The organism is Pseudoduganella sp. jia 12, assembly GCF_055502675.1.
Map to the genome: position 1 here is coordinate 230,516 of NZ_JBUXKP010000010.1, position 57,671 is coordinate 288,186.

The following is a 57,671-nucleotide window of genomic DNA, read 5'->3' on the forward strand; positions in this document are numbered from 1 at the left end:
GCGCCTTGCCCGTCCAGCACGTGGAGCACGATATTGCCGAGCTCCTCCAGGCACACCTCGTCGATGGCACGTCTCGCGTCCGGCTCACTGCCCGGCAGCCGGTAGCCTTCCCACGTGGACGGGTCGCGGTGCTCGGGCCAGTAGAAGACTGCATCCTCGACCGTCGTGCGCACGCCCGCGGGCAGCAGGCCCGCCAGGTGCTTCTCGATGCGCGAGCCGGTGCGCGCCAGGCCCCATGCCCGCGTGACGCGGCGGAACAGGGCCCCTTGGGCCAGCGGCCCTTCCTCGTGGACGATGCGGTGCAGCTGGTGGCGCAGCTCGGCGGCCGAGGCCGGTTCGTAAAAGCGCTCGGCATCGCCTTTCGGCAGCGTCACCGGCACGTACAGCATCGACACATCGTGCGGCGCCGGAGCCTGCTCCTGCTCTCGCTCCTGCCCGGCGGGTTGCGGCGCCGCATCGGCGGGCGGCGCCACGGTTTCCCCGGCGGCAGGCGCCGGCGCCTGTTCGGGTTCTTCCACCACCTCCTGCTGCAGCAGCGCATCGAGCCGCGCCAGCAGCCGCGTCAATGGTTCCTCCGGATCGAGCCACCAGTCGGCGGACCAGATCCGGAACAGCTGCCAGCCCAGCCCTTGCAGCACGTGCTGGCGCAGCCGGTCGCGGTCGCGCGCGGTGGCCCCGGAATGGTACGAAGGGCCGTCGCACTCGATGCCGAGCAGATAGCGATCCGGCGCGCGCGGGTCGACCACGCCCAGGTCGACCCGGTAGCCGGACACGCCCACCCGCGCATGCACGGTCCAGCCATGCCGGCGCAGCGCGGCGGCAACCTGGCGCTCGAACGGGCCGCTGCTGTCGCTGCCGCCCCCGCCGTTGCCCGCGCCGTTGCCCGACTCTGCGCGGCCAGCCAGCGCGCGCGGGCCCTGCTGCGCGAACTCCAGGTAATGGCGCAAGTCGCGCACGCCGCTGGCGCGCACGCGCGCCAGGTCGATCTGCCCGGGCAGCAGCGTGCTGTAGATGACCACGGCCTGCCGCGCGCGCGAGATCGCCACGTTGAGGCGGCGGTGGCCGCCCTCCAGGTTCAGCGGGCCGAAGTTCAGGCTCACCTTGCCCTGGGCATCCGGCCCGTAGGTCACCGAGAACAGGATGATGTCGCGCTCGTCGCCCTGCACGTTTTCAAGGTTCTTGATGAACAGCGCTTCCTGCGCCGGCTGGGCGATGGCGGCGTCCAGCGCGGGGTTGGCGCGGCGGCGTTCCTCGAGCAGGCGTTCGATCAGGCCCTGCTGGGCGCTGTTGAACGTGACCACGCCCAGCGTATGCCGGCGGCCCGCCGGGCCCAGGTAATGCTGCTCGATGGCGGCCACGATGGCCAAGGCTTCGGCCCGGTTGGTCTTCGTGCCGCCGCGGTCGTACACGCCCGGCACGTGCTGGAAGCGCACGGCGGTGTCCGCCGTGACCGGCGACGGGAACGTGACGAGTTCGTTGCCGTAATACGTCGCGTTGCTGAATGCGATCAGGCTTTCGTGGCGGCTGCGGTAGTGCCAGTTCAGGGTCAGTTCCGGGAGGCCGATGCCGAGGCATTCGTCGAGGATGCTTTCCAGGTCCTGCACCTCGGCTTCCGCGTCGCCGCTTTCGCCATCGTCGGCACGGCTGAAGAAGCTCGTTGGGGGCAGCTGCTTCGGGTCGCCCACGCAGACGAGCTGCCGGCCGCGGGCAATCGCGCCCACCGCATCCCACACGGGGATCTGCGACGCTTCGTCGAAGATGACGACGTCGAACGGCGCATGGGCGGCATCGAGGTACTGGGCCACGGACAGGGGCGACATCAGCAGGCAGGGCTTCAGGCGCGGCAGCAGCGTCGGCAGGCCCGCGATCAGCTGGCGGATCGGCATGTGCCGGCGCTGCTTCTGCAGTTCGCGGCGCAGCCGGCCCAGTTCGGAATCGGAACCGGTGGCCAGCGCGGCCGCCGCCGGGATCCGTGCCGCCAGCGCCGCCGCCACGTATTGCTGCGTGAGCTGCTGGAAGCGCTCGTCGGCTTGCCGGAACTCGCGGATCCTGCGTTCGTGGTCGGCGCTGGAAAACGCGCACAGCACCGGTTCCCGGTCGATCGCCTTGCGCACCCACCAGTTGCGATAGCTGTATTCGAAGTAGTCCGGCACCCGCTCCAGCGCCACCGTGCCCGCTTCGAGCGCGGCGACGATGCCCTGCAGGCCGCCCGCCACGGCCCGGGCGCGCACGCCTTGCCACAGGCACCAGGGCCGCAGCTGGCGCGCGTGCCGCTGCCAGCCGTCCAGGATCGACGTCAGTTGCGCGACGGCGCCTTCGGCTGCCGGATCGAGGCCCAGGTTGTCGCCGCTGCCGCCGAGGTTGGACGTTTGCCGCAGTTGCGCGGAAAAGTCGCGCCAGGTGTCGCGGTACACGGCCAGGGCGTTGCCGGCCGGCGCTCCGGCCGCCAGCAGCGCGCGGTTTTCCGTCACGTACGGCAGCAGGCTGGCACGCAGCGACACCGCCGTTTCCGGCTCGTCGCCGGCGAGCCGGACGATGGCGTCGGCATACTCCCTCGCCCAGCGCTCGGCGCGCGCGACGGCTTCCCAGTCCGTGCGGTGGCCGGCGAAATCCGCTCCCAGCAGGGGGCCGGCATCGGCCGACATCGCCGCGATCGCGGCATCTTCCTCGTTGACCCTGGCCAGCGCGTCCAGCAAGGCCGGCATGTCGCCTTCGGCCGGCAGTTGCGCATCGGCGCGGTACGTTTGCAGGCGCTTGACGAGCTTGCGTCGGGCGAACCAGCTTTTCGGCCACCACGCCGTCTGCGCGGCGGTCCATTCGCGCCGCAGCTCCGCGGCGGACAGTTGCGCAGCGGCGTCGGTGTAGCGGCCCCCAAGCGTTTCCCAGGCGCGGTTGCGCGCCTGGCCGTGTTCGCGCAGCGCGGCAAGCGCCGTGCGCGCGTCCTGGTCGTGCGCCACACGCGCCACGCCCGCCGGCATGCGTGGCGCCGCCAGCAGCGCCTCGGCGAGCCGGTCGAGGTTGGCGAAATCGGCCAGCGACAGGCCGTCGGGCGCGGCGCCCAGCCATTGCAAGGGCATGGCCGCCGCGGTGCCGAGCGCCGCGGTCCGTGCTGCCAGCCCGGTCGCGCTGTCCAGCAGATCCTGCTCCCACGAGGGCGACCAGGCCGCCGTGCCGATGCGACCCAGCGGGTGGCCGGCCAGCGTGGCCAGCTGGCTGGCCAGCGCGCCGATCTGGCGGCTCGTTTCGCGCCACGCTTCCAGTGCCGTGCGCCCGTGCGCGTCCGGGTCGGGCCACGCGAACGGGGCGGGGCGCTCGCCGGCATGGTCGATGCACGTGCCGATGGCTTCGTGGATCGTGAGGTCGTTCGGATGCGCCCGATGCAGCGCCACGGCGACATCGTTCAGTCCCGACCGCAGCGAAGCCAGGCGGGCCGCTTCGAGCTCCCACTCCTTCACGGTGCGCGTGCCGGCCGCATCCAGCGCGACGCCGAGCTGCCGGATCACATCGGCCTTTTTCGCCTTCGACGAATGCAGTTCCAGGCTGAACGGGCCCAGGCCGATCGCGTTCAGGCGGCGGTGCACGACTTCCAGCGCGGCCATTTTTTCCGACACGAACAGTACCGACTTGCCGGTGGCGAGCAGGTGGGCGATGAGGTTCGTGATCGTCTGGCTCTTGCCGGTACCCGGGGGGCCTTCGATGACGAGGTTGGTGCCGCTGCCGGCCACGCAGATCGCGCGCAGTTGCGAGGAATCCGACAGCAACGGGGCAAAGAGCTCTTCCGGCCGGTGGCTGGCATCGAGGGTGCGCGGTTCGAAGCCCAGCGCGGCGCCGGCGAAGGCCTCGCCCGGATGGTCGACCAGCTGGGCCACCACCGGGTTTTCCTGCAACTGGCGGTGGCGGTCCTGCAAGTCCTTCCACATCAGGTACTTGGTGAACGAGAAGATGCCGAGATGGACCTGCTCGTGCACTTCCCATCCCTTCAGTTCGCCCACGTGCAGCCGGAACGACTGCAGGATGCCGGCGACATCGATGCCCTTGTCGTCGGCAGGCAGCACGTCGAAGGCCGGCAGCTTCAGCTGGAAGTCCTGCGCGAGCTTCTGCACGAGCGTGGGATTGACGAGCGCTTCGTCGTCGTGCCGCACCAGCCGGAAGCCGCTGCGCACGGACTGGCGCGTGAGCGAGACGGGCACCAGCAGGATCGGCGCCAGGTGCGACGCTTCCGCCTCCGGTTCCTCGCGCCATTCGAGCAGGCCGAAGACGAGGAACAGCGTGTTGGCGCCGCCTTCCTCGAGGCTGGTGCCGGCCGCGCGGAAGATTTCCAGCAGGCGGCCGTCGAGCGATTCTTCAGGAACATCGACGAGCAGCTCGTGCCGACCCAGGGCATCGGCAGCCAGCGCGTCGAGCGGCGCCTGCCCGGTGCGGGCGGTGAAGGCCGGCGCTTCGCGCGGGTCGCCGCCCGCCATCAGCACGGGCGCGGCGCGCAGCCGGAAGTCCCTGCCTTCGGCCAGCGTGTCTTCGAGCGCGCCCGGATCGGGGCAGACCACGCGCAGCGTCGTCTTCGACGGCTTGAAGTTCAGCAGCCGGTTGCGCAGCGTGAGGTCGAGCAGGCGGCTTTTCCAGCGTGCGAGGCGGCCTTCCGGCGTGTCCGCGGCCGGTTCCATGGCCGGGAGCAGCGCGGGGTCGAGCGGGGGCAGCGGCGGCATCGGCTCGATCGCCGGCGCATCATCCTGCACCATGACGTCGTCCTCGCCTGCGGCCGAACGGGAGGGCAGGGGACGGACATGCAGCTCGCGGGCACGGCGGATGTCGATCGCGCAAAGGAACGCCGCTTCGTCGGCGAGGTGCTCCTCGCCGGCGGCGCACGCCAGGCGCAGCGTTTGCCGTTGGCCACCCGTCACGCCGGTAGTTTCGAACACCATCAGTTCGCCGGACTTGACGCGCTTGCGCACGGTTTGCGCATCGTCCACCAGCGCGCCCGCGAAACAGGTTTCCACCAGCCATACGCCCACCCACGCATGGCCATCCTTGAGCAGCACGACCGGGTGCAGGCCGGCCTGCTCCATGACGGAGGCGAACAGCATGGCCAGGTCGAGGCAGGTGGCCAGCTTCGTGTCGACGATGCGTTCGGGCGTGCGGATCTTCTGGCCATCGGTGCCGAACGAGGCCGGCGGATTCGCATAGTGCAGGTCCTGCGCCAGTACCGCGCCGTGCAATGCGGACACCTGCTGCCACACGCGTTCCCGGTTGCGCGACTGGTATCCGTTCATCGACGGGCTGCCAATGGATGGGTTGTCTATGGATGGGCTGCACTGCGGGGCGCGCAGCAGGTCGGCCGCCGCGGCGACCAGCCGGTCGACGACGCGTGCATTCGGCATGCAGAACGCCGCCAGCAGTTCCGGCAAGGCGCGCGTGCCGGCCCACTGGTCGTATGCCAGGATTTCGATGCCGTGACGGGCTTCGAACGGCGCATGCCCGTCGGCGTGGGCCGCCACCACGACGGTGCCGCGCACGGCTTCGTCGAGCCCCGCCAGCCACGCGTGGTCGGGCTTCAGGTCCACCGGGGAAATCGTGCGGGTTTCACCCGCTTCCAGCCGTTCGAAGCGCAGCTGCACGCCGGCGGCGAAGGGCGGATCGCAGTCGATCGATACCACGACATTGGCCAGGGGGGCCGCGCCGCCATTGGTCAGCGCGATGGCGCGCACCGCCGGCACGTCGTTCTGCATCGCCGCGTAACCGGTGGTGGCATCGGCCGTGAAGGCGACGGTGAACGGCAGCGCAGGCAAAGGCTGGTCTTGCAGGTCGGGAGCGGCGTTATGGTCTGGTGTCATTGGCGTGGTGGGGGCTGGCTATCCTGCCAATGTTATCAGGAAGGCTGTCCGGCCGGAAAGACTGCCGTGCGGGATCAGCGCATGCGCGTGACAGCGGCTTCGCGCAATGGCCGCCAGCCCAGCCTCTTCTCGACCAGCCTGCGGTAGCGGGTATCGATGTGCGGCGGCGTGCGGCGCATGTAGAACTCGGCGGCCTGGCGCGTTTCGCCTTCCAGGCCGGCCAGGAACGCCAGGACTTCCTCGCCGGATGGCATGTGCCCGCTGCGACCGGCGAACTTCGGTGGCACGGCCGTCCAGACGGCGGCATCGATGTGCCGTTCGCGCAGCCAGCCGGCGATCAGCGATGCCACGGCCGCATACCCCGGGGTCATGCGGGGAGCGCTATCACCATCACTGTCAACCGCGGGAATGCTGCCGATGAATTCGGGGTGGCCCGGCGCGATCTTTTCCCGGGCGGCCAGCATGGCGCGCGCCGCATCGAGGTCCGGCGCGTCGACATAAGCCCAATAGGTCGGCACGAGCGGCCGGCCGGGGCACAGCACGAGCGCCAGCTCATCGCTGTCGTCGCTGTCGCGGCCGAATTCCAGCGGCAGCAGGGGGCCGCCCGGATGCCATCCGGAAGCCAGCCTCAAGGGACCGGGCTTCCACAGCAGCGAACCCCAGGCAATGCAAATAATGTTCATCATCGGTAAATCTCATGGACAGGATTGCAGTGTAGGGCGTGGCGTGGAAACGCAGAGCACGGCAGGACGGCGTTCCCCGGCTCAGCGGTGGATAACGACCAGCAGCGCCTTCGCTTCCGTTTTGCCGATGTTGCGCAGCGCATGCTGCTGGTCCGCCGGATAGCGCGCGGTGCCACCCAGCTTGACCTTTTTCTTGTGCGCCCCCACCTCGATCTCGATGGCCCCGTGCAGCAGCGTCACGTGCTCGGTCGTGCCGGGATCGTGCGGCTGCGACACCAGTTCGCCGCCGGGCGCCAGCGTCAGTTCATACCATTCGTATTTGCCGGCCAGTTCCATCGGACCGAGGATGCGCAGCACATAGCCGGCATGGTTACCGGGCAAGGTCGGCGTTTCGTGCGCATCGAGGACCCGGATCGTGTCGGCGGGGCGCTGCTCGTCGGCCAGCAGTTCGCCGATCGCCACACCCAGTGCATTGGCCAGGCGCCACGTGATGGCAATGGTGGGATTGGCTTTTTCGCGCTCGATCTGCGACAGCATCGATTTCGACACGCCGGCGATGCGCGACAGGTCTTCGAGCGTGAGGCCGCGCGCAAGGCGCAGGCGTTGCAGGGCGGCACCCACTTCGGGCGGGGCATTGGCCGTGGGGGCTGCGGTGGACTTCATGATTGGCGGTTGCAAAGTTCAATAAGCTTATGTAGGATTCAGTATATCGAACTAAAGTTCAATATAGTGAAAGCCGGAGAAAATACTGGAATCAGGGCGAAGTTCGATACCCTGTTCTCCGCGATGCACGGTACAACAGGGGCAACATGCCGGTCAAGCAACCGGCTTGCGCCCCTGACATCAGATCGGCCGGTGGAGAGCCCTGCCGGTGAAACCGGTCATCAGTTGCACGGTTAGCTGAACCATCGGCTGGTCGAACAGCTGGACCATTAGCGAGGACAAGCATGAGCGAACAAGCGAATTTCTACGCCGGCCTGCGGCACAACCTGGAACAGCTGCGCGAACAGGGGCTGTACAAGCCCGAGCGCGTGCTCGCTTCCCGCCAGGGGGCGGAAGTCACGGGCGAGGACGGGCGGACGCTGATCAATATGTGCGCCAACAACTACCTCGGACTGTCCGGCCAGGAATGGGTGGCGCAGGCATCGATCGACGCTACCGAACAATACGGCTACGGGCTGTCGTCCGTGCGCTTCATCTGCGGCACGCAAACGGTGCACAAGGAGCTGGAACGGGCGATTTCCGCCTTCCTCGGCACCGAGGACACGATCCTGTACGCCGCGGCCTTCGACGCCAACGGTGGCGTGTTCGAACCGCTGTTCGACGAAAACGACGCCATCATTTCCGACGCGCTGAACCACGCGTCGATCATCGACGGCATCCGCCTGTGCAAGGCGGCGCGGTTCCGCTACGCCCACAACGACATGGCCGACCTGGAAGCCCAGCTGCAGGCGGCCGCCGGCAAGCGCCACAAGATCATCGTGACCGACGGCGTGTTCTCGATGGACGGCACGATCGCCCAGCTCGACCGGATCGTCGCACTGGCCGAACAGTATGGCGCCCTCGTGATGATCGACGAGTGCCACGCTTCGGGCTTCATGGGCAAGACAGGGCGCGGCACGCACGAGCACCACGGTGTGCTGGGCAGGATCGATATCATCACGGGCACGCTGGGCAAGGCGCTGGGCGGCGCCATGGGCGGGTTTACCTCCGGCCGCAAGGAAGTCATCGAGACGCTGCGCCAGAAATCGCGCCCGTACCTGTTCTCGAACACGCTGGCGCCGTCGATCGCCGGCGCTTCGCTCGCCGTGCTGAAGAAGATCTCGGCTTCGACGGAACTGCGCGACCGGCTGCACGAGAACACCGCCTACTTCCGCCGCGAGATCGAACGCATCGGTTTCACGATCAAGCCGGGCACGCACCCGGTGGTGCCGGTGATGCTGTTCGAGGCGCCGGTGGCGCAGAAATTCGCGGCGCGCATGTATGAACTGGGCGTGCTGCTGTCCGGCTTCTTCTACCCGGTGGTGCCGATGGGACAGGCGCGCGTGCGCGTACAGCTGTCCGCGGCGCATACCCGCGAGCAGCTGGACAAGGTACTGGCCGCGTTCGCGCAGGCCGGCAAGGAACTCGGCATCGTAAAGGAAAAAGAATGATGGAACGGATACTCGTCATCGGCGCCAACGGGCAGATCGGCAGCGAACTGGTGGAGGCCCTGTCGCTCAGGCATGGCGCGGACAATGTGTTTGCCACCGATATCTCGCCGAAGAACCTGTACGGCGCCGCGCAATACCAGGTTTTGAACGTGCTGGACGAAGAGGCGCTGGCGCAGCTGGTGTCGTCGCAAGACATCACGCAGGTGTACCAGCTGGCCGCCATGCTGTCCGCCACCGGCGAACAGGCACCGCTGAAGGCGTGGAAACTGAACATGGACGGCTTGCTGAACATCCTCGAGATCGCCCGCGAGCGCAAGGAACTGGGCAAGCCGCTGAAGGTGTTCTGGCCGTCGTCCATCGCCGCGTTCGGCCCGAACACGCCGCAGGATGCCACGCCCCAGATGGCGGTGATGGATCCCACGTCGATCTATGGCATCAGCAAGCTGGCCGGCGAGCGGCTGTGCGAGTACTACCACCTGAAGTATGGCGTGGACGTGCGCAGCATTCGCTACCCCGGCATCATCAGCTACAAGTCGCCCCCGGGCGGCGGCACGACCGACTATGCGATCGCGATCTTCCACGCGGCGCTGCGCGGCGAGCGCTACGAGTGCTTCCTGGGGCCGCAGACGACGCTGCCGATGATCTACATGGCCGACGCGATCCGCGCCACGATCGAACTGATGGACGCGCCCGCGGAAAAGGTGAAGATCCGTTCGGCATACAACGTGGCCGGCGTGTCGTTCTCGCCGGAGGAACTGGCCGCCGCGATCAAGGCGCGCGTGCCGCGCTTCGCGGTGTCGTACCAGCCGGACAGCCGCCAGCAGATCGCCGACACGTGGCCGCAAAGCCTCGACGATGCCGCTGCCCGTGCCGACTGGGGCTGGCAGGCGCGCATCGGCGTCGACGAGATCGTGCGCGACATGCTGGCCAACGTCGACGCGAAGGTCAGCGAGGCGGCCTGAGTTTTTTCTCCCATCTTCACTACTACTATAAAGAGACACAAGATGGACATGAGCGTATTCGATCTGTTCAAGATCGGCATCGGCCCTTCCAGCTCGCACACGGTGGGGCCGATGGTGGCCGCGCGGCGCTTCCTGCTGGAGCACGGACCGCTCGATGACGTGACGGGCGTGACGGCCGAGCTGTATGGTTCGCTGGCGCTGACCGGCGTGGGCCACGCCACCGACAAGGCGGTGCTGCTGGGCCTGATGGGAGAGACGCCGCAGGACGTGGACCCGGACCGGGTCGATCCGATGCTGGCCGAAGCCGGGCTGCGGGGTGAGCTGAACCTGCTGGGCATGAAGCCGGTGCCGTTCGTTCGCGCGCGCCACCTGGTATTCCACAAGACGGAAAATCTGCCCGAGCACCCGAACGGCATGCGTTTCATCCTGCACCGCCCGGGCGGCGACGCGAGCCAGGTGTATTACTCGGTCGGCGGCGGGTTCATCCGTGCCGAAGGCGAGGGCGCGGCCGATGCCGCACCGGACGCACGCGTGCCGTACCCGTTCGATACGATGGCGGATTTGCTGGCGCACGGCGAACGCACGGGCGCGACGATCCCGCAGATGCTGCGCGCGAACGAACTGGCACGCCTGGCGCCCGACGCGCTCGATGCGGGGCTGGACCGGATCTGGCAGGTGATGCGCTCGTGTATCGCGCGCGGCCTGGAAACGTCGGGCCAGCTGCCGGGCGGGCTGAATGTGAAGCGCCGCGCGGCCCGGCTGTGGCAGCAGGCGCAGGGCGCCGACCGTGCCAACGAGTTGCCGCACGATGCGCTCAATGGCGTGTCGCTGTATGCGATGGCCGTCAACGAGGAAAATGCCGCGGGGGGCCGCGTGGTGACGGCGCCGACCAATGGCGCGGCCGGCATCATCCCCGCCGTCCTGAAATACTATGCGGAGGATTGCAAGCCGCTCGACCCGGTGCGTGGCGTGCGCGAATTCCTGCTGACCGCGGCCGCCATCGGCATGCTGTGCAAGCGCAACGCGTCGATCTCCGGCGCGGAGATCGGCTGCCAGGGCGAGGTAGGCGTGGCCTGTGCGATGGCCGCCGCCGGCCTCGTGGCCGCGCTGGGCGGTTCCAACGCGCAGATCGAGAACGCCGCGGAAATCGGCATCGAGCACCACCTGGGCATGACATGCGACCCCATCGGCGGGCTGGTGCAGATTCCGTGCATCGAGCGCAACGGCATGGGCGCCGTGAAGGCGATCACCGCCGCTTCGCTGGCGCTGAAAGGCGACGGCACGCATTTCGTGAGCCTCGACGAGGTGATCGAAACGATGCGCCAGACGGGCGCCGACATGCAGGCGAAGTACAAGGAAACGTCGCTGGGCGGTCTGGCCGTGCATGTGGTGACGGTGAACCACGCGGCTTGCTGACGACGGGTTGGTATCACTCCAACGCAGACCTCGGGTCAGGCCCCACGTCGCCGTTCGCGACGAGCTCGGCCGCTCACGGAGCCGGGGTCTGATTCCGGCCGCTGACGTCGGGGCTGGCGGTGCCGGCGGCTCGAATGCATGAAATCACAGCATAAAATTCGAAAAGCTGGCAAATTTCGCAAAGAAACTGCGGCCGCACTATAATAGGAATCCCTCTTCTGTGCACAAACCGGATTACCAGAACCATGCAATATGTGTCTACCCGCGCCGATGCGTCGGCTGCAGCAGCGTCTTCCCAGCAAACTTCCGCACAACCATCGGCGACATTCAGTGACATCCTCCTGGGCGGCCTGGCCCCCGACGGTGGCCTGTACCTGCCGGCCGACTACCCGCAGGTGACGGGCGCGGAGCTCGACGCATGGCGCAAGCTGTCGTATGCCGATCTCGCGTTTGAAATCCTGCGCAAATTCGCGACCGACATTCCCGAGTCCGACCTGAAGGCGCTGGCGCACAAGACCTACACGGCCGATGTGTACCGCAACGCGCGCGAAGGCGAGAACGCGGCCGATATCACGCCGCTGCGCGTGCTGGAAGAAGAGGGCGGCAAGAAGCTGGTCTTGCAGGCGCTGTCGAACGGGCCCACGCTGGCGTTCAAGGACATGGCGATGCAATTGCTCGGCAACCTGTTCGAATATGCGCTGGCCAAGCAGGATGCGCAGCTGAACATCTTCGGCGCCACGTCGGGCGATACCGGCAGCGCGGCCGAATATGCGATGCGCGGCAAGCGCGGCATCCGCGTGTTCATGCTGTCGCCGCACAAGAAGATGAGCGCGTTCCAGACGGCGCAGATGTTCAGCCTGCAGGATCCGAACATCCTGAACATCGCCGTCGAAGGCGTGTTCGACGATTGCCAGGATATCGTGAAGGCCGTGTCGAACGACCTGGAATTCAAGGCCCGCCACAAGATCGGCACCGTCAATTCGATCAACTGGGCCCGTGTGGTCGCGCAGGTGGTGTATTACTTCCGCGGCTACCTGGCCGCCACCACGTCGAACGACCAGAAGGTGTCGTTCACGGTACCCTCCGGGAACTTCGGCAATATCTGCGCCGGCCACATCGCCCGCATGATGGGCCTGCCGATCGACAAGCTGGTGGTGGCCACCAACGAGAACGACGTGCTGGACGAGTTCTTCCGCACGGGCATCTACCGCGTGCGCAAGTCGGCCGAGACGTACCACACGAGCAGCCCGTCGATGGACATCAGCAAGGCGTCGAATTTCGAGCGCTTCATCTATGACCTGGTCGGCCGCGATCCGGCGCGCGTGAAGGCGCTGTTCACGAAAGTGGAAAGCGACGGCGGCTTCGACCTGTCCGGCGCCGAGGGCAGCGACGGCGACGAGTTCGCGAAAGTGGCGCAGTATGGCTTCAAGTCCGGCAAGTCGACGCACGCCGACCGCGTGCAGACGATCCGCGACGTGGCCGACGACTACGGCATCGTCGTCGACACGCACACGGCCGACGGCATCAAGGTGGCCAAGGAATACATCGAAGAAGGCGTGCCGATGATCGTGCTGGAAACGGCGCTGGCGGCGAAGTTCAACGAAACCATCCTGGAAGCGCTGGGCGAGGATGCCGAGCGCCCGGCTGGCTTCGAGGATATCGAATCGCTGCCGCAAAAATACACCGTGATGCCGCCGGACGTCGACAAGATGAAGGCGTATATCTCGGCCAACGTCAGTGCCGCCGACACGGGCCTGTAAATGACGGGCGCGCGCAAGCCGATGCTGTCGCGGCAGGAAGCACTGGACTTCCTGCTGGCGGCGTGCCGTCCCGTGACGGATGTCGAAACGGTGCCCACGCTGGCGGCAAACGGCCGCGTGCTGGCCGCCGACTGCGTGTCGGGCATCGACGTGCCCGCGCAGGACAACACGCAGATGGACGGCTACGCGGTGTGCGCCGCCGACTGTGCCAGCGGCGCCGCCGTGTTGTCCGTCTCCCAGCGCATTCCGGCCGGCCACGTGGGCGAGCCGCTGCGACCCGGCACCGCTGCGCGCATCTTTACCGGCGCATTTATTCCGCCAGGGGCCGATGCGGTGGTGATGCAGGAGCAATGCGAGGCCCAGGGCGACACGGTGACGGTGCGCCACGCGCCGCAGGCGGGCGAGTGGATCCGCCGCGCCGGCGAGGATATCCGCAGCGGCAACGCGATCCTGCGGGCGGGCTCGCGCCTGCGCAGCCAGGAACTTGGCCTTGCCGCCTCGATCGGGCTGGCCAGCCTGCCGCTGCTGCGCCGCGTGCGCGTGGCCGTGTTCTTCACCGGCGACGAGTTGACGATGCCGGGCGAGCCGCTGGCGCCCGGCGGCATCTACAACTCCAACCGCTTCCTGCTCCGCGGGCTGCTGGAAAACCTGGGCTGCGAAGTCACCGATCTCGGCATCGTGCCGGACAGCCTGGAGGCCACCCGCGCCGTGCTGCGCGAAGCGGCGCAGGCGAGCGACCTGATCATCACTTCCGGCGGCGTGTCGGTGGGCGAGGAAGATCACGTGAAGCCGGCCGTGGAGGCGGAAGGCAAGCTCGATATGTGGCAGATCGCCATCAAGCCGGGCAAGCCGCTGGCGTTCGGCGAAGTGGGCGACGCGTTCTTCATCGGGCTGCCGGGCAACCCGGTATCGAGCTTCGTCACGTTCCTGCTGTTCGTGCGGCCTTTCCTGCTGAAGCTGCAGGGCGCCGACTCCCGTGCGCCTTTGGTATTCCCGCTGCGCGCGGACTTCGACTGGAAAGGCGACCGCCGCAACGAATTCCTGCGCGTGCGCATGAATGGCAACGGCGGCCTCGACCTCTTCCCGAACCAGGGATCGGGCGTGCTGACGTCGACCGTGTGGGGCGACGGGCTGGTGGACAATCCGCCGGGCCAGGCAATCCGCACCGGCGATACGGTGCGCTTCATCCCGTTTTCTGAATTGCTGTACTGAGTGCTGTATTGGAGTGCTGTACTGATATGCGAATCAACCTGAAATTCTTTGCCAGCGTGCGTGAAAAGCTGGGCACCGGCGGCGAAACGATCGATGTGCCGGCCGATGTGGCAACCGTCGGCGCGCTGCGCGACCTGCTGGTGGCCCGTGGTGGCGCCTGGGCCGAGGCGCTCGGCGAAGGCCGCGCGCTGCGCATGGCCTGCAACCAGCAGATGTGCGGTGCGTCCGAGGCATTGACCGATAACGCCGAAGTGGCGTTCTTCCCGCCCGTGACGGGCGGCTGAGTTTTCAGCTTTACTTCTTGCGCGGCGCCGCAGCGGGTTTTGGCAGCGTTGCCTCGCATGCCGCGCATTGCAGGGCCTTGCGATAGCGGTTCCATGCCGCGGCGGTAAAGATCGCGGCGGCCACGGCGGCCCAGATGGCGGCGCTGGCGATGTCCGCCGGCGTGGTCGTGCCTTTCGCCCATTCGATGGCGGCCAGGATGGCAAACAGCGGCACGGCCGCGAGCAGGTAGCGCTTGATCCAGAAAAGGGGGCCCATCGGTTCCTCCGGCAGTGATCTTTTCCCAGTATGCCGGGGACGGGCGCGTTTTGCACTACAATCTCGCTCCTCATGCATACCCCAGATACTTCCCCAGGCCAGCGCCCGCGCGTGGCGATCGTCGGCGGCGGACCGGCCGGCCTGATGGCCGCCGAAACGCTGGCCCGCGCCGGCACCTTCGACATCCACCTGTACGACGCGATGCCGTCCGTCGGCCGCAAGTTCCTGCTGGCCGGCCGTGGCGGCATGAACATCACGCACGCCGAACCCTATGAGCAGTTCGTCACGCGCTACGGCGATCGCGCCGCCGCGCTGCGGCCCATGCTCGATGCGTTCGGGCCGGATGCTGTGCGCGCGTGGGTGCACGGGCTGGGCATCGAGACGTTCGTCGGCACGTCGGGCCGTGTATTCCCGACCGAGATGAAAGCGGCGCCGCTGCTGCGCGCATGGCTCCATCGCCTGCGCGAAGCCGGCGTGCAGTTCCACCAGCGGCACCGGTGGACCGGCTGGTCGGATGGCGCACTGCGCTTCGACACGCCGGGCGGCGAGCTGCTCGTTGCCGCCGATGCGACCGTGCTGGCGCTGGGGGGCGGTAGCTGGGCGCGGCTCGGCTCCGATGGCGCCTGGGTGCCGCTGCTGGCGTCGCGCGGCATCGATGTCGCGCCGCTGCGGCCATCGAACTGCGGCTTCGACGTGGGCTGGAACCCGCTGTTCGCGCAGCGCCATGCGGGCCAGCCATTGACGACCGTGGCGGCAACGTGGACCGACGGCTCCGGGCAGCGCGTGCGCAGGCAGGGGCAGTTCGTGGTCACGGCCGCCGGCGTCGAAGGCAGCCTGATTTATGCGCTGTCCGCGCCCGTGCGGGACCAGATCGCGGCGCATGGCAGCGCCGTGATCGAGCTGGACCTGTTGCCGGACCTGCCGGCCGAGCGGGTGCTGGCCGAGGTGACACGGCCGCGCGGATCCCGGTCGATGTCGAGCCACCTGCAGGGGCGGCTCGGCATCAAGGGCGTGAAGGCGGGCTTGCTGCACGAGTGCCTGAGCAAGCAGGCTTATGCCGATCCGGCGGCACTGGCCCGTGCCCTGAAAGCGTTGCCGGTGACCTTGCGGGCGCCGCGGCCCATCGACGAAGCCATCAGTAGTGCCGGCGGGGTGGTGTTCGGGGCGCTCGAGGGCACGATGTTGCGGTCGATGCCGGGCGTGTTCGTGGCCGGGGAGATGGTCGACTGGGAAGCGCCGACCGGGGGGTATCTGTTGACGGCTTGCCTGGCGAGTGGGGTAGTTGCCGGCACCGATGTGTTCACATGGCTCCAGGCGCCGCCCGCATAACCGCCCGCCGTAACGGGCACCGCTCATCCAGATACGTCCGATAGAAATCAATGAAGCTGCGAACCTTGGCGGACACCTGCCTGCCAGGTGGATAGACGGCATACATGCCCGCCGAAGGCAGCGACCACTCCGGCAGCAGGCGAACCAGTCGTTGCGTAGCGATGCCTTCCTGCGCATTGAACTGGTCCAGCACGGAGACGCCCATTCCTTCCTGAAGCAGCGAGCGCAGCACCCCGGGCGCGTCGACGCGCAGGCGCGACTTCACGTGAACGGTCCTGCTATCGCCGCCGTGCGCTGAAAATTTCCATGTGAAGGGCGTCGGCATCAGCGTCAGGGCGATCCAGTTCAGTGCTTCCAGGTCTTCCGGCGTTTTCAAGGGCTGGCGTGATTCGACATAGCCCGGCGCCGCGACGACATACTGCTCGAACTCGCCGAGCTTGACCGCGCGGTTCGACGAGTTGCGCAGCCAGCCGAGCCGGATGGCGACATCGATGCCTTCCTCGACCAGGTCGACCACGCGGTCGCCCGTGCGCAAGTCGATCGCGAGATGAGGATGCTGCCGTGCAAAGGCGGCCAGGGCGGGGGCGAGCGACAGCGTTGCATGGTCGACGGTGGTACTGATCCGCAGCGTGCCCGCAAGCTGCTCCTTGCCGGACGCTGCGCGATCAAGGGCTTCGCCCAAACCATGCAGCAAGGGGCGGCATTCCTCGAGCAGGGCCTGCCCCGCGTCCGTCAACACGACCTTGCGGGTCGTCCGGCTTAACAGCGCGATGCCGAGCCGCGACTCCAGGCGGCCGATTTCAACGCTGATCTTCGCGGTGGCCACGCCGAGACGTCCCGCCGCGGCGGTGAATCCGCCGGTCTCCGCCACGGCCTGGAACACCAGCAGGTCGTTCAGGTCGATCTTGCCGGGAAGGGCCATGAATTTTCACTTTTCAGGATTGCAGAAAAGTGAATTATGGATTGATCCGTTTTCCTGCTCAATGGTTTCGGTGATGATGACGTTCATCGGCATTCGCTGCCGTTTCATCTGGATCATTACAAGGAGCAGGTCATGAAGGTTGCAATCATCGGCGCCACCGGTTTCGTCGGCTCGGCATTGTTGAAGGAGGCTGTCGCGCGCGGCCATGATGTCACCGCGCTGGTATCGCATCCCGCCAAGGTCGAAGCAGGCGAGCGCGTTGTCGCCACCCAGGTCGATGTGCTGGCTCAGGACGACCTGGCCGGCAAGCTCGCAGGGCACGACGCGGTCATCAGCGCGTTCAGCGGCCACGCGCAGGCCGACGTGCTGGGCTATTACCTCGAAGGCATCAAGTCGATCGTCGCGGCCGTCAAGAGGGCCAGCGTTCCCCGCCTGCTCGTGGTGGGTGGCGCCGGTAGTCTCGAAGTGGCGCCCGGTCTGCAACTCGTCGACACCCCTCAATTCCCGGCGCAATGGAAAGCCACGGCCGAAGGTGCCCGCCGGGCGCTGGCGCTGCTGCAGGGCGAGCGGGACGTCGACTGGACGATGCTGGCGCCATCGGCGCACCTGGAACCGGGCGAACGCACCGGTCGGTTCCGACTCGGCACGGACACGTTGCTGGTCGATGCGGAGGGCCACAGCCATATCTCGTTGCCTGACTATGCGACCGCCATGATCGACGAACTGGAGCGGCCCGCGCATTCGCGCAGCCGTTACACGGTGGGGTACTAAGAGCGGGACAGGCGCTATTCGAACGACACGTCGCCCGATCCCGTGCGACTGACGCTGCGCTCGTCCGGATTGCCATAGACTGTCACGTCGCCACTGCCGGCCACCGCGATCGCGGCGCGCTTGCGGGCAAAGACCTCGGTACTGCCCGAGCCCTTTATCTCCACGGACACCGTGTTCGACGCCATGTGCTGCGCGTCGATGACGCCGGAACCGGTCAACTCGGCGTTCAGTACATCGCACGTGCCCGACACGCTGATCGATCCGGAGCCGTACAGGGCCAGTTGCACGTCCTCGCTGCTGCCCGATTTCAGGTCCAGGCCACCGTTGCCATGGACGGCCGCCTGCACGTGCCGGTAGCGGCCGGAGAACGCCAGGTCGCCGGAACCGTTCAGCGTGATCTTCAGCCGTTCGCCGGAAAAGCCGGTGATGGCACTGTCGCCGCTGCCGCGGATGTCGACCGACTCGAGCGACGGCAGCACGGCTTCCACCTGCAGCGGGCGCTTGTGGTGGAACAGCATGCCGGTGGTGGCGATGCGCAGCGTGCCGTCTTCCTGCGACGTGGCGACGTTGCCCAGCAGGCGCTGTTCGCCGCGCACCTTCAGCGATGGCGTGCTGCCCTGGCGCAGCGTCAGGTCGATCGGGCCTTGCAGGTCGATGGCCGTGATGCCGTGGCCGATCTCGCGCACGTCGGTGCGCGTGACACGGCCAGCGGTCGTCGACGGATTGGCCACGCCTTGCGCGCGCAGCATGGTGTAGGTCACGCCGATCAGGCCGAGCGCGAGGACGAACAGCGACAGGCCCACCTTGACGAGGGTGCGGATACGCATCACCGGCCCCGCAGCAGCGAATGGTTCATCTGCACATAGCGGCGCAGGCCGATGGCGCTGTAGCGCGTGACCACCAGCGACAGCAGGAAGAGGGCGATGCCGCCTACCACGAGGCCGAAGCCGAGCATCGTCTGCGTGGCACGCGACGCGCCTTCGGGATCGACGGAAATGCGCACGCTGCCGTCGGCCATGGCTTCGGCATTGTCCAGCAGGCGGCCGGAGCGGCTCACTTCCTCGTCGAGCTCCTGTTGCAGGCCGGGCGACGGCTGCTGGCTGACCTCGATGCCGCGCTCGCCGATCGAGATGCGCGTTTGCAGGCGATCGCGCCCATCGTCGTCGATATCGGCAATATGACGCAGCGGGCCGGCCAGGATCATTTCGTTGGCGCCCGCCAGGCCGCTGGCGGCGACGGCGATGCCACTGACATAGAACGCGAACGAGCATGCGTACACGGTCAGCAACAGCGCCGTGAAGACGGCCGCCGGCACGACCATGAACAGGTTGAACACCGCCATGCCGGTGAACGACGCCAGCATGCGGCCAAGGCTGGCGGGGGTGCGCTTCTGTTCGAACGATTGCAGGTGCACGCTGGCACGCAGGGTCATCGCGATCTTGCGCGGGTCGTCCAGGTCGGCCACGATCTCGGCCTCGCTGCGACCGGCGACGAGGCCGTCGATGAAACGCTGCTCATAGTAAGCCAGGGTCTTGGCCACCGTTTCCAGTGGCAGGCCTGTCAAGGCCTTCCTGAGCGCGTCGAGATAATCCTGCTTGCCCATCGGTGTTTCCTAGTGCATCGCCAGTTGCAGCGCCACGGGGTGGCCGTGGGCGTCGATCTGGACGATCGCGACCGCGCTTAGCAGTACGATGGCCAGAACGGCGAGTGTTGTCAAAGTGATCTTCATATCCGGGGTCCTCCGATGTTCCCACTGTACGGCGATGGCAAGGAACATGCCAACGCGCTGCGACAGGCTGCAGAAACGGAGGGCCGGGCGGTCGCCAGGCGGGGCAGGGCGGGGCAGGGCAGGATTGTGGATCAACGCAGCAACGCGGCTCAACGCAAGAGCGCTGCAGCAGCCAGTCCGCTGCGCACCGCCATTTCCAGCGTGGCGGGATAGTCGCCGGCCGTATAGTCGCCGGCCAGCACGAGGCCGGCGAGCGGCGTGGCGTTCGCCGGGCGGGCCAGGCCGGCCGTGCAGGCATACGTGGCGCGTTTTTCGGTAACGACTTTCGTCCATGCCGGGCTGCCGAGTTCCGGGCGGTCGAATGCGCGGGCCAGTTGCGCGGCAATGGCCTGCGCCAGCTGGGGCTGGGGCAGGGCGCTCGCCGCGCCGGATGCACTGACGATCACCGCCAGCAGCCCCGCCTGCGCCGGATCGAGCTGGCCGCGGTCGAACACGAACTGGCCCCAGTGGCCTGCGGCCGGTTCGTCTTGCAGCGCGAAAAACACCCGTGGCAGATGCGTGGCGACGCTGTATTGCAGGTAGCAGGTCGTGATCGGCTCATACGTGAAGGCGGAAAGCTGGGCGACGACGGGCGCCGCCTCGTGCAGCGGTGCCAGCAGCGCGGCCGTGACGGCGGGCGGTGTGGCCAGCACGACCTTGTCGAATGGCGTGCCGTCGAGCAGCCAGCCACCGGGATGCTGGGCCACTTCCGAAATTTTTGCACCTAACCGAACGTTTGCGCCACGCTGCCCGAGCCACCGCGCCGCCGATTCCGGAAAGAGAGCCGACAGGTCGTGGCGGGGAACCAGCATGTCCGACGCCTTGCGCCGCGCACCCAGGCTGTCGCGCAGCACGGCCAGGAACACCCTGGCCGATGCCGTTTCCGGGGGCGTGTTCAGTGCCGCCAGGCACAGCGGGCGCCACATGAGTTTCACGAGGCGCGGGGTCTGGTCGAAGCGTTCCAGCAACTCGGTCACGGTGCAGTCGTTGTCGAGCTGCCAGCCCATCCAGCGCGCCGTCGTCGAGAACCGGGTCATCGCCAGCTTGTCCTCGCGATCCAGCCCGGTGGCGCGCAGCAGGGCGACGGCGAGGTGCAGTGGCGCGGGCAGCCGTGGCGCCACGAAGTCCATGCCGCCGGGCGGGTAGCGCATCTGCAGCGGCAGCGCCAGCACCGCGCGGTCCAGGTCGACACCGACCGTGCGCATCAGCTTCAGCGACACCGCATAGGCGCCCAGCATGATGTGCTGGCCATTGTCGAGAGTACGGCCGGCCGCCTCGATACGGCGCGCGCGGCCACCCAGCGTGCGGCTGGCTTCGAACAGCGTGACGTCGGCACCGCCGCGCACCAGGTCGACGGCGGCGGCGCAGCCGGCCCAGCCGCCGCCGACGACCGCGACGCGGCTACCCATTCAGGTCAGCCACGGACGTAGGTCTTCCAGGCCAGCCACAGCTTGCGGATCGGCGTCAGCGAGATCCGCTGCGTGAGCACGTGGTAGCCGTCGCGCTCGATCTCGTCGAGCACCGTGCGGTAGATGGCCGCCATGATCAGGCCGGGGCGCTGGGCGCGGCGGTCCTCCTTCGGCAGCAGTGCGAACGCTTCCTCGTAGGCCTTTTGCGCACGCTCGGCCTGGAAGGCCATCAGCTTCGTGAAGTTTTCCGTGTGGCGCGCGTTCAGCAGGTCCGCCGCGGTCACGCCGAACTGCTGCAGCTCGTTGATCGGCAGGTAGATGCGGCCCTTGCGGGCATCTTCGCCCACGTCGCGAATGATGTTCGTGAGCTGGAATGCGTGGCCCAGCTTTTCGGCATAGCGCAGCGTTTGCGGACTGGTCGAACCGAAGATGCTGGCCGACAGGATGCCGACCACGCCGGCCACGTGCCAGCAGTATTTCGACAGGCCGGCGTAATCGAGGTAGCGGGTCTGGTTCAGGTCCATTTCCATGCCGTCGATGATCGCCTGCATGTGTTCCTGCTGCAGGCCATATGGCGCCACGTGCGGTTGCAACGCCTTCGTGACCGGATGCGTCGGCTTGCCCTCGTACATGGCCGCCATCTCGGTGCGCCACCAGGCCAGCTTGATGCGGGCGAGCGATTCGTCGGTGCATTCGTCGACGGTGTCGTCCACTTCGCGGCAGAACGCATACAGCGCCGTGATCGCGCGCCGGCGTTCGGGCGGCAGGAACAGGAAGCTGTAATAGAAACTCGAGCCGCTGGCGGCGGCCTTCTGCTGGCAGTAATCGTCGGGGGACATGTAATTATTTTGCAATATTGCGCGAATCGAAGGCGCTATTCTAAGGGTAAGGGCCGCAACGCGCGCCAGAAAACTTTCAGCCAGTCTGCGCGGCGCAGCACGGGTCGGCGCCGAAACACGTCGTAATCGACTTCCTCGATCGCTTCCAGGATGCGCAGGCCGCCATGGACGATCAACCGCAATTCGAGGCCGATGCGGCCCGGCAGCCGCCATGCGAGCGGCGCGCCCGAAAGCATCAGTGCGCGTGTGCGTTCCACCTCGAAGCGCATCAGCGCGCGCCACTTGCCGCGCGCCGCCGGATCGTGCAAGTGGGCCGGAGAAATCGCAAAACGGGCCAGGTCGTCGAGCGGAATGTAGATGCGTTCCTTTTGCTGGTCCACGGCCACGTCCTGCCAGAAGTTGATCAGCTGGAGCGCCGTGCAGATCGCGTCGGAGTCGCGCACGTTGTCCGGCGTGGCCGCCCCGTACAGGTGCAGCATGAGCAGGCCGACCGGATTGGCCGAGCGCTCGCAGTAGTCGAGCAGTTCGTCGTATCGCTGGTAGCGGGTGACGGTCACGTCCTGCCGGAAGGCCGACAGCAGGTCGTGGAACGGCTTGAGTGGCAGGTCGTGGGCGGCGATGGCGCCGGCAAGCTTGCGGAACACCGGCTCGCCCGGCGGCGCGCCCAGTTCGATGTGCACCAGCGCGGCCTCGTATTCGCCCAGGGCGGCGAGGCGCTGCGCGGGCGTCGCGTCGCCCTCGTCGGCAACATCGTCGGCACCGCGCGCGAAGGCGTAGATCGCCTGCACGGCGGGCACGAGCCGGCGCGGCATCAGCAGCGACGCGACGGGGAAGTTCTCGTAATGGTCAACGGCCATGGGAGCGCGCGCGACTAACTGACGCGAAAGTCATTTGCAAACCGGCAGGCCAGGACTATAATTTTCTTCTTACTTTTGTACATTACTTATAATAATTTCATTCATTCAGCCCGCAATCATAGTGGCTTAGCGTGCCCGCCGCAATTGCAGCCGAACCGGAGAGAAGGAAAACACCGTGCAAGCCCTGAAGCCCTACCTGATTGCCGCTACCGCCGTGCTGCTGGCCGCCTGCTCGAAGCCGCCGGAAAAAACGGAGGACGTGCGCCCGGTGCGCGCGATCGTGCTGCAAAGTTCCGACATCGACGTGAATGCCGAGTTCTCCGGCGAGGTGCGCGCCCGCTACCAGTCGCAGCTGGGGTTCCGCGTGCCCGGCAAGATCGTGGCGCGCAAGGTCGATGTCGGCGCCACGGTGCGCAAGGGCCAGGCACTGATGCAGCTCGATCCGCAGGACCTGCGGCTCGGCCAGGCGCAGGCACAGGCCTCGCTGCGGGCGACGGAAACGACCCGCGACCTGGCCGCGGCGGACGTGAAACGCTACCGCGAACTGCGCGCCCAGAACTTTGTCGCGCAGGCGGTGCTCGACGAAAAGGAATCGGCGTTGCGGGCGGCAGAGGCACAGGTGGATGCGGCCCGTGCGGGCTTTCGCGAACAGTCCAACCAGGCCGGGTATGCGACGCTGGTGGCGGACGTCGATGGCGTCGTGACGCAGGTGGCGGCCGAAGCCGGGCAGGTCGTGGCGGCCGGCACGCCGGTCGTGACCGTGGCCCGCACCGACGAGAAGGAGGTGGTGTTCGGCGTGCCGGAAGACCGCGTTGACGCGCTGCGCCAGGTATCGGACGTGCACGTGCGCCTGTGGGCGGCGCCGGACCGGGTGGTGCCGGCGAAGATCCGCGAAGTGTCGCCGGTGGCCGATCCGGCGACGCGTACGTATGCGTTCAAGGTCGCGCTACCCGCCACGCTGACGCAGGCCAAGCTTGGCATGACGGCGGTCGTGCAGTTCGCCTCGAAGGGCGAGCCGAAGATCAAGGTGCCGCTGTCGGCCCTGTTCCATGAGCGCAACGCGACATCCGTCTGGGTCGTCGAGCAGGGCGCCGTGCGGCTCGTGCCGGTGACGGTGGTGGCCGCCGAGGGCAACGACCTGGTGCTGGGCAGCGGCGTCAAGGCCGGCCAGACGGTGGTGACGGCGGGCGTGCACCTGCTCAAGCCGGGGCAGAAGGTGCGCATCCTGGGTGACGATGTTCCGAAGGCGCCGCCGGCGCCTGCCGCCAAGGGGGCATGATGAGTGGTATCGACCGGGGTTTCAACCTCTCGCGGTGGGCCCTCGAACATATTCCGCTGACCCGCTACCTGATCGCCGTGATGTTGATCGGCGGCATGCTCAGCTACAAGAACCTGGGCCAGGACGAGGACCCGCCATTCACGTTCCGGATCATGGTGGTGCAGGCCTTCTGGCCGGGCGCCACGGCGCTGCAGATGGCCAACCAGGTCACCGACAAGCTGGAAAAGAAGCTGCAGGAGACGCCGTATATCGACGAGATCAGCAGCTATTCGAAGCCGGGCCAGACGCTGATCATGCTGAGCCTGCGCGAATCGACACCGCCGAAGGAAACTGGGAACGCCTGGTACCAGGTGCGCAAGAAGGTGGGCGATATCGCCGGCACGCTGCCGCAGGGCGTGATCGGCCCCACGTTCAACGACGAATTCGGCGACACGTATGGCTCGATCTTCGCGCTGTCCGGCGATGGTTTCACTTATGCCGAGATGAAGGACTACGCCGACTTCGTGCGCCAGCAGCTGCTGCGCGTAGGCAAGGTTTCAAAGGTCGAACTGTTCGGCGTGCAGGATGAAAAGATCGACATCGAATTCTCGCACCAGAAGTTTGCCCAGCTGGGCATTCCGTTCGAGCAGATCGTCAACCAGATCGCCACGCAGAACACGATCGAGGCGACCGGCACGCTGGTGACGCCGACCGACAACCTGCAGGTGCGCGTGACGGGCGCGCTGGCCACCGTGAAGGACCTGGAAGACCTGGAGCTGCGCGCCAACGGCACCACGTTCCGGCTCGGGGACTTCGCCACCATCCGGCGCGGTTACCAGGATCCGCCGCGCGACAAGATGCGCTTCAACGGCAAGGAAGTGATCGGGCTGGGCGTCTCGATGGAAAAGGGCGGCAACATCATCGAGATGGGCAGGGCGCTGGAGGAAACCGTCTCGAGCCTGAAGGGCAAGCTGCCGGTCGGCATCGAACTGGCCCGCGTGTCCGACCAGCCGCAGGCCGTTACCGCCTCCGTCGGCGAATTCGTGCACACGCTGATCGAGGCGGTGCTGATCGTGCTGGCCGTGAGCTTCCTGGCGCTGGGCCTGCACACGAAACCGAAGTTGCGGCTGGACGTGCGCCCCGGCCTCGTGGTGGCGCTGACCATTCCGCTCGTGCTGGCCGTGACGTTCCTGTTCATGCGCATGCTGAACATCGACCTGCACAAGATCTCGCTGGGTGCGCTGATCATCGCGCTGGGCCTGCTGGTCGACGATGCGATCATCGCCGTCGAGATGATGGTGCGGAAGATGGAGGAGGGCCTGTCGCGCCTCGAGGCGGCCACGTTCGCGTATACATCCACGGCGATGCCGATGCTGACCGGCACGCTGATCACCGTGGCCGGCTTCGTGCCGATCGGGCTGGCGCAGTCGACGGCGGGCGAGTACACGTTCTCGCTGTTCTCCGTCAACGCGATCGCGCTGATCATGTCATGGGTGGTGGCCGTGGTGTTCACGCCCTATATCGGCTACCTGCTGCTGAAGGTGCAGCCGCACGCGCCGGGCGAGCATGGGCACGACGTGTTCGACTCGCCGGGGTTCCAGCGCTTCCGCCGCGTGGTGACCTGGTGCGTGGAATGGCGCAAGACGACGATCGTGGCCACCCTTGCGATCTTCGCACTCGGCGTCTACGGCTTCAATTTCATCGAGAAGCAGTTCTTCCCGGATTCGTCGCGGCCGGAGCTGATGGTGGAGATGTGGTCGCCGGAAGGCACGGCGTTCGCCGCCAACGAAGCCCAGGTGAAGAAGTTCGAGGACTTCATCCGCAGGCAGCCGGGCGTGGTGTCGGTTACGAGCTACGTGGGCACCGGCAGCCCGCGATTCTACCTGCCGCTGGACCAGATCTTCCCGCAATCGAACGTGTCGCAGATCGTGGTGCTGCCGAAGGACCTGCAGGCGCGCGCTGCACTGCAGAAGAAGATCACGCAGGTCTTCCATGATGATTTCCCCGAGGTGCGCGGGCGCGTGAAGCTGCTGCCGAACGGGCCGCCGGTGCCGTACCCGGTGCAGTTCCGCGTGACGGGTACCGAGGTCGACAAGGTGCGCGCGATCGCCGACCAGGTGAAGGGGATCGTGCGCGCCAACCCGAACGCCGTGGGCGTGAACGACAACTGGAACGAGGCGGTGAAGGTGCTGCGCCTCGACCTCGACCAGGATCGCATGCGCGCGCTGGGCGTGACGACGCAGACGGTGATGCGGGTTGCGAACACGGTGCTGTCCGGCACGGTGGTCGGCCAGTTCCGCGAGGGCATCCGGCTGATCGACATCCAGGTGCGCCAGCCGCTGGCGGAGCGGCAGACGATCGAGATCCTGAACAATACCAACGTGCCGACGGCGAGCGGCCGTTCGGTGCCGATCTCGCAGCTGGCCCGCGTGGACTTCGTGTGGGAGCCAGGCGTGGTGTGGCGGCTGGGCCGCGAGTGGGCGATCACCGTGCAGGCCGACGTCGTCGAAGGCATCCAGGGGCCGACCGTGTCCGGCCAGATCAACCCCGAACTGGCCGACCTGCGCGCGCGCCTGCCGGCCGGCTACAAGATCGAGGAGAAGGGCGCGGCTGCCGATTCCGGCGAGGCCGAGCAGTCGATCGCCGTGAACCTGCCGCTGGCGCTGTTCCTGATCTTCACGCTGCTCATGCTGCAGCTCCACAGCTTCTCGCGATCCCTGCTGGTGTTCCTGACCGGGCCGCTGGGCGTGGCCGGCGCGGCGTTCGCGCTGCTGTTGCTGGGCCGGCCGCTGGGCTTCGTGGCGAACCTGGGGATCATCGCCCTGTTCGGCATGATCATCCGCAATTCGGTGATCCTGGTCGACCAGATCGAGCAGGACATCAAGGCCGGCGCGGCGCCGTGGGATGCGATCGTGGAATCGGCGGTGCGGCGCTGCCGGCCGATCCTTCTGACGGCCGCTGCCGCTGCACTGGCGATGATTCCGCTGTCGCGTTCGGTATTCTGGGGCCCGATGGCCGTGGCGATCATGGGCGGGCTGGTACTGGCGACGGCATTGACGCTGCTGTTCCTGCCGGCGCTGTATGCGGCATGGTTCCGCGTTAAAAAGCCGGTGCGCTAGCAATATGCGGACGATGGATGGACGATTGGGCCGGCTTATTAATTGATCAGTTGGCTAAAGGTCAAAAATCGTCCCCATTTTTAGGAAAAACCAGTAAAATGCCGTGTTGAAGTTGAAAGCCCCTGGGATTTTCAGGGTAGGGCGACCCGTTTTCACTTAATGGTCGCCCTTTGCTTTTGCGCAAAGTAGCAATGGGAAAGCTGGAGATCCCGAATGGCGCCGTACCGCAGGTAATGCGCGGCGGCGCTGGTCGAGGTTTCCCATAGCGCGAGGATGGCGAAATTGGTAGACGCACCAGGTTTAGGTCCTGACGCCAGCAATGGTGTGGGGGTTCGAGTCCCCCTCCTCGCACCAACAGTATTCACAAATTTTTTGGACGATCTTTACATGGCAACTGCTGTCGAAAACTTGGGCAAACTCGAACGCCGACTCACGATTTCCTTCCCGCTGTCGGACGTCCGCTCCGAAGTGGAAAAGCGCCTGAAGGTGCAAGCCAAGTCCGCGCGCGCTCCCGGCTTCCGCCCGGGCAAGGTGCCGATGAAGATGGTGGCGGCCCAGTATGGCTACCAGATCGAAACCGAAGTGCTGAACGACAAGGTTGGCCGCGCGTTCAACGATGCCGCCAACGAGAACAACCTGCGCGTTGCCGGTTTCCCGAAGATCGAACCGAAAGAAGGTTCGCCGGAAGGCCAGCTGGCGTTCGACGCCACGTTCGAGGTGTATCCGGAAGTGGAAATCGGCGACCTGTCCCAGGTCGAGATCGAGACCGTGAAATCGTCCGTGACCGATGTCGAGATCGACAAGACGCTCGACATCCTGCGCAAGCAGCGCGTGCACTTCCACACCAAGGGTGAGGCAGGCGAGCACGGCGACGGCGGCGAAGCCGTGGCCGCCAACGGTGACCGCGTGACCGTGGACTTCGTTGGCAAGATCGACGGTGAAGAGTTCGCCGGCGGCAAGGCCGAAGACTACGTGTTCGTGCTGGGCGAAGGCCGCATGCTGCCGGAATTCGAAGCCGCGACCGTGGGCCTGAAAGTGGGCGAGGCGAAGACCTTCCCGCTGGCCTTCCCTGAGGATTATCACGGCAAGGACGTGGCCGGCAAGACCGCCGAGTTCACCATCACGCTGAAGAAGCTGGAATGGGCGCACCTGCCGGAAGTGGATGCCGAGTTCGCGAAATCGCTGGGCGTTGCCGACGGCGACCTGGCCAAGATGCGCGATGACATCAAGGTCAACCTGGAACGCGAAGTGAACGGCCGCGTCAAGGCGCGCAACAAGGAAGCCGTGATGGACGCGCTGGTGAACACCGCCACGCTGGACGTACCCCAGGCGCTGATCGACCAGGACACCGAGCGCCTGGCCGACATGACCCGCCAGGACATGGCTGCCCGCGGCATGAACGTAAAAGATGTACCATTCCCTCCGGAGCTGTTCAAGGACAAGGCCGAGCGCCGCGTGCGCCTGGGTCTGATCCTGTCGAAGCTGGTGGGCGACAACGAACTGCAAGCCACGCCGGACCAGGTGAAGGCCCAGATCGAAGACTTCGCGCAGAGCTATGAAGATCCGCGCGAAGTGCTGAAGTACTACTACAGCGACCGTCGCCGCCTGGCCGAAGTGGAAGCCCTTGTATTGGAAGAAAACGTCGTTACTTACGTCCTGGGCCTGTCGAAGACATCGGCGAAGGAAGTGCCGTTCGATGAACTGATGGGAAGCGCGGCACAGGGCTAAGTACTCCTGTCGCACAACATCCGGCACCGGCCGGCTGCAAGTTACGTGATGTTGCGGACTTGGGCCGGCCGGTGCGTTTCACAAGGAAAAGGAATGATCGGAATGAACCGCAATCCGGCGCTGGACACGGAAATGCTCGGCCTGGTGCCGATGGTGATCGAACAGAGCGGCCGTGGCGAGCGCTCGTATGACATTTACTCGCGCCTGCTGAAAGAGCGCGTGATTTTCATGGTCGGCCCGGTCAACGACCAGATGGCCAACCTGATCGTGGCGCAGCTGCTGTTCCTGGAAAGTGAAAATCCTGACAAGGATATTTCGCTGTACATCAATTCCCCCGGCGGTTCCGTGTCGGCCGGCCTGGCCATTTTCGATACGATGCAGTTCATCAAGCCCGATGTGTCGACCCTGTGCACGGGCATGGCCGCCTCGATGGGCGCTTTCCTGCTGGCCGCCGGCGCCAAGGGCAAGCGTTTCTCGCTGCCGAATTCGCGCATCATGATTCACCAGCCGTCCGGTGGTTCGCAAGGCCAGGCTTCCGATATCGAAATCCAGGCCAAGGAAATCCTGTACCTGCGTCATCGCCTGAACAGTATCCTGGCGGAGCGCACGGGCCAGACGATCGACCAGATCGCCAAGGATACCGACCGCGACCGCTTCATGTCCGGTGACGAGGCTGCCGAGTATGGCCTTATCGACAAGGTATTGACGACCCGCGCTTGATTTGGCCCAAGCGGGTAGCGGTTAGCGCGAGCCAAAACGCGAAAATTACGCCCGGACGCCACACCGTTCCGGGCGTTTTATTTTTATTTCGGGTAGCATGTGGTTGTGTGCAGGACTTCTTGCCCCATCACACACCATGTCTGAATGCCGTGGATGAATTTTGCTGTGTCTGATTCTCATGTGATCGAGCGTCATGTCCATGCCATGTCTTCATGATGGTCCGGGCGGCGTTTCCATCTTGCGGCTGTTCAGCGGCTCATTCAGCGGCACTGTCAGTAATTCGTGCAGCACCCATTCTTGTAACTAAAGAAAACGTCCCATGTCCGACAAAAAATCTTCCAGCGGTGAAAAACTTCTGTACTGCTCCTTCTGCGGCAAGAGCCAGCACGAGGTCAAGAAGCTGATCGCCGGGCCCTCCGTCTTCATCTGCGACGAGTGCATTGATTTGTGCAATGACATCATCCGCGACGAGACGTCCAGTATCGAATCCGTGACGGGCGCCAAGTCGGACCTGCCGACGCCCCACGAGATCGCCGAGCTGCTGAACCAGTATGTGATCGGCCAGCAAACGGCCAAGCGCATCCTGTCGGTGGCCGTATACAACCACTACAAGCGCCTGAAACACCTGGGCAAGAAAGACGACGTCGAGCTGGCCAAGAGCAATATCCTGCTCGTCGGCCCCACCGGTTCGGGCAAGACGCTGCTGGCGCAAACGCTGGCGCGCATGCTGAACGTGCCGTTCGTCATCGCCGACGCCACCACGCTGACCGAAGCCGGCTACGTGGGCGAAGACGTCGAGAACATCATCCAGAAGCTGCTGCAGAGCTGCAACTACGATGTGGAAAAGGCCCAGCGCGGCATCGTCTACATCGATGAGATCGACAAGATCTCGCGCAAGTCCGACAACCCGTCGATCACCCGCGACGTGTCCGGCGAAGGCGTGCAGCAGGCCCTGCTGAAGCTGATCGAAGGCACGATGGCCTCCGTGCCTCCGCAAGGCGGCCGCAAGCATCCGAACCAGGATTTCGTGCAGATCGACACCACGAACATCATGTTCATTTGCGGCGGCGCCTTCGACGGCCTGGCGAAGATCATCTCGAACCGTTCCGAGAAGAGCGGCATCGGCTTCTCGGCCACCGTGAAGAGCCAGGAACAGCGTTCCAACAGCGATATCCTGCTCGAGGCGGAGCCGGAAGACCTGATCAAGTTCGGCCTGATCCCCGAACTGGTCGGCCGCTTGCCGGTGGTGGCCACGCTGGCCGAGCTGACCGAGGAAGCGCTGATCCAGATCCTGGTCGAGCCGAAGAACGCGCTGATCAAGCAGTACGGCAAGCTGCTGGAAATGGAAGGCGCGGAACTGGAAATCCGTCCGGCCGCGTTGCATGCGATCGCGCGAAAGGCGCTGGCCCGCAAAACCGGCGCCCGCGGCCTGCGTTCGATCCTGGAACATGCGCTGCTCGACATTATGTATGACCTGCCGAATCAGCAGAATGTTACAAAAGTGGTTATCGATGAAAACACCATTACCCAGGGAGCAAAGCCGTTGTTGATTTATCAGGAATCGCCAAAAGCGTCCGGCGAAAATTGATTATCAAGGATTCAAGGCTCGCACACTGGTCGAAAAAAAGCGTTTTGCATCCTTAGAGCAACGCAGTACAATCGAAACCAATAAGAGAAGCAGGCTTCACTCGGAAAGCCACTCGCGGCGCTCGTCGCGCGTGGCTTTTTTATTTACTGCTGCTGACTTTTAGAGCAACGCCGCCAATGTTTTCAGCAAAGATAATGTGTTGAGAAGAATTATTCTGGCGGCGGGTCTTGTGATTCGGCTGCGAGTGCCTACATCATAAACATGCTTTTACATAAGGTACGCCATGACAACTTCCAAATTAACTGAGCAGACCCAACTGCCGTTGTTGCCTTTACGGGATGTCGTCGTTTTCCCGCATATGGTGATACCCCTGTTCGTAGGGCGTCCAAAATCGATCAAGGCCCTGGAAGCGGCAATGGAGCAAGGCAAGAGCATCATGCTTGCCGCACAAAAGGCTGCCGCGAAGGACGAACCTTCCCCTACCGATATTTATGAAATCGGCTGCGTTGCCAATATCCTGCAAATGCTGAAGCTGCCCGACGGCACCGTGAAGGTGCTGGTCGAAGGCGCGCAGCGCGCACGCATCCGCAAGATTACCGATACGCCCACGCACTTCGTGGCCGAGCTGCAGCCCCTCGATTCCGAAATCGGCGACGATTCCGAGATCGAGGCGATGCGCCGCGCGATCGTGCAGCAGTTCGACCAGTACGTCAAACTGAACAAGAAAATTCCGCCCGAGATCCTTGCTTCGCTGTCGGGCATCGACGATGCCGGCCGCCTGGCCGATACCGTGGCTGCCCACTTGCCGCTGAAGCTGGAACAGAAGCAGGTGATCCTCGAGATCTTCAACGTCGCCAAGCGCCTGGAGCACCTGCTCGGCCAGCTGGAAGGCGAACTCGATATCCTGCAGGTCGAGAAGCGCATCCGCGGCCGCGTCAAGCGCCAGATGGAAAAGTCGCAGCGCGAGTACTACCTGAACGAACAGGTCAAGGCCATCCAGAAGGAGCTGGGCGAAGGCGAAGAGGGCGCCGATTTCGACGAACTCGAGAAGAAGGTGCTGGCTGCCAAGATGCCGAAGGAGGCGCTGGACAAGGCCAACGCCGAACTGAAGAAGCTGAAGCTGATGTCGCCGATGTCGGCCGAGGCGACCGTGGTGCGCAACTACATCGACACGCTGGTCGGCCTGCCGTGGAAGAAGAAATCCAAGGTCAACGGCGACCTGTCCAATGCCGAGAAGGTGCTGGATACGGACCACTACGGCCTCGACAAGGTCAAGGAACGCATCCTGGAATACCTCGCGGTGCAGCAACGCGTCGACAAGCTGAAAGCCCCGATCCTGTGCTTCGTCGGTCCTCCGGGCGTGGGTAAAACCTCTCTGGGCCAGTCGATCGCCCGCGCCACCAACCGCAAGTACGTGCGGATGGCACTCGGCGGCGTGCGCGACGAAGCCGAGATCCGCGGCCACCGCCGTACCTACATCGGCTCGATGCCCGGCAAGGTGCTGCAGTCGCTGTCCAAGGTCGGTGTGCGCAATCCGCTGTTCCTGCTCGACGAGATCGACAAGATGGGCGCGGACTTCCGCGGCGACCCGTCGTCGGCCCTGCTCGAGGTGCTGGATCCGGAACAGAACCACACGTTCTCGGACCATTACATCGAGGTGGACTTCGACCTGTCGGACGTGATGTTCGTGGCCACGTCGAACTCGTACAATATCCCGCCGGCGCTGCTGGACCGGATGGAAGTGATCCGCCTGTCGGGCTATACCGAGGACGAGAAAGCCAGCATCGCGCTGCGCTACCTGCTGCCGAAGCAGATCAAGAACAACGGCCTGCAGGAAGGCGAGATCACGGTGAACGAAGCGGCCATCCGCGACGTCATCCGTTACTACACCCGTGAAGCGGGCGTGCGCTCGCTGGAACGCGAGGTCTCGAAGATCTGCCGCAAGGTCGTCAAGATGCTGCTGCTGAAGAAGACCGAGAAGAAGGTGGTCGTCACGCCGAAGAACCTGGATAAATTCCTGGGCGTGCGCCGTTACGACTTCGGCGTGGCCGAGAAGGAAAACCAGGTGGGCCAGGTGGTTGGCCTCGCATGGACCGAGGTGGGCGGCGACCTGCTGACGATCGAATCCGTCACCATGCCGGGCAAGGGCGGTGTGATCCGTACCGGCACGCTGGGCGACGTGATGAAGGAATCGATCGAGGCGGCCCGCACGGTCGTGAGGAGCCGTGCGCTCCGCCTCGGCATCAAGCCGGAGGTGTTCGAGAAGCAGGATATCCACATCCACGTGCCGGAAGGTGCGACGCCGAAGGACGGTCCGTCCGCCGGTATCGCGATGACGACGGCGATGGTGTCGGTGTTCACCGGTATCCCGGTCCGTGCCGACGTGGCGATGACGGGCGAGATCACGCTGCGCGGCGAGGTATTGCCGATCGGCGGGCTGAAGGAAAAGCTGCTGGCGGCCCATCGCGGCGGTATCAAGACGGTGCTGATCCCCGAGCAGAACGTGAAGGACCTGGCCGAAATCCCGGACAACGTCAAGAACAAGCTCGAGATCGTGCCGGTGCGCTGGATCGACAAGGTGCTGGAAATCGCCCTGGAACGCCAGCCGGAACCGCTCGCCGAAGTGCCTGCCGTGGAGCCGGTCGCGGCAGCCACGCAGAAGGCCGACGGCCAGACGGAAGTGGTCAAGCACTGACGTTTTACACCGCGTCGTGAAAAACAGGCACCCGAGGGTGCCTGTTTTGCGTTTCAGAGGGTGTTTTTTACAAATTGACGCCTTGACACAGAGCAAGCCCGGCTTGTTTAATACGGCCTGAGATTTTTCTCTGCCTGAAAATGCCGGTTTCGTTCGAAAAAACGAAATAAACGGTATAAATGATTTAAACCTTTGTGACGGGGAACAAGCTGTGAACAAGACTGAACTGATCGACCATATCGCCACTTCCGCCGATATCTCCAAGGCGGCCGCGGCGCGTGCCCTGGACGCGATGATCGATGGCGTTACCACCACTCTGGCCAAGAACGACAGCGTTACCCTGGTCGGCTTCGGCACCTTCATGGTGAGCGAGCGCGCTGCCCGTACCGGCCGCAACCCGCGCACGAAGGAAGAGATCACGATCGATGCCGCAAAAGTACCGAAATTTAAGGCTGGTAAAGCGCTGAAAGATGCAGTAAACTAATTGCCTTCGGTGAGCAGCCCAGCTGTTCACCGGTCGCAGCGGTCCCGGCAGCGGGCGCTTAGCTCAGTTGGTAGAGCGGATCCCTTACAAGGATTAGGTCGGGAGTTCGAGCCTCTCAGCGCCCACCAGAAGTCGAAGCTGTTGCTGTAGTAAAGATGTAAATCGTATGGTGCATTTGCTGGAGCGGTAGTTCAGTTGGTTAGAATACCGGCCTGTCACGCCGGGGGTCGCGGGTTCGAGCCCCGTCCGCTCCGCCAGCTACAGTGCGCAAACATCGAAATGCAGTAAATCGTTTCCGCCAGCGGAAACACTACCGGGAGCGGTAGTTCAGTTGGTTAGAATACCGGCCTGTCACGCCGGGGGTCGCGGGTTCGAGTCCCGTCCGCTCCGCCAGAATAATGAAAGAAGCCCGCCTTGGCGGGCTTTTTCATTATTCGCGTGGCGAGGCGGAGGGCTCCCCCTGCGGGGAGCCCGGCGGGACTCGAAGGGAATCGCCTACCAGCGATTCCGCGGCCGGCAGGATGTCGGCGAGCCCCGTCCGCGACGCGGTGTTTCGCGGAGCGCCGGCACTGCCGGACCGCCTTACTTGCTCGCTCATCCAATTTGGCATGCGCGAACCCACGCTTCGCCACGCCACGCCACGCCACGCCACGCTCCGCTTCGCCACGCTCCGCCACGCTTCGCTCCTGTGCGTTCCGCTCCGCCACGCTACGCTCCTCCGCGCTCCGCTCCCGCACGCTCGCTCCCCCACGTTCCGTCCCACAGCTCGCCATACCACGTCCCACTCGGCGGCAATCCATCTCTCTCCGCTTCATGCGCCACCCACTCAACCTTGCCGAAAATTCAAATGCTCACCTTGCTACATCGGAACACCGCCCCTATAATCGCGAGAGCAGCGAAAGGGGCGAACGCTAACGTTCGCCTTTTTTTTGTAATGCATAACCTGATAAATTGGCCATGTTTGAATTCATACGTACGCATCAAAAGCTGATGCAGATTTTGCTGGCGATCGTGATCGTTCCATCGTTCGTATTCGTCGGCGTGCAGGGCTACGACAGCATGGGCGACAGCGCGACCACGCTCGCCAAGGTCGACGGCAAGCCCGTGACCCAGCAGGAGTTCGATAACGCGCTGCGCCGCCAGCTGGACCAGTACCGCCAGCGCTTCGGCGAGCAGTTCGACCAGAAGATGTTCGATACCCCCGAGTTCAGGCAGAGCGTCCTCGACAACCTGATCGCGCAGCGCGCCGTCACGTCCGAAGTCGTGCGCGGTCACCTGACGATCAGCGACGCGGCACTGCAAAAGGCGATCCTCGACAGCATCCAGGACATCCCCGGCATGATCACGCCGGAAGGCAAGGTCGATATCGAGCGCTATCGCGCCACGCTGGCCAATAACAGCGGCCTCACGCCGGAAGGCTTCGAGCAGACGATGCGCCACGACATGGCGACGCAGCAGCTGGTCAGCGGTATCCAGGGCACGGCATTCGTGCCGCGCACCGTGGCGAAGCTGGTCACGGACCTGACCGAGCAGGAGCGCGACGTGCAGGAGCTGGCCATGCCGCTGCAGCAGTTCGCGGCCAATGTGAACGTCACCGACGCGATGATCAAGGCTTACTACGACAAGAACGCCAAGCAGTATGCCGTGCCGGAGCAGGCGCGCATCGAATACGTGGTGCTCGACGCGAAGGCGATCGAGAGCCAGGTCAGCGTGACCGACGACGAAGTGGCAGCGTTCTACAAGTCCAATGCAGCCCGCTACACGGCGCCGGAAGAACGCCGCGCCAGCCATATCCTGGTGGCCGTCAACAAGGATGCCAAGGCGGCCGACAAGGCTGCCGCGAAGGCCAAGGCCGAAGCGATCCTGGCGGACGTGAAAAAGGCGCCGGGTACCTTTGCGCAAGTGGCCAAGGCCAAGTCGGAAGATCCCGGTTCGGCCGAGCAGGGCGGCGACCTGGGCGTGATCGAAAAGGGTTCGCTGGTGCCTTCCGTGGAGCAGTCGATCTTTGCGCTGAAGCAGGGCGAAATCAGCAACGTCGTCGAATCCGAATTCGGCTACCACGTCATCACCGTGACGTCGCTGAAGCCCGCGGTCGTCAAGCCGCTGGATGAGGTGAAGACCGACATCGCCGCCGACCTGAAAAAGCAGAAGGCCGGCAAGAAGTACTCGGAAGTCGTGGAAACCTTCACCAACACCGTGTACGAACAGTCGGACAGCCTGAAGCCGGTGGCCGACAAGCTGGGCCTGAAGATCGAAACGGCCGACAACGTGACGCGCACCCCGGCCGCTGGCCCGGCGCCGGCACCGTACAGCAACGCCAAGTTCCTTGCTGCGCTGTTCGCCGACGACGCCGTCAAGAACAAGCGCAACACCGAAGCCATCGAAGTGGCACCGAGCACGCTCGTTTCCGGCCGCATCGTCGAATTCAAGCCGGCATCGCAGAAACCGCTGGCCGACGTCACCGCCGAGATCCGCCAGCGCGTGACGCTGGAGGAAGCGATGAAGGCCGCCAAGGCCGCCGGCGAGGCCAAGCTGGCCGCGCTGAAAAAGGCCGACGACGCCACCGGCTTCAGCCCGGTGCAGAAGGTGTCCCGCGCCAACGCGCAGAACATGCCGCAGCCTGTCGCGCGCGCCGTGCTGAAGGCCGACGTGTCCAAGCTGCCGGCATACGTGGGTGTGGAATTGCCCAACATGGGCTATGGCATCTACCGCATCAGCAAGGTGCACCAGCCTGCCACCGCCGACGAAGCGCGCCTGGCATCGGCCCGCGAACAGATCGGCAACATCGTCGCCCAGCAGGACATGCTGAACTACGTCGAAGTGCTGAAGGAAAAGGCCAAGGTCAAGATCGTGCGTCCGCTGACCAACGCGAAAGCCGGCGACGCGCAGTAAGCGTGCGACAGGCGTGCGAAAGCACGCCGCGCAGCCAAAGAAAAAGCCACCCTTGGGTGGCTTTTTCATTATCGTCTCATGCAGCGCGGCTCATGCAGCGCGGCTCATGCAGCACGGCCCATACAGCGCGGCTCGGGCAACCTGATGGTCAGTCTTCGTGCAATATCCGCGCGGCCGCCAGGAACGACGCCGGCGAAATATCCGGCAGCGCCACGGCGCGTGCGTTCTCGTACTGCGTGAAATTGCGTTGGATCGAGCGCGTGTAGGCCGGGTCGTAATGGTCGGCCAGCAGCTCGTCGACCAGTTCCGGCATGCGCCCTTCGGTGGCCATCTGCTGCCACTTGCCGATCCGTTCCTTGCCGTGCAGGTCGGTCAGGTAGGAGAGCTGCGTGTTCAGCGCCGGGGCGTTGCATGCGAAGTGCTGGTAATCCTCGATCAGCAGTTGCACCCGGTGCTCGCGCGCCACCTGCAAGGCGACGCATGGCGATGCGCGCATGCGTTCCATCAGCGCGCCGGGAACGCGCAGCGAACCCACCTTCTTGCTTTCCGATTCCACGAAGACCGGCAGCGCCGGGTCGAAGCGGCGCAGCCGGTCCCAGATCGACGTCTCGAACGCCTTTTGCGTGGGCTGCGGCTGGCACGGCAGGTTGCCCAGTACCGAGCCACGGTGCGCCGCCAGCTGTTCCAGGTCCAGCACCTGGGCGCCGATCGATTCCAGCGTGTCGAGCAGCCGTGTCTTGCCGCTGCCGGTGGTACCGCAGATCACGCGCAAGTCCAGCTCCGGCACCAGTTCCAGGTCGGCGTTGACACGGTTGCGGAACGCCTTGTAGCCGCCTTCGAGCTGCACCACCGGCCAGCCGATCTTCGCCAGGATGTGCGCCATCGAACCGCTGCGGTTGCCGCCGCGCCAGCAGTAGACCAGCGGTTTCCATTCGCGCGGCTTGGCGTGCCACAGGGTGTCGATATGGTGGGCGATGTTCGCCGCCACCATCGGTGCGCCCACCTTTTTTGCCTCGAAGGGGCCGGTCTGCTTGTACAGCGTGCCCACGGCGATGCGCTGCTCGTCGTCGAGTACCGGGCAGTTGATCGCGTTCGGCAGGTGGTCGAGCGCGAACTCGGCCGGCGTGCGGGCATCGATGATCGTATCGAAGTCGTCGAGCCGGGCCAGCACGTCGTCGATGGAAAGGATTTCTGGATACTTCATTTGGACCTTAGGATGGGCAGCAGGTGCGGCCAGATATTGTTCAGGATGATCGGGTGGGCGCTGGCCAGCGGATGGATCCGGTCGGCCTGGAACAGATCCATTTTCTCGGCCACGCCATCGAGCATGAACGGCGCCAGGCCAACTTTCTCGTCGCGGCTGATTGCGCCGTACATGGCAAAGAATTTTTCCGAATAGTCGCGGCCATAGTTCGGTGGAATGCGGATGCCCACCAGCAGCACGCGCGCACCCGCACCCCGCGCCGCCTTCACCATCGCGCGCAGGTTGCTGTCGGTGGCGGGCACGGGCAGGCCGCGCAGCCCGTCGTTGGCGCCCAGTTCAAGCACCACGTAATCCGGCTGGTGCTTCTTCAGCAGTGCAGGCAGGCGGGTACGGCCGCCGCTGGTCGTCTCGCCGCTGACGCTCGCGTTGACGATGCGGATATCGAATTTCTGCGCCTGCAGCTTGCGCTCGAGTAGGGCCACCCAGCCGGTGCCACGCGCCAGGCCATATTCGGCGGACAGGCTGTCGCCCACCACGAGCAGCGTTTTTGGGGCAGAATAGGCGATCGCCGGGCTGCCCCACAGCAGCAGCATGGCGCCGAGGCACACGCAGCACCGCTCCAATATTTTCGCATTGATCCTCGCATCTATCCTATTCACCAAGCCAAGCAGACCTTCGACCATGCCAGATTTTCCTCACGCGACCAGCAATTTTGTTCCAAACTCGCCTGCAACGCAGAACAACGGTGCGCACGCCACCGGCGCCGTGGCCGGCGCGGCCGCCATCGCGGTATCGGGCCTGACCAAGCGCGTGGCCGATGCAAGCGGCGAGCTCACCATTTTGCACAGCGTGGATTTTACCGTGCAAAAGGCCGAGACGCTGGCAATCGTGGGCGCATCGGGATCCGGCAAGTCCACGCTGCTGGGCCTGCTGGCCGGGCTCGATACGCCCAGCGATGGCAAGGTGCTGATCGACGGCACCGATATCTTCGCGCTCGACGAGGACGGCCGTGCCGCGCTGCGCAAGGCCAAGCTGGGTTTCGTGTTCCAGTCGTTCCAGCTGCTGCCGCACCTGACGGCGGTGGAGAACGTGATGTTGCCGCTGGAGCTGGCAGGCGATGGCGATGCCCGGCCGAAGGCCGAGGCCATGCTGGGCCGCGTGGGCCTGTCGAGCCGGCTGAAGCATTATCCGAAATACCTGTCCGGCGGCGAACAGCAGCGTGTCGCGCTGGCCCGCGCCTTCGTCACGCAGCCGCCGCTGCTGCTGGCGGACGAGCCGACCGGCAGCCTCGATGCCGCCACCGGCGAAGCCGTGATCCAGCTGATGTTCGAACTCAATCGCGAGCACGGGTCCACGCTCGTGCTCGTCACCCACGATCCGGCAATGGCGGCCCGCTGCGGCCGCACGATCACGATTGCCGCCGGTCGGCTTGTCTGACCTTGCGTGACCGAAGCGCAGCGGGCACGTGCGCCTGTTGCGCGACCAGCCGGTTCAACGCCACGCGTATCGTCGGAATCAGTTCGCCGGCCGTCAGGCCGATCGGCCCCGTACCTTCCGCCACCAGCATGTCCGCCGCCATGCCGTGCAGCCAGACGGCGGCCAGTGCCGCTTCCCAGCCGGGCCAGCCTTGCGCCATCAATGCGCCGGCCAGGCCGGCCAGCACGTCGCCGGTGCCCGCGGTGGCCAGGCCCGCGTTACCGGTGGGATTGATCGCAAGGCGTCCGTCCGGCGCGGCGATGACGCTACCCGATCCTTTCAGAACAACGCAGGCATTGAGCCGTTCCGCCAGCGTGCGGGCGGCTGCCGGGCGGTCGGCCTGCACCGCGCCGATCGGCATAGCCAGCAAGCGTGCCGCTTCGAGCGGGTGAGGTGTGGCAAGCGTGGGTGCGGCGCGCTTCGCTACTGCGCCCTGCAGCGACGCATCCGCGGCAAGCAGGTTCAGCGCATCCGCGTCGAGTACCAGCGGCTGGTCCGCCGCCACGGCACTTGCCAGCAGGCGCGCGGCCTCGTCGCCGGTGCCGAGCCCCGGCCCTGCCACGGTCACGCCATCGGCAAAGTCGACATCGCGCGCGGCGCGGCACATCAGTTCGGGCTGGCCCGCATCCACGGCCAGCGGTTCGCCGGCGAAACACAGGTAGACGCGTCCTGCGCCGCCGTGCAGTGCCGCCCGCCCGGCCAGCACGGGTGCGCCCGCCATGCCCGCTGCGCCGCCCACCACGAACACATTGCCGTAGCTGCCTTTGTGGCTGTTGTGCCGCCGCGCACGCGCATGGCGGGCGAAGAACGCCGGATCGTTCAGGTGCATCGACGCTGGCGGGAACGATGCCGCCGGCAGGTCCAGCCCGGCAACGATGATGTTGCCGGCATGGTCGCGGCCGTCGCAGGTGTGCAGGCCGGGCTTGTCGCCGATGAACGTGATCGTGTGCGTGGCCCGCACGGCGCGGCCGCCGGTGCCGACGATGCAGCCCGTATCCGCATCCAGGCCGCTCGGCACGTCCAGCGCGAGCACGGGGCTGGGCAGCGCGTTGACGGCATCCACCAGGGCGCCGGAAACGCCGTCGAGCGGGCGCTGCAGGCCGATGCCGAACAGGCCGTCGACGACGAGCTGCCAGTCGCCGGCCGCGATATCGTGCGGCGTCAGCGCCACGAACCGTGCCGTGCTGGCCTGGGCGCGCTGCAATGCGCGGTCCCGTTCGGGTGCGGTGGCGCGGGTCGGTATGATGTGCACGACGGACACGTGGGCGCCGGCGAGCGCCAGGTGTGCGGCAACCTCGAACGCGTCGCCGCCATTGTTGCCGGGCCCTGCCAGCACGAGCACGTTCGCCCCGTCCGTGGCGAACGGCAGCAGGTCCAGCGCCGCGTCGGCGCCCGCACGCCCCGCGCGTTCCATCAGTGTGCCCGCCGGCAGGGCCGCGGCGGAGAGGCGTTCGACATCACGGATCTGGGCAACGCTGTACAGGGGATTCATGGCAGTGCGCTGAGGGAAAGGAGAGCCGATAGAATAGCGCTTTTCCCCGGCACGGCGTTTCCCTCACAATGGAGCAGGCATGGACTGGCAATTCTGGATCGATCGCGGCGGCACCTTCACGGACATCGTCGCGCGGCGGCCGGACGGCACGCTGGCGACGCACAAGCTGTTGTCCGAGAACCCGGAGCGGTACCGCGATGCGGCGCTGGCCGGCATCCGGCACCTGCTTGGCTTGCCCGCGGGGGCACCCGTGCCGCAGGGGCTCGTCGGCGCCGTCAAGATGGGGACGACGGTCGCCACGAACGCGCTGCTCGAACGCAAGGGCGAGCCCACCGTGCTGGCCATCACCCGCGGCTTCGGCGACGCGCTGCGCATCGCCTACCAGAACCGCCCGCGCCTGTTCGACCGCCATATCGTGCTGCCCGAGCTGCTGTATGGCCACGTGATCGAGATCGACGAGCGCATGGGCGCCCATGGCGATGTCGTGACACCGCTCGACGAGGCGGCGGCCCGTGTCGCGCTGGCGGCTGCCCACGGGCGCGGGTTCCGTTCGCTGGCGATCGTCTTCATGCACGGCTACCGCTTCACGGAACATGAAGCGGCCGTGGCACGCATCGCCCGCGAGCTGGGTTTTACGCAGGTATCGGTCTCCCACCAGGCCAGCCCGCTGATGAAGCTCGTCGCGCGCGGCGATACCACCGTGGTCGACGCCTACCTGTCGCCGATCCTGCGCCGCTATGTGGATCGCGTGGCCGCGGAGCTGCCCGGCGTGCAGCTGCAGTTCATGCAGTCGAACGGCGGATTGACCGATGCGCGCGCCTTCCACGGCAAGGACAGCATCCTGTCCGGTCCCGCCGGCGGCATTGTCGGCATGGTGCGCGCCAGCCGCCTGGCCGGCTTCGACAGGGTGATCGGCTTCGACATGGGCGGCACGTCGACCGATGTATCGCATTACTCGGGCGAGTTCGAACGCGTGTTCGAAACGCAGGTGGCCGGCGTGCGCATGCGCGCGCCGATGATGAGCATCCACACGGTAGCGGCCGGGGGCGGCTCGATCCTGCACTTCGACGGCAGCCGGCTGCGCGTGGGACCGGACAGCGCGGGCGCCGACCCCGGTCCGGCCAGCTATCGGCGCGGCGGGCCTCTGGCCGTCACCGACTGCAATGTCATGCTGGGCAAGATCCAGCCCGATGAATTCCCGCACGTGTTCGGTCCCGGCGGCGACCAGCCGCTCGATGCGGACACGGTGCGCGAACGCTTCATGGCACTGGCCCACGAGATCAGCCAGGCCGGCGGTGTGACACCCTTGCCGGAGGAGCTGGCGGCCGGCTTCATCGAGATCGCGGTCGGCAACATGGCCAATGCGATCAAGCAGATTTCCGTCCAGCGCGGCCACGACGTGACCGGCTACGCGCTGACGAGCTTTGGCGGCGCCGGCGGCCAGCATGCGTGCCTGGTGGCCGACGCGCTGGGCATGAAGACGGTATTCGTCCATTCGCTGGCGGGCGTGCTGTCCGCCTATGGCATGGGCCTGGCGGACCAGGCGGTGCTGCGCGAGCAGGCGATCGAAACGCGGCTGGCCGGTGCCGCGCTGCCGGGGCTGCAAGCGGCACTGGATGCGCTGGCCGCCGACGCGCGCGCGGAGCTGCTGAGGCAAGGTGTCGACGATGGCCGGATCGTCGTCGTACGGCGTGCGCACCTGCGCTATGAAGGTACCGATTCCGCGCTCGTCGTGCTGTTCGACGACGAAGCGGGCATGCGCGCGCAATTCACGGCAGCGTACAAGAAGCGCTTTTCCTTCCTGATGCAGGACCGGGCACTGATCGTCGAGGCGGTGTCGGTGGAAGCGATCGGCAAGGCCGATGCGCCGGCCGAGGCGGTGCCCGTGCAGCCAGTACGCGATGGCGCGGCGCAACGCCACCGCATCGTGCCCATGTTCTGCGCCGGTGCGTGGCGGGATACGGATCTGTACCGCCGCGGCGATTTGCGCATCGGCGACGTGCTGCGCGGTCCGGCCATCATCGCCGAAGCGAATGCCACCACCGTGATCGAGCCGGGGTGGCAGGCGCAAGTGACACCGCAGGATCACCTGGTGCTCACGCGCGCCGAAGCGCTACCGGCGCGCCGCGCGATCGGCACGACGGCCGATCCGGTGATGCTGGAAATCTTCAACAACCTGTTCATGTCGATCGCCGAGCAGATGGGCCTGCGGCTGCAGAACACGGCGCACTCCGTGAACATCAAGGAACGGCTGGATTTTTCGTGCGCGATCTTCGATGGCGATGGCAACCTCATCGCCAATGCGCCGCACATGCCCGTGCACCTGGGTTCGATGGGGGAAAGCATCAAGCGGGTGATGCACGCCAACGCGGGAGCGATGCGGCCAGGCGACGTGTACATGCTGAACGATCCCTACAATGGCGGCACCCATTTGCCGGACGTGACCGTCATCACGCCCGTTTTCGACGAGGCCGGCGCGCAGATCCTGTTCTATGTCGGCTCGCGCGGCCACCATGCCGATATCGGCGGCACCACGCCGGGCTCCATGCCGCCGGACTCGCGCACCATCGACGAAGAGGGCGTGCTGATCGACAATTTCAAGCTGGTCGATGGCGGCGTGCTCCGCGAAGCCGAAACCCGGGCCTTGCTGGCGGGCGCGCGGTACCCGGCACGCAATCCCGACCAGAACCTGGCCGACCTGCGCGCCCAGGTCGCCGGGAACGGCAAGGGCGTGGAAGAACTGCACCGGATGGTGGCGCACTTCGGGCTGGACGTGGTGCGCGCCTACATGGGCCACGTGCAGGACAATGCCGAGGAAGCGGTGCGGCGCGTGATCGGTGCACTGCGCGATGGCGCGTTCACGGTCGACCTGGATAACGGTGCACGGATCCGCGTGGCCGTTACCGTCGACACGGCGTCGCGCAGCGCCACGATCGATTTCACGGGCACGTCGCCGCAGCTGGACAACAACTTCAACGCGCCCTCGGCGGTGTGCATGGCCGCCGTGCTGTATGTGTTCCGCGCGCTGGTGGACGACGACATCCCGTTGAATGCGGGCTGCCTGAAGCCGCTGCGCGTGATCATCCCGCCCGCTTCGATGCTCAATCCGCGTGCGCCGGCATCGGTCGTTTCGGGCAACGTGGAAACGTCGACGTGCATCACGAACGCGCTGTACGGCGCGCTGGGCGTGCTGGCGGCGTCACAGGGCACGATGAACAATTTCACGTTCGGCTCGAACCGGCACCAGTACTACGAAACGATCAGTGGCGGCTCCGGTGCCGGCAACGGATTCGACGGCACCGACGTCGTGCAGACGAACATGACGAATTCGCGGCTGACCGATCCGGAAATCCTGGAATTCCGCTTTCCGGTGCGGGTCGACAGCTACGCGATCCGGCACGGCTCGGGCGGCGCAGGCCGCTGGCGCGGCGGCAATGGCGGCGTGCGGCGCATCCGCTTCCTGGCGCCGATGACCGCGGCGATCCTGTCGAACAACCGGATCCATGCGCCATTCGGCATGGCTGGCGGCGGGGCCGGGGCGGTGGGGAGAAATGTCGTGGAACGGGCCGGGGGCGCGATCGAGCAGCTCGGCCACATCGGCAAGGTGGCCATGGAGCCGGGCGACGTGTTCGTCATCGAAACGCCGGGCGGTGGGGGATACGGCACGCCGGAGTGATCAGTCTTCGTCGCCGCCGGGCGGCGCCGGCTGCACCTTGATGCCGCGGCGCGCCAGCGCCTCGCGCAGCAGGAACTCGATTTCCGCGTTCACGCTGCGCAGGTCGTTCGCGGCCAGCCGCTGCAGCTCGGCCCACAATGCCGGGTCGATGCGCAGCGGATAGGCTTTTTTACCGGGACTCGCCATGGTGCTCAGCTCATCTTCTAGTTATACAGTGTGCCCGCGTTGATGATCGGCTGCGCATTCTGGTCCGAGCACAGCACCACGAGCAGGTTGCTCACCATCGCCGCCTTGCGCTCGGGGTCGAGTTCCACGATGTCGCGTTCGGCCAGCGCCTTCAACGCCGCATCCACCATGGTCACGGCGCCGTGCACGATCTTGGCACGCGCGCTGATGATGGCTTCGGCCTGCTGGCGCCGGAGCATGACCTGGGCGATTTCGGCCGCGTAGGCCAGGTGCGTGAGCTTGGCATCGACCACTTCCACGCCCGCCGCCTCGAAGCGGGCCTGCAGCTCGCTGCGCAGCGCCTGCGCCACTTCGCTGGCGCCGGCCCGCAGCGTGGTTTCGCCCGCGGCCAAGTCATCCGCCTCGTCATACGCGTATTGCGAGGCGAGATGGCGCAGCGCCGCTTCGGCCTGGATCGAGACATAGCGCTCGAAGTCGTCGACTTCGAACACGGCCTGCGCCGTGTCCTGCACACGCCACACGACGGCGGCGCCGATCTCGATCGGGTTGCCGCGCCTGTCGTTCACCTTCAGCGTGGCCACGTTCAGGTTGCGCGCGCGCACCGTCAGCTTGCGCTTGCGGTAGAACGGGAATGCCCAGCGCAGGCCTTCGCTGCGGTCGGTGCCCACGTATTTGCCGAACAGCGTGAGGATCGCCGTCTCGTTCGGCTGCAGCATGTACAGGCCGGCGCCGAGAAAGATGCCGGCCACGATCATCAGCAATCCCGGCAGCACGAGCAACCCGCGCAACGCCAGCACGCCTGCGATGACGAGCAGTATGCCCGCGGCGCCCGCCGCATAGCCGTTGACCGACGCAAACGGCGCTTCCTGCCTGACCTGTGTACCCATCTCGATCTCCCTGATGTTATATTAAAGTGATATCACTTTAAGATCACCGTATCGGGATGTCAAGCGGTTAACCGGTGTCGGCGCGGCCCGATCATGTCGGTGATCGTTGGCGGGGCAGTGACTTTCCGAGAGAAATCCGCAACTTCCCGCGGCTAGAATGGGGGACGCCGGAATGGCCGGTCCGAACAAGGAAACCCCCGTGCAAGCGCCAGGGCGCCGCAAGCTGATCATTGCAATGCTGGCCGTCGCATGTGTCGCGGCGCCGCTCGGCTATGGCTACCTGAACGCCAGGCCTGCCCGTGAAGCGGAACTGGCGCGCGTCGAGCAGCGCGAAATCCGCGCCACCATCCTGGCCACGGGGCAGCTCGTGTTCCGGCAGGAAGTACAACTGTCCGCCGAGGTCATCGGCAAGGTGGCCGCCGTGCTGGTGAAGGAGGGCGACGGCGTGCAAAAGGGCCAGGTCCTGCTGCGGCTCGACCCCACCGTCTACCTGGCCGAGGTGGCGCAGCAGGAAGCGAGCCGGCGCAGCGCCTCGATCGCGATCGAACGGGCGCAGATCAACCTGGCCAACCAGCAGCGTGCGCTGGACCGTGCCCAGCGGCTGTATGCGGCGAAGTTCATCGACATCTCGAAGCATGACGACGCGGTGCACCAGGCCGAGCTGGCGCAAGTGGAGTTGCGCGCCAGCCGCGAGGCGCTCGGCCAGGCGGAAGCATTGCTGTCCCAGGCACGCGAGCGGCTGGCGAAAACGGAAGTGCGCGCGCCGATCGACGGCACCGTGACGGCGCTGCCGATCAAGGTGGGTGAAACGGCCGTGGCCAGCACCACGGGGATCGCCGGCTCGTCGCTGATGACGATCGCCGACATGGGCGCGATCATCGCCGAGGTGAATGTCGACGAAGCCGATATCGCCCAGGTGGCGGCCGGCCAGCCGGCGAAAGTATTCCCGGCCGCGTACCCGGAGCAGCCGATCGCCGGCCGGGTCGAGCAGATCGCCATGGCGCCCCGTGCCGCGCCGCCGGGCGCGACCTCGCAGGGCCGCAGCTACGTGGTGAAACTGCGGCTCGATGAAACCCGCCCGGCGCTGCGCTCGGGCATGACATCGCGCGTGGAGATCGCCGCGGGCACCACCGTGAAGCGCCCGGCGATCCCGCTGCAGGCGCTGATGAACGACCCGCAGGCAAACCGCGGGGCGGGCCAGGGCGGGTACTACGCGTTTGCCGTGGTCGATGGCCGGGCCGTGCGCAAGGCGGTGCAGGTCGGCGTTTCCGACGATGCGAACCAGGAAGTGCTGAAGGGCCTGGCGGTGGGCGACACGGTCGCGGTGGGACCGGCGCGATTGCTGCGCGAGCTGCGTGAAGGCGATCCGGTCGTTGCGGCGGCGGGCGGGCCGGACGGAGGCGGGCGGTGATCCGCCTGCAGGGCCTCGGCAAGCATTACCGGATGGGCGACCAGACCGTGCATGCACTGCGCGACATCGACCTGGCGATCGAACGCAACGAACTGGTGGCGTTCATCGGCGCATCGGGCTCGGGCAAGTCGACGATGATGGGCATCATCGGCTGCCTGGACCGCCCCAGCAGCGGCGAGTTCCTGCTGAACGGCAGCGCGGTGGCGCGAATGAGCGACGACGAACTGGCGCGCGTGCGCAACCGCGAGATCGGTTTCATCTTCCAGAGTTTCCACCTGCTGCCGCGCATGTCGGCACTGGACAACGTGGCGCAGCCGCTGGTCTACCGCGGTATCGCCCCGGTAGAGCGCCGCGACATGGCGATGCGGGCGCTGCAACGGGTGGGGCTGGAGGCGCGCATGCACCACCGGCCCAACGAACTGTCCGGCGGCCAGCGGCAGAGGGTGGCGATCGCCCGCGCGCTGGTGGGCACGCCGGCGCTGCTGCTGGCCGACGAGCCGACCGGCAACCTCGATTCGGCCACCACGCGCGATATCCTGGCGCTCATCCGCGATGTGCACGCGGCCGGCCAGACAGTGGTGATGGTGACGCACGAACCGGACATCGCCGCGCAGTGCTCGCGCGTGGTGCGGCTGCAGGACGGGCGGATCGTGTCCGACACCCGCACCGGTGCGGATGCCGCATGATGATCCTGCTGCGCGAAAGCGTGCGCTCGGCGCTGGCGTCGATCCTCGCCCACCGGCTGCGCAGTTTCCTCACGGCGCTGGGCATCATCATCGGCGTGGCGTCGGTGATCACGGTGATCTCGCTGATCCAGGGCCTGTCGAAGAGCGTGTCGGACCAGTTCACGGGGTTGGGCGGTACCAGCGTGACGATCCGCGCGTACAACGACATGAAGGACCAGATGCGCGGCAAGGTCAACTACCTGCGGCTGGAAGACGTGGAACAGATCCGCCTGCGTGGCGAGGGCATCCGGCACGTGAGCCCGGTCTTCACGCCCGGCTTTGCCGAAGTGCGCTACCTGGGCGCCACGACGACGGCACGGGTAACGGCCACATCGGCCAGCTACCAGGACGTGAACCAGCGCTATACGCGGCTGGGGCGCTTCATCAGCGAGCCGGACGACGTGCGGGCGCGGCGCGTGGCCGTCATCGGCGAAGACCTGGTCGCCGAGCTGCACCTGCCGGCGAACCCGCTCGGCAAATTCATCTTCTATGGCGGCGAATGGTTCAAGATCGTGGGCGTGCTGGAAAAGCAGGGGGCCGTCTTCGGGATGTCGCAGGATAACCACCTGATCATCCCGTTCAAGACCGGGCGCAGCATCATGGGCAACAACCGCCGGCCGAACCTGTCGATCACCGTGGCGGTCGACCAGCTGGCGGACCTGGATAGCACGATCCGCCAATTGTCCGGCGTGATGCGCACGGCGCACCGCCTGCAGCCGGGCCAGCCCGACGACTTCGAGATCCAGTCCGCGGAACAGCTGGCGCAGAGTTTCGAGAAGATCAGCACGATGGTCACCCTGGTCATGGGCGGCGTGGTCGGCATCGCGCTGCTGGTGGGCGGCATCGGCATCATGAACATCATGCTGGTGTCGGTGAAGGAGCGCACGCGCGAGATCGGCATCTGCAAGGCGCTCGGCGCGCGCAGCCGCGACATCCTGGCGCAATTCCTCGTGGAGGCGGTCATCCTGGCCACGCTCGGCGGCCTGATCGGGCTGGCGCTGGGCTACGTGCTGGGGGGCGCGATCGCCGCGCTGATCCCGGATTTTCCGCCGGCCGTGGTGCCCTGGTGGGCCGTGGCGCTATCGCTGCTGTTCTCCGGCGGCGTCGGCATGGTATTCGGCGTGATGCCTGCCCGCCAGGCCGCGCGGCTCGACCCCATCGAGGCGCTGCGCTACGAATAAACGGCGGCCTTCTTTCTTGGTGGATACGGTACGCGCGGTCGGTGCCGGGGTTCAACGTGGGTTTAGTCCTCGGTTTAGTCCTATAAACTACCCGTTGAAACAGGTATAATGCCGGCAAATCAACCAGCCCATTCAGCGCTGGCGCACTTCGAGAGCCCGTGGTTTCTATTGCCGTGCCTATTTTCTTCTTAATCCGCAGCCCTGCTGCATCGACTCGCTCCCAACCATGTTGATACTCCCGGGCTCCAACGCCCTGTCCGCATTCCGTAGCCAGCGTCTTCTCTCCCAACTGCAAGCCGCGGTGCCCGCCGTGACGGCAATCCAGGCCCGCTATGTCCATTTCGTCGACACCCCTTCGGCCCTGTCCGACGAGGATCGCACGCGTCTGGACGGCCTGCTGACCTATGGCGAACCGGCCCAGGCGGACATCGACGACGGCGCGGTCGAGTCGTTCGTGGTGATCCCGCGCTTCGGCACGATCTCGCCATGGGCATCGAAGGCCACGGATATCGTGCACAACTGCGGGATGACGCATATCCACCGCGTCGAGCGCGGCGTGGCGTATCGCGTGGTGCTCAAGGGCGGCATCCTCGGCACGAGCCTGGGCGCCGCGAAGGGCCTGAATGCCGAACAGGTGCAGGCCGTGGCCGCGCTGCTGCACGACCGCATGACGGAATCGGTGCTGCGCGATGCCAGCCAGGCTGCCGGCCTGTTCAGCCACCTGGAAGGCAAGGCGCTGGAGACCGTGGACGTGCTGGGCAACGGCCGCGACGCGCTGGTGCGCGCCAATACGGAATTGGGCCTGGCGATGTCGGATGACGAGATCGACTACCTGAACGATGCGTTCACCGCGGCGAAACGCAACCCGACCGACGTGGAACTGATGATGTTCGCGCAGGCGAACTCCGAGCATTGCCGCCACAAGATCTTCAACGCCGACTGGACCATCGACGGCGTGGCGCAGGAGCGCTCGCTGTTCAAGATGATCAAGAACACGCACGAGAAGCAGCCGAAGGGCACCATCGTCGCGTACTCGGACAATTCGTCGATCATGGAAGGCGCGACGGTGACGCGTTTCTTCCCGCGCGGCGAAGGCCATGAGTATGGCGCGTCGACGGAACTGATCCACACGCTGATGAAAGTGGAAACGCACAATCACCCGACCGCGATTTCGCCGTTCCCGGGCGCCTCCACGGGCGCCGGCGGCGAGATCCGCGACGAGGGCGCGACCGGCCGCGGCGCCAAGCCAAAGGCCGGCCTGGCCGGATTTACCGTGTCGAACCTGATGCTGCCGGATGCCGTGCGGGCTTGGGAAAACGCCTCGGACGTGACGGCGAAAGATGGCGCTACCGAGGCCTTCTACGGCAAGCCGGAACGCATCGCTTCGCCGCTGCAGATCATGATCGACGGCCCGCTGGGCGGCGCCGCGTTCTCGAACGAATTCGGCCGCCCGGTGCTGGGCGGCTACTTCCGCGCGTACGAGCAGAACGTGGGCCACGCCGTCTACGGCTATCACAAGCCGATCATGATCGCCGGCGGCATCGGCAACATCTCGGCGCAGCACACGCACAAGAACGATATCCCCGTCGGCAGCCTGCTGGTCCAGCTCGGTGGCCCGGGCATGCGCATCGGCATGGGCGGCTCGGCCGCCTCGTCGATGGCGACGGGCACGAACACGGCCGACCTGGACTTCGATTCGGTCCAGCGCGGCAACCCGGAAATGGAACGCCGCGCGCAGGAAGTCATCAACGGCTGCTGGCAGCTGGGTGAACACAACCCGATCATCTCGATCCACGACGTGGGCGCGGGTGGCCTGTCGAACGCGTTCCCGGAAATCACCAACGACGCCAAGCGCGGCGCGATTTTCGATCTGCGCAAGGTGCCGCTGGAAGAATCCGGCATGGCGCCGAAGGAAATCTGGTCGAACGAATCGCAGGAGCGCTACGTGCTGGCGATCGCGCCGGGCGACCTGGACAAGTTCCGCGCGCTGTGCGAACGCGAGCGCTGCCCGTTCGCCGTGGTCGGTACGGCGACCGAGGAACGCCAGCTGAAGCTGATCGATCCCGAGAACGGCAGCAATCCGGTGGATATGCCGATGGACGTGCTGCTCGGTAAGCCGCCGAAGATGCACCGCGACGTGACGCATGTGGAGCGCGCATTCCCTGCCATCGACCTCACCGGTGTGGCGCTGGAAGAGGCGGCGCGGCGCGTGCTGCTGCAGCCGACCGTGGGCGACAAGAGCTTCCTGATCACGATCGGCGACCGCACGGTGGGCGGCATGTCCGTGCGCGACCAGATGGTGGGCCCGTGGCAGGTGCCGGTGGGCGATTGCGCCGTGACCACGCTGGCTTATGAAGGCTACCTGGGCGAGGCGATGGCGATGGGCGAGCGCACGCCGCTGGCCGTCGTCGGTGCGCCGGCCTCGGGCCGCATGGCCGTGGGCGAGACGATCACCAACCTGGCCGCCGCGCCGATCGAGGATATCGCATCGATCAAGCTGTCGGCGAACTGGATGGCCGCATGCGGCCAGCCGGGGCAGGATGCCGCGCTGTTCGACACCGTGAAGGCCGTGGGCATGGACCTGTGTCCGGCGCTGGGTATCTCGATCCCGGTGGGCAAGGATTCGCTGTCGATGCGCACAACCTGGTCCGACGACGGCCAGCAGAAGGCCGTGGTATCGCCGGTATCGCTGATCGTATCCGGCTTCGCGCCGGTGTACGACGTGCGCAAGTCGCTGACGCCGCAGATCCGCACCGACCTGGGCGAGACGGCGATCATCGTCATCGACCTGGGCCGTGGCAAGAACCGCATGGGCGCCTCGATCCTGGCGCAGGTGCTGGGCCAGCTGGGGAACGAAACGCCGGACGTGGACAGCGCGGAAGACCTGAAGGGCTTCTTCGCCGCAGTACAGCAGCTGAACCGCGACGGCAAGCTGCTGGCCTACCATGACCGTTCCGATGGCGGCCTGTATGCAACGCTGGCCGAGATGGCATTCGCCGGCCGTGCCGGCCTGTCGATCAACCTCGACATGCTGACCTTGGAAGGCGAACACGCGGCCGACTGGGGCGACGCGAAGAACTGGGCCAGCCAGGTGGGCGAACGCCGCAACGAGCTGACCCTGCGCGCGCTGTTCAGCGAAGAACTGGGCGCCGTGATCCAGGTGCGCGCCGAGGAAAAATCGACCGTGATGGACGTGCTGCGTTCGTTCGGCCTGGGTGCCTGCAGCCATATCATCGGCAAGCCGAACGACCGCGGCGTGATCGAATTCACGCGCGACGCCAAGCTGGTGTATTCGAAGCCGCGCGCCGAACTGCACCGCCTGTGGAGCGAAACGAGCTGGCGCATTTCGCGCATGCGCGAGAACCCGGCCACGGCGGACCAGGAATACGACCGCCTGCTGGACGAGCAGGATCCCGGCATGACGCCGAAGATCACGTTCGACCTGAACGAGAACGTGGCGGCGCCATTCGTCGCTACCGGCGTGCGCCCCCGCGTCGCGATCCTGCGCGAGCAGGGCGTCAACTCGCATATCGAGACGGCGTGGGTGATGCACCAGGCGGGCTTTGCCGCGATCGACGTGCACATGAGCGACCTGATCGCCGGTCGTGCCAAGCTGGATGATTTCCAGGGCGTGATCGCCGTGGGCGGCTTCTCGTATGGCGACGTGCTGGGCGCGGGCGAAGGCTGGGCCAAGTCGATCCTGTTCAACCCGGCGTTGTCGGACCAGTTCGCCCGGTTCTTCGGCCGCACCGACACGTTCGGCCTGGGCATCTGCAATGGCTGCCAGATGATGAGCAACCTGAAGTCGATCATTCCAGGTGCCCATGCGTGGCCGAAATTCACGACCAACAAGTCGGAGAAATTCGAAGCCCGCTTCGCGCTCGTCGAGGTGCTCGATTCGCCGTCGATCTTCTTCCAGGGCATGGCCGGCACGCAGACACCGATTGCCATCGCGCACGGCGAGGGCTATGCCGACTTCAGCCAGACCGGCAGCCTCGACGAGGCGATCGCCGCGATGCGCTACGTGGACAACCGCGGCAATGCCACGGAAGCCTACCCGTTCAACCCGAACGGTTCGCCGCGCGGTGTCACGTCCGTCACCACGCCGGATGGCCGCTTCACCGTGCTCATGCCGCACGCCGAGCGCGTGTTCCGCACCGTGCAGCATTCGTGGGCACCGGACGGTTGGAACGAGGATTCGCCATGGATGCGCATGTTCCGCAACGCACGCAGGTTCGTCGGCTAAGCGGCTGCTGACGAGCGGAAAAGCCGGGGTTGGGAACTGACCCCATAAAGTTGGACGGTTAAGTTAGCTAGGCAGCTAGGGGCTGGGTCCTGTATTGCACAGGACTCAGCCCTTTCAGTTTGAGCTTGATGCGATCATGATTGTAGTAATGGATGTATTCGGTCAGACCGTCTCGTAGCGCATCGACACTGTCAAACTTGTTCAGGTAGAAGAATTCGGTCTTGAGGACGCCGAAGAAGCTCTCCATCGCCGCGTTGTCATGGCAGTTGCCTTTGCGCGACATGCTCTGCACAAGTTGGCGTTCTCGAAGCTGACGTTGGTAGGCCGGCATGCGGTACTGCCAGCCTTGGTCGGAATGTAGCATTGGTTTATCTTCTGCCCCTAACTTGGCCAAAGCCTTTTTGAGCATCGAGCTCACCAGCTCGAACACCGGGCGTTGGCTCATCTCGAAGGCGACAATTTCGCCGTTGTACAGATCCAGCACGGGCGACAGGTACAGCTTTTCCCCTGCAACGTTAAACTCCGTAACATCCGTTACCCATTTCTGATTGGCTGCTTCGGCCTTGAACTGACGCTGCAGTTCATTGGGCGCGACCTGGCCGACTTCGCCTTTGAACGAACGATATTTCTTAGGCCGAACCAGCGATTTCAGGCCCAGCGCTCCCATCAAACGCTGAACCGTTTTGTGATTAACCTGATTACCCTTCTGACGAACGGCAGCCGTGACACGGCGGTAGCCGTAACGTCCCTTGTGTCGCTCGTAAACGTCCTTGATCGTCTCTTTCAACGCTTGGTATTTGTCGTCCTGCTGCAGCAAATTCTGCTGGTAATAGAACGTACTGCGCGGCAGTTGCGCTACCTTGAGCAGGCCGGCAATCGGGTGGTGCTGCCTTAGTTCTTGCACTACTTGCGCTTTTTCGGCTGCGCTTGGGGGCGGGCTTGAACTAAGGCCTGCAACTTTTTTAAGTAAGCATTCTCCATCCGCAGGTGTTCTACCTCGGCCTGCAGATCTTCCTTGGACCGATTGCTATCGTCAGAGTTCTTGTCAGGCTTGGGTGGGGGAACTGGCATGGACTTGGACATTCCTCGTGGGCGTGCGATCAGGGCGTCAAACCCAGCTCGCCGGTACTCGCGCTCCCAGACCCTCAGGATGCCAGGATTGCGGATATTGAACACTGCGGCCGTTTGGCTGCAAGAGAGCTCATTGTCCCACATGTGCTGCAGCATCGACAGCTTGGCCTGGGCACTGTAGTGCGTGAACTTCTTCTTCAGCCCATCGATTCCGTGAGCCTGGAACCACTTGACCCAGCGTCTGACCATGTTGTCGTCTAGGCCGTGCTGATTGCCTAAGGCCTTGTAGCCTGCTGCCCCAGTGAGGTACTGCTGAACGATCTTTAACTTGAACTGCTCATCGTATTTCGTCATGAAAAAACCCCAAAAGTTGGTGTCCAACTTTTGGGGTTCAGTTCAGTTGCCCCGGCTTTTTTACGCCTGCGGTGTGCACTGTTGCCTTGCAACAGTGTTAGGATTGCAAGATTCACGCGACCGCAACGGTGCGGTAATCACATGAGGAGCAGACAGATGCAGATTTCGATCCGACAGACCCTGGTCATGGCCATGCTGGCCGTTGGCGCCCACGCGCAAGCGGCCGAGGTAACGGTGCCGATCCACGCCGTCGACGCGTCCGGTACCGGCAAGGCGCTCGGCAGCGTGACCATTGCGGAGACCGCCGGCGGCCTGACGTTCACGCCATCGCTGGCCGGCCTGCCGCCGGGCCCGCGCGGCTTCCACGTCCATGCCAAGGGCGACTGCTCGCCGGCCGAAACCGACGGCAAGAAAGTGCCGGCTGGCGCCGCGGGCGGCCATCTCGACCCGCACGACACGAAATCGCACCATGGCCCGGGCAAGGCCGAGAAGGAAGGCCATGCCGGCGACCTGCCGCGCCTCGAAGTGGCGGCCGACGGATCGGCGAAAACGCCGGTGCAGGCGCCGCAGCTGAAAAAGCTGGCCGACGTGAAGGGCCGCGCGCTGATGATCCATGCTGGCGGCGACAACTATGCCGACCAGCCGGCACCGCTGGGCGGTGGCGGGGCGCGCATCGCCTGCGGCGTGATCGGCGGCTGATCCGCTCGCCATCCAAAGAAAAGCCGGGCGATGCCCGGCTTTTTCCATTTGCGGCGTGTGGGGGCGCACATCGAGCAGACGCTGCTGGCTCGCGTGGACACCAGCGCCGATCGTCCATCGCGCTGGTGCTGCCCATGGCCAATCCGGCTGGCGGCATCTTCGCTGGCCCCGCGGCGGCCAGACAGGAACCCTTGCCTTCATGGTCGATCTTCGGCATGATGAACAAATGACATCATCAACATCCACCGGGCTGCCATCCAGGCGCAGCCGCGATACCCGCAGCAGCGCCAGCGCTGCGGTGAGCGCAGGTGCGTGCATGGTGTCCGGCCATTCGTCCTCCCTTTGCTGCTCCCGTTTTTCCGTCGTCTCCATTATTCGAATTAGCACGGGTCGCTGAGCTGCGGCGCTGCCGGTGCTCGGCGCCCCGGAATCCCGCGCGACCCCAGGTCGCATTTGCCGATCGATTCATGGAGATAAACGATGCATCCGCTGTCACCCTTTCCGCCGCTGTCCTTTCCCACGTTGCCGAACATCCGCTTCACCGCCGATCGCCTCGCCGGCAAGATCCTCCATACGCCCGTCTGGCGCTGGCAGACCGGTATCGTCGAAGAAACGTTCGCCGGTGCCGGCGAAATCTGGCTCAAGCTGGAGCTGTTCCAGAAGACCGGTACATTCAAATTGCGCGGTGCACTGAACTGTATCGAGGCGCTGACGGCGGCCGAGCGGACGCGCGGCGTCGTGGCCGTCAGCGCGGGCAATCACGCCGTGGCCGTGGCCTATACGGCCCGCCTGGCGCGATGCAGCGCCACCGTGGTGATGCCGCGCCATGCGAGCCCGGCCCGCATCACGGCCTGCCGGGAACTGGGCGCAAACGTCGTGCTGATGCCGGACGTGCACCAGGCATTCGCGCGGGGCGAGACCATCGCGCGCGACGAAGGGCGCAGCATGCTGCATCCGTACGAGGGCCCGCTCACGGCGCTGGGCACGGCCACCATCGGGCTGGAACTCATGGAGCAGGTACGAGGGCTCGATGCCGTGGTGGTGCCGATCGGCGGGGGAGGCCTGTGCGCCGGTGTCGCCGCGGCCGTGAAGCAGATCGATCCGGCCTGCGCGGTGTACGGCGTCGAGCCGTTCGGCGCGGACGCGATGTTCCGCAGTTTCCATTCAGGGAAAACGGAGCGCCTGGACCTCGTCGATACCGTGGCCGACAGCCTCTGCGCTCCGCAGACTCTGCCTTATAGCCTGGCCGTGTGCCGGCGCTTCGTCGACGAGGTGGTGCGGGTCACGGACGATGAAATCTGTGTTGCGATGCTCGACCTGTTCCGTGATGCCAAGCTGGTAGCCGAACCTGCCGCGGCCGTGGCGACGGCGGCGCTGCTGGGGCCGCTGCGTGAACGGTTGGCGGGCAAGAAGGTGGCGCTGGTGGTGTGCGGCTCGAATATCGATGCGGAAGGCTTTGCCCGGCTGCTGGGCCGTGGTGCGGGTGTGCGCGACCGCAGGCAGGCAGCTCGCGGTGCGGCGCTGGTGACGCCGGCCTGAAGGTGAAAAGCGCGCCATGCGGCGCGCTGGACGTAAAAAAGCGCTCTGTACAGAGCGCTTTTGCGATGGGCCAGAGGTGCTTACTGGACCTTGGCCTTCTTGACCAGTTCGTCGCGGTAAGCGGCGATCTTGCGCTGCGTGATGCCCTGTTCGATCTGCGGCTTGACTTCTTCCAGTGCAGGGAACTTGGCGGCGCGCGAGCCTTCCAGCTTGATCACGTGGTAGCCGTATTGCGACTGCACCGGCTTCTCGGTGATCTGGCCATCCTTCAGCGCGATCATCGCGTCGGAGAAAGGCTTGACGAAGTTGGCCGGGCTCGCCCAGTCCAGGTCGCCGCCATTGGCCGCGGAACCGGTGTCTTTCGACTGCTTGGCCAGTTCCTCGAACTTGGCGCCGCCCTTCAGCTTGGCGATGATGTCGGTGGCTTCCTTTTCGGTCGCGACCAGGATGTGGCGGGCATGGTATTCCTTGTCGCCGTTGGCGGCCTTCGCCTTGTCGTACTCGGCCTTGATCTCGGCATCCTTGACCGGGTTCTTTTTCACGTAGTCGGCCAGCATCGCATTGATGACGATGCTCTGGCGCGTGTTCTCC

41 protein-coding genes and 4 tRNA genes (2 of these 45 running past the window's edge) are annotated in these 57,671 nt (G+C 65.6%); 28 read left to right on the forward strand and 17 right to left on the reverse strand.

Going from position 1 to position 57,671, the window contains the following annotated elements; genetic code table 11:
- From ACY65G_RS22085 to ACY65G_RS22095, 3 genes are all read right to left on the reverse strand, one after another.
- Nucleotides 1-5,828, reverse strand: partial view of a DUF3320 domain-containing protein gene (locus ACY65G_RS22085; RefSeq protein WP_464999445.1) — the 5' portion only. 232 nt of this gene lie to the left of the window's left edge; 5,828 of the gene's 6,060 nt are visible here — the first part of the coding sequence; its start codon is at nucleotides 5,826-5,828; its stop codon lies off the left edge, out of view.
- Between the two features lie 74 nt (nucleotides 5,829-5,902).
- Nucleotides 5,903-6,514: a hypothetical protein gene (locus ACY65G_RS22090; protein ID WP_464999446.1), complete on the reverse strand. Its 612-nt coding sequence runs from the start codon at nucleotides 6,512-6,514 to the stop codon at nucleotides 5,903-5,905.
- Nucleotides 6,515-6,592: 78 nt separating this feature from the next.
- On the reverse strand, nucleotides 6,593-7,174 hold the full coding sequence (locus ACY65G_RS22095; RefSeq protein WP_464999447.1) for a helix-turn-helix domain-containing protein: 582 nt from the start codon (nucleotides 7,172-7,174) through the stop codon (nucleotides 6,593-6,595).
- Between the two features lie 284 nt (nucleotides 7,175-7,458).
- Here ACY65G_RS22095 and kbl point away from each other — a divergent pair, with 284 nt between their 5' ends.
- The 6 genes from kbl to moaD all read left to right on the forward strand — a co-directional run bounded on the left by kbl (nucleotide 7,459) and on the right by moaD (nucleotide 14,298).
- Complete coding sequence (gene kbl, locus ACY65G_RS22100) at nucleotides 7,459-8,664, forward strand: glycine C-acetyltransferase (protein ID WP_464999448.1); 1,206 nt, start codon at nucleotides 7,459-7,461, stop codon at nucleotides 8,662-8,664.
- Nucleotides 8,664-9,626 carry an NAD-dependent epimerase/dehydratase family protein gene (locus tag ACY65G_RS22105; RefSeq protein ID WP_464999537.1) on the forward strand — a complete coding sequence of 321 codons (963 nt, stop codon included), beginning with the start codon at nucleotides 8,664-8,666 and terminating at the stop codon, nucleotides 9,624-9,626. Before kbl ends, ACY65G_RS22105 begins: the two co-directional genes overlap by 1 nt.
- A 42-nt stretch (nucleotides 9,627-9,668) precedes the next feature.
- Nucleotides 9,669-11,042 (forward strand): L-serine ammonia-lyase, encoded by a 1,374-nt coding sequence (locus ACY65G_RS22110; protein ID WP_464999449.1) that lies wholly within the window; start codon nucleotides 9,669-9,671, stop codon nucleotides 11,040-11,042.
- A gap of 245 nt (nucleotides 11,043-11,287) precedes the next feature.
- On the forward strand, nucleotides 11,288-12,802 hold the full coding sequence (gene thrC, locus ACY65G_RS22115) for a threonine synthase (RefSeq protein ID WP_464999450.1): 1,515 nt from the start codon (nucleotides 11,288-11,290) through the stop codon (nucleotides 12,800-12,802).
- The gene (locus ACY65G_RS22120) at nucleotides 12,803-14,014 is read left to right on the forward strand and encodes a molybdopterin molybdotransferase MoeA (RefSeq protein WP_464999451.1); all 1,212 of its coding nucleotides are present in this window, start codon (nucleotides 12,803-12,805) and stop codon (nucleotides 14,012-14,014) included.
- A gap of 26 nt (nucleotides 14,015-14,040) precedes the next feature.
- The gene (gene moaD, locus ACY65G_RS22125; RefSeq protein WP_464999452.1) at nucleotides 14,041-14,298 is read left to right on the forward strand and encodes a molybdopterin converting factor subunit 1; all 258 of its coding nucleotides are present in this window, start codon (nucleotides 14,041-14,043) and stop codon (nucleotides 14,296-14,298) included.
- Between the two features lie 10 nt (nucleotides 14,299-14,308).
- Here the strand turns inward: moaD and ACY65G_RS22130 are convergent, their stop codons facing one another.
- Complete coding sequence (locus ACY65G_RS22130) at nucleotides 14,309-14,554, reverse strand: hypothetical protein (RefSeq protein WP_464999453.1); 246 nt, start codon at nucleotides 14,552-14,554, stop codon at nucleotides 14,309-14,311.
- A gap of 72 nt (nucleotides 14,555-14,626) precedes the next feature.
- Here ACY65G_RS22130 and ACY65G_RS22135 point away from each other — a divergent pair, with 72 nt between their 5' ends.
- Entirely contained in the window at nucleotides 14,627-15,883 is a 1,257-nt protein-coding gene (locus ACY65G_RS22135) for a TIGR03862 family flavoprotein (RefSeq protein ID WP_464999454.1), read from the forward strand.
- Here ACY65G_RS22135 and ACY65G_RS22140 read toward each other — a convergent pair.
- On the reverse strand, nucleotides 15,855-16,805 hold the full coding sequence (locus ACY65G_RS22140; RefSeq protein ID WP_464999455.1) for a LysR family transcriptional regulator: 951 nt from the start codon (nucleotides 16,803-16,805) through the stop codon (nucleotides 15,855-15,857). The two genes, ACY65G_RS22135 and ACY65G_RS22140, sit on opposite strands and share 29 nt — an antisense overlap.
- A 132-nt stretch (nucleotides 16,806-16,937) precedes the next feature.
- Here ACY65G_RS22140 and ACY65G_RS22145 point away from each other — a divergent pair, with 132 nt between their 5' ends.
- Nucleotides 16,938-17,576 (forward strand): NAD(P)-dependent oxidoreductase, encoded by a 639-nt coding sequence (locus ACY65G_RS22145; protein WP_464999456.1) that lies wholly within the window; start codon nucleotides 16,938-16,940, stop codon nucleotides 17,574-17,576.
- A gap of 14 nt (nucleotides 17,577-17,590) precedes the next feature.
- Here ACY65G_RS22145 and ACY65G_RS22150 read toward each other — a convergent pair whose 3' ends face one another.
- The 5 genes from ACY65G_RS22150 to hpnC all read right to left on the reverse strand — a co-directional run bounded on the left by ACY65G_RS22150 (nucleotide 17,591) and on the right by hpnC (nucleotide 22,449).
- Complete coding sequence (locus ACY65G_RS22150) at nucleotides 17,591-18,403, reverse strand: head GIN domain-containing protein (protein ID WP_464999457.1); 813 nt, start codon at nucleotides 18,401-18,403, stop codon at nucleotides 17,591-17,593.
- The gene (locus tag ACY65G_RS22155) at nucleotides 18,403-19,179 is read right to left on the reverse strand and encodes a DUF1700 domain-containing protein (RefSeq protein ID WP_464999458.1); all 777 of its coding nucleotides are present in this window, start codon (nucleotides 19,177-19,179) and stop codon (nucleotides 18,403-18,405) included. The genes ACY65G_RS22150 and ACY65G_RS22155 overlap by 1 nt, the downstream gene beginning before the upstream one ends.
- Before the next feature lie 275 nt (nucleotides 19,180-19,454).
- Nucleotides 19,455-20,753: a hydroxysqualene dehydroxylase HpnE gene (hpnE, locus tag ACY65G_RS22160; protein WP_464999459.1), complete on the reverse strand. Its 1,299-nt coding sequence runs from the start codon at nucleotides 20,751-20,753 to the stop codon at nucleotides 19,455-19,457.
- A gap of 5 nt (nucleotides 20,754-20,758) precedes the next feature.
- On the reverse strand, nucleotides 20,759-21,592 hold the full coding sequence (hpnD, locus tag ACY65G_RS22165; protein WP_464999460.1) for a presqualene diphosphate synthase HpnD: 834 nt from the start codon (nucleotides 21,590-21,592) through the stop codon (nucleotides 20,759-20,761).
- Nucleotides 21,593-21,627: 35 nt separating this feature from the next.
- The gene (gene hpnC, locus ACY65G_RS22170; protein ID WP_464999461.1) at nucleotides 21,628-22,449 is read right to left on the reverse strand and encodes a squalene synthase HpnC; all 822 of its coding nucleotides are present in this window, start codon (nucleotides 22,447-22,449) and stop codon (nucleotides 21,628-21,630) included.
- A gap of 175 nt (nucleotides 22,450-22,624) precedes the next feature.
- On the opposite strand from hpnC, the gene ACY65G_RS22175 reads away from it, so the two are divergent.
- The 12 genes from ACY65G_RS22175 (at nucleotide 22,625) to ACY65G_RS22230 (ending at nucleotide 36,933) form a co-directional block, all read left to right on the forward strand.
- Nucleotides 22,625-23,728, forward strand: coding sequence for an efflux RND transporter periplasmic adaptor subunit (locus ACY65G_RS22175; RefSeq protein WP_464999462.1), 1,104 nt, complete (start codon nucleotides 22,625-22,627; stop codon nucleotides 23,726-23,728).
- A complete protein-coding gene (locus ACY65G_RS22180; RefSeq protein ID WP_464999463.1) occupies nucleotides 23,725-26,826 on the forward strand; it encodes an efflux RND transporter permease subunit in 3,102 nt (1,033 codons plus the stop codon). The genes ACY65G_RS22175 and ACY65G_RS22180 overlap by 4 nt, the downstream gene beginning before the upstream one ends.
- Nucleotides 26,827-27,093: 267 nt before the next feature.
- Nucleotides 27,094-27,180 (forward strand) — tRNA-Leu (locus ACY65G_RS22185).
- A 33-nt stretch (nucleotides 27,181-27,213) separates the two neighbouring features.
- Nucleotides 27,214-28,554, forward strand: coding sequence for a trigger factor (gene tig / locus ACY65G_RS22190; protein WP_464999464.1), 1,341 nt, complete (start codon nucleotides 27,214-27,216; stop codon nucleotides 28,552-28,554).
- Nucleotides 28,555-28,656: 102 nt separating this feature from the next.
- Nucleotides 28,657-29,274, forward strand: coding sequence for an ATP-dependent Clp endopeptidase proteolytic subunit ClpP (gene clpP, locus ACY65G_RS22195; RefSeq protein WP_371861255.1), 618 nt, complete (start codon nucleotides 28,657-28,659; stop codon nucleotides 29,272-29,274).
- A 319-nt stretch (nucleotides 29,275-29,593) separates the two neighbouring features.
- The gene (gene clpX / locus ACY65G_RS22200; protein ID WP_130189323.1) at nucleotides 29,594-30,862 is read left to right on the forward strand and encodes an ATP-dependent Clp protease ATP-binding subunit ClpX; all 1,269 of its coding nucleotides are present in this window, start codon (nucleotides 29,594-29,596) and stop codon (nucleotides 30,860-30,862) included.
- A gap of 283 nt (nucleotides 30,863-31,145) precedes the next feature.
- A complete protein-coding gene (lon, locus tag ACY65G_RS22205; protein WP_464999465.1) occupies nucleotides 31,146-33,557 on the forward strand; it encodes an endopeptidase La in 2,412 nt (803 codons plus the stop codon).
- A 211-nt stretch (nucleotides 33,558-33,768) separates the two neighbouring features.
- Nucleotides 33,769-34,041 (forward strand): HU family DNA-binding protein, encoded by a 273-nt coding sequence (locus ACY65G_RS22210; protein WP_107142294.1) that lies wholly within the window; start codon nucleotides 33,769-33,771, stop codon nucleotides 34,039-34,041.
- A gap of 52 nt (nucleotides 34,042-34,093) precedes the next feature.
- Nucleotides 34,094-34,169 (forward strand) — tRNA-Val (locus ACY65G_RS22215).
- Nucleotides 34,170-34,221: 52 nt separating this feature from the next.
- Nucleotides 34,222-34,298: transfer RNA gene (locus tag ACY65G_RS22220), tRNA-Asp, on the forward strand.
- Between the two features lie 59 nt (nucleotides 34,299-34,357).
- Nucleotides 34,358-34,434, forward strand: a tRNA-Asp gene (locus ACY65G_RS22225).
- Nucleotides 34,435-34,998: 564 nt separating this feature from the next.
- Nucleotides 34,999-36,933, forward strand: coding sequence for a SurA N-terminal domain-containing protein (locus ACY65G_RS22230; RefSeq protein ID WP_464999466.1), 1,935 nt, complete (start codon nucleotides 34,999-35,001; stop codon nucleotides 36,931-36,933).
- A gap of 148 nt (nucleotides 36,934-37,081) precedes the next feature.
- Here ACY65G_RS22230 and mnmH read toward each other — a convergent pair whose 3' ends face one another.
- Together mnmH and ACY65G_RS22240 are read right to left on the reverse strand one after the other, a co-directional pair.
- Entirely contained in the window at nucleotides 37,082-38,137 is a 1,056-nt protein-coding gene (gene mnmH / locus ACY65G_RS22235; RefSeq protein ID WP_464999467.1) for a tRNA 2-selenouridine(34) synthase MnmH, read from the reverse strand.
- Nucleotides 38,134-38,730: an arylesterase gene (locus ACY65G_RS22240; RefSeq protein ID WP_464999538.1), complete on the reverse strand. Its 597-nt coding sequence runs from the start codon at nucleotides 38,728-38,730 to the stop codon at nucleotides 38,134-38,136. The genes mnmH and ACY65G_RS22240 overlap by 4 nt, the downstream gene beginning before the upstream one ends.
- Before the next feature lie 88 nt (nucleotides 38,731-38,818).
- On the opposite strand from ACY65G_RS22240, the gene ACY65G_RS22245 reads away from it, so the two are divergent.
- Nucleotides 38,819-39,574: an ABC transporter ATP-binding protein gene (locus ACY65G_RS22245; protein ID WP_464999468.1), complete on the forward strand. Its 756-nt coding sequence runs from the start codon at nucleotides 38,819-38,821 to the stop codon at nucleotides 39,572-39,574.
- Here ACY65G_RS22245 and ACY65G_RS22250 read toward each other — a convergent pair.
- Complete coding sequence (locus ACY65G_RS22250) at nucleotides 39,546-41,105, reverse strand: NAD(P)H-hydrate dehydratase (RefSeq protein ID WP_464999469.1); 1,560 nt, start codon at nucleotides 41,103-41,105, stop codon at nucleotides 39,546-39,548. The two genes, ACY65G_RS22245 and ACY65G_RS22250, sit on opposite strands and share 29 nt — an antisense overlap.
- Before the next feature lie 79 nt (nucleotides 41,106-41,184).
- Here ACY65G_RS22250 and ACY65G_RS22255 point away from each other — a divergent pair, with 79 nt between their 5' ends.
- Nucleotides 41,185-44,781, forward strand: a complete 3,597-nt coding sequence (locus ACY65G_RS22255) for a hydantoinase B/oxoprolinase family protein (protein ID WP_464999470.1) — start codon at nucleotides 41,185-41,187, stop codon at nucleotides 44,779-44,781.
- On the opposite strand, the gene ACY65G_RS22260 is transcribed toward ACY65G_RS22255, so the two are convergent.
- Together ACY65G_RS22260 and ACY65G_RS22265 are read right to left on the reverse strand one after the other, a co-directional pair.
- Nucleotides 44,782-44,967, reverse strand: coding sequence for a type II toxin-antitoxin system antitoxin (locus ACY65G_RS22260; protein ID WP_464999471.1), 186 nt, complete (start codon nucleotides 44,965-44,967; stop codon nucleotides 44,782-44,784).
- 17 nt (nucleotides 44,968-44,984) lie between these two features.
- Nucleotides 44,985-45,854, reverse strand: a complete 870-nt coding sequence (locus ACY65G_RS22265) for an SPFH domain-containing protein (protein WP_464999472.1) — start codon at nucleotides 45,852-45,854, stop codon at nucleotides 44,985-44,987.
- Nucleotides 45,855-46,053: 199 nt separating this feature from the next.
- Between ACY65G_RS22265 and ACY65G_RS22270 the strand changes: the two genes are divergently transcribed.
- The 4 genes from ACY65G_RS22270 to purL all read left to right on the forward strand — a co-directional run bounded on the left by ACY65G_RS22270 (nucleotide 46,054) and on the right by purL (nucleotide 53,417).
- Nucleotides 46,054-47,265, forward strand: a complete 1,212-nt coding sequence (locus ACY65G_RS22270) for an efflux RND transporter periplasmic adaptor subunit (RefSeq protein WP_464999473.1) — start codon at nucleotides 46,054-46,056, stop codon at nucleotides 47,263-47,265.
- A complete protein-coding gene (locus tag ACY65G_RS22275) occupies nucleotides 47,262-47,951 on the forward strand; it encodes an ABC transporter ATP-binding protein (protein WP_464999474.1) in 690 nt (229 codons plus the stop codon). Before ACY65G_RS22270 ends, ACY65G_RS22275 begins: the two co-directional genes overlap by 4 nt.
- On the forward strand, nucleotides 47,948-49,171 hold the full coding sequence (locus tag ACY65G_RS22280; protein WP_464999475.1) for an ABC transporter permease: 1,224 nt from the start codon (nucleotides 47,948-47,950) through the stop codon (nucleotides 49,169-49,171). Before ACY65G_RS22275 ends, ACY65G_RS22280 begins: the two co-directional genes overlap by 4 nt.
- Before the next feature lie 226 nt (nucleotides 49,172-49,397).
- Nucleotides 49,398-53,417, forward strand: a complete 4,020-nt coding sequence (gene purL / locus ACY65G_RS22285; RefSeq protein ID WP_464999476.1) for a phosphoribosylformylglycinamidine synthase — start codon at nucleotides 49,398-49,400, stop codon at nucleotides 53,415-53,417.
- 67 nt (nucleotides 53,418-53,484) lie between these two features.
- Here purL and ACY65G_RS22290 read toward each other — a convergent pair.
- Nucleotides 53,485-54,842 (reverse strand): IS3 family transposase gene (locus tag ACY65G_RS22290; protein WP_464999477.1). Its coding sequence is split into 2 segments (ribosomal slippage): nucleotides 53,485-54,371 and nucleotides 54,371-54,842, totalling 1,359 coding nucleotides; the frame shifts between segments, so codons are not numbered across the junction.
- A gap of 156 nt (nucleotides 54,843-54,998) precedes the next feature.
- On the opposite strand from ACY65G_RS22290, the gene sodC reads away from it, so the two are divergent.
- A complete protein-coding gene (sodC, locus tag ACY65G_RS22295; protein WP_464999478.1) occupies nucleotides 54,999-55,541 on the forward strand; it encodes a superoxide dismutase [Cu-Zn] SodC in 543 nt (180 codons plus the stop codon).
- 480 nt (nucleotides 55,542-56,021) lie between these two features.
- Nucleotides 56,022-57,080, forward strand: a complete 1,059-nt coding sequence (locus ACY65G_RS22300) for a threonine ammonia-lyase (RefSeq protein WP_464999479.1) — start codon at nucleotides 56,022-56,024, stop codon at nucleotides 57,078-57,080.
- A gap of 80 nt (nucleotides 57,081-57,160) precedes the next feature.
- Here ACY65G_RS22300 and ACY65G_RS22305 read toward each other — a convergent pair whose 3' ends face one another.
- Nucleotides 57,161-57,671 carry the 3' portion of a peptidylprolyl isomerase gene (locus tag ACY65G_RS22305; RefSeq protein ID WP_464999480.1) on the reverse strand. The gene runs 275 nt beyond the window's last position, so 511 of the gene's 786 nt are visible here — the last part of the coding sequence; its start codon lies off the right edge, out of view; the stop codon is at nucleotides 57,161-57,163.

Bases quoted from the DNA above. Each gene is read 5' to 3' on its own strand.
- ACY65G_RS22090 (WP_464999446.1), bottom strand. From the start codon at position 6,514: ATGATGAACATTATTTGCATTGCCTGGGGTTCGCTGCTGTGGAAGCCC.
- ACY65G_RS22095 (WP_464999447.1), bottom strand. From the start codon at position 7,174: ATGAAGTCCACCGCAGCCCCCACGGCCAATGCCCCGCCCGAAGTGGGT.
- kbl (WP_464999448.1), top strand. From the start codon at position 7,459: ATGAGCGAACAAGCGAATTTCTACGCCGGCCTGCGGCACAACCTGGAA.
- ACY65G_RS22105 (WP_464999537.1), top strand. From the start codon at position 8,664: ATGGAACGGATACTCGTCATCGGCGCCAACGGGCAGATCGGCAGCGAA.
- ACY65G_RS22110 (WP_464999449.1), top strand. From the start codon at position 9,669: ATGGACATGAGCGTATTCGATCTGTTCAAGATCGGCATCGGCCCTTCC.
- thrC (WP_464999450.1), top strand. From the start codon at position 11,288: ATGCAATATGTGTCTACCCGCGCCGATGCGTCGGCTGCAGCAGCGTCT.
- ACY65G_RS22120 (WP_464999451.1), top strand. From the start codon at position 12,803: ATGACGGGCGCGCGCAAGCCGATGCTGTCGCGGCAGGAAGCACTGGAC.
- moaD (WP_464999452.1), top strand. From the start codon at position 14,041: ATGCGAATCAACCTGAAATTCTTTGCCAGCGTGCGTGAAAAGCTGGGC.
- ACY65G_RS22130 (WP_464999453.1), bottom strand. From the start codon at position 14,554: ATGGGCCCCCTTTTCTGGATCAAGCGCTACCTGCTCGCGGCCGTGCCG.
- ACY65G_RS22135 (WP_464999454.1), top strand. From the start codon at position 14,627: ATGCATACCCCAGATACTTCCCCAGGCCAGCGCCCGCGCGTGGCGATC.
- ACY65G_RS22140 (WP_464999455.1), bottom strand. From the start codon at position 16,805: ATGGCCCTTCCCGGCAAGATCGACCTGAACGACCTGCTGGTGTTCCAG.
- ACY65G_RS22145 (WP_464999456.1), top strand. From the start codon at position 16,938: ATGAAGGTTGCAATCATCGGCGCCACCGGTTTCGTCGGCTCGGCATTG.
- ACY65G_RS22150 (WP_464999457.1), bottom strand. From the start codon at position 18,403: ATGCGTATCCGCACCCTCGTCAAGGTGGGCCTGTCGCTGTTCGTCCTC.
- ACY65G_RS22155 (WP_464999458.1), bottom strand. From the start codon at position 19,179: ATGGGCAAGCAGGATTATCTCGACGCGCTCAGGAAGGCCTTGACAGGC.
- hpnE (WP_464999459.1), bottom strand. From the start codon at position 20,753: ATGGGTAGCCGCGTCGCGGTCGTCGGCGGCGGCTGGGCCGGCTGCGCC.
- hpnD (WP_464999460.1), bottom strand. From the start codon at position 21,592: ATGTCCCCCGACGATTACTGCCAGCAGAAGGCCGCCGCCAGCGGCTCG.
- hpnC (WP_464999461.1), bottom strand. From the start codon at position 22,449: ATGGCCGTTGACCATTACGAGAACTTCCCCGTCGCGTCGCTGCTGATG.
- ACY65G_RS22180 (WP_464999463.1), top strand. From the start codon at position 23,725: ATGATGAGTGGTATCGACCGGGGTTTCAACCTCTCGCGGTGGGCCCTC.
- tig (WP_464999464.1), top strand. From the start codon at position 27,214: ATGGCAACTGCTGTCGAAAACTTGGGCAAACTCGAACGCCGACTCACG.
- clpP (WP_371861255.1), top strand. From the start codon at position 28,657: ATGAACCGCAATCCGGCGCTGGACACGGAAATGCTCGGCCTGGTGCCG.
- clpX (WP_130189323.1), top strand. From the start codon at position 29,594: ATGTCCGACAAAAAATCTTCCAGCGGTGAAAAACTTCTGTACTGCTCC.
- lon (WP_464999465.1), top strand. From the start codon at position 31,146: ATGACAACTTCCAAATTAACTGAGCAGACCCAACTGCCGTTGTTGCCT.
- ACY65G_RS22230 (WP_464999466.1), top strand. From the start codon at position 34,999: ATGTTTGAATTCATACGTACGCATCAAAAGCTGATGCAGATTTTGCTG.
- mnmH (WP_464999467.1), bottom strand. From the start codon at position 38,137: ATGAAGTATCCAGAAATCCTTTCCATCGACGACGTGCTGGCCCGGCTC.
- ACY65G_RS22240 (WP_464999538.1), bottom strand. From the start codon at position 38,730: ATGCTGCTGCTGTGGGGCAGCCCGGCGATCGCCTATTCTGCCCCAAAA.
- ACY65G_RS22245 (WP_464999468.1), top strand. From the start codon at position 38,819: ATGCCAGATTTTCCTCACGCGACCAGCAATTTTGTTCCAAACTCGCCT.
- ACY65G_RS22250 (WP_464999469.1), bottom strand. From the start codon at position 41,105: ATGAATCCCCTGTACAGCGTTGCCCAGATCCGTGATGTCGAACGCCTC.
- ACY65G_RS22255 (WP_464999470.1), top strand. From the start codon at position 41,185: ATGGACTGGCAATTCTGGATCGATCGCGGCGGCACCTTCACGGACATC.
- ACY65G_RS22260 (WP_464999471.1), bottom strand. From the start codon at position 44,967: ATGGCGAGTCCCGGTAAAAAAGCCTATCCGCTGCGCATCGACCCGGCA.
- ACY65G_RS22265 (WP_464999472.1), bottom strand. From the start codon at position 45,854: ATGGGTACACAGGTCAGGCAGGAAGCGCCGTTTGCGTCGGTCAACGGC.
- ACY65G_RS22280 (WP_464999475.1), top strand. From the start codon at position 47,948: ATGATGATCCTGCTGCGCGAAAGCGTGCGCTCGGCGCTGGCGTCGATC.
- purL (WP_464999476.1), top strand. From the start codon at position 49,398: ATGTTGATACTCCCGGGCTCCAACGCCCTGTCCGCATTCCGTAGCCAG.
- sodC (WP_464999478.1), top strand. From the start codon at position 54,999: ATGCAGATTTCGATCCGACAGACCCTGGTCATGGCCATGCTGGCCGTT.
- ACY65G_RS22300 (WP_464999479.1), top strand. From the start codon at position 56,022: ATGCATCCGCTGTCACCCTTTCCGCCGCTGTCCTTTCCCACGTTGCCG.